The sequence below is a fragment of the Bradyrhizobium ontarionense genome, assembly GCF_021088345.1.
Lineage (GTDB): Bacteria > Pseudomonadota > Alphaproteobacteria > Rhizobiales > Xanthobacteraceae > Bradyrhizobium > Bradyrhizobium ontarionense.
Genome location: NZ_CP088156.1, coordinates 2,628,172 through 2,685,842, shown reverse-complemented (window position 1 = coordinate 2,685,842; position 57,671 = coordinate 2,628,172). Strand labels below are relative to the sequence as shown.

The window sequence follows — 57,671 nt, the reverse complement described above, 5'->3', positions numbered from 1 at the left end:
TGTTCTCAACGCCTTCGAGCTGGTGATGAAGGTGAACGCGCAAATTCCGCTCGAGCGCAGCCAATGGAATCTGCTCGCCGCGTCAGGATCCGCCTCGGCGGACGACGTTGCCAAGCTGGACAAAGCCATCACGACGACCGACGAGTCGCTGGTCCAGGCCAAGGCCGCGGTGCAGATCGCGGGGCTGCCGACCAGGAATGTCGACACCGCCGAACAGACGCTGAAGCAGGTCCGCTCCGTGGGCCGCGGGGCGGCTGCGCTTCCGGCAGCCCAGCGCCCGGCCAACATCCAGGCGCTGACGACCGATGGTCTCGGGCGCGCGGCCGAAGCCCTGAATGCCTCTATCGACGAGACCGCGATCGAGCTGTCGCGTGTCGGCGGCGATGTCGAGAACCTGCTGCCGTCTGGCCAGCTGGCGCAACTGGCGCAGGCGATGCGCACCGTCAACGGCGCGCGCTCCGCTGTTCTTCGCTTCTTTATCCAAAACACAGGCTGGACCCCGGCACGCCTTTCGGAGGTGACCGAGCAGAGCGGCCAGGTGACCTTGCTGTGGCAGCAGATCGAGCTTGCCGCGCGCAGCGTTCGCGATGCGCCGGAGGTCGCCGCCGCGCTCGAACATGTCCGCTCGACCCTGATGGGAGAGGGCGAGCGCCGCTATCGTCAGATCGTCACGGCGGCGCGCGATGCACAGCCTTCGCCGGTCACTGTGGAGGAGTGGGGGCGCTGGACCACGCCGATGCTGAACAATGTGATCGTGCTGCGCGACGCGGCTCTGAAGTCGGCGCATCAGGCGATCGATCAGGCCATCGAGGCCGCGCGGCTGCGCCTGTTCGGCGCGCTCGGCATCCTGCTTCTGGTCGCGATCGTGTCGGTGGCCGTGGTTCTCGGCGTCGTGCGTGGCGTCATCGGTCCATTGGTCGGTCTGACCGGCGTGACCTTGCGACTCGCCAATGGCGAATTGGGCGCGGACATCCCGAGCGAGGCCCGCAAGGATGAGATCGGCGCCATGGCGCGTGCGCTCAAGGTCTTCAAGGACGCACTGATCGCCAAAAAGGAGTCCGACGAGGCCGCCGCTCGCGACGCTCAGGCTCAGATCGATCGAGCCCGCCGGCTCGATGGGCTCACCCGCAGCTTCGAAGCAACGATTGCCGACATCGTCAACACCGTGTCGTCGGCGGCTTCGGGCCTCGAAACCTCGGCGGATACGCTGACGAACACGGCGAACCGCTCGGAGGAGCTCAGCACGGTCGTGGCGGCTGCGTCGGAGGAAGCCTCGGCCAATGTCCAGTCGGTGGCTTCCGCGACAGAGGAGCTGTCGTCCTCGGTGAACGAGATCAGCCGTCAGGTCCAGGCGTCGGCCCGCATGGCCGGCGAGGCGGTGCAGCAGGTTCGACAGACCAATGGCCGGGTCTCCGAACTGTCGCAGGCAGCAGCGCGCATCGGTGATGTGGTCGAGCTCATCAACAGCATCGCCGGGCAGACCAATCTCCTGGCGCTGAACGCCACCATCGAGGCGGCGCGCGCCGGCGATGCCGGCCGCGGCTTCGCCGTGGTCGCGACCGAGGTGAAGGCGCTGGCTGAACAGACGGCGAAGGCAACCGACGAAATCTCGCAGCAGATCTCGGGGGTCCAGGCCGCGACGCAGGAATCGGTCAATTCGATCCAGGCGATCAGCTCGACGATCGAGCGGCTGGCCGAAATCGGCGCGGCGATCGCCGCCGCCGTCGAAGAGCAGGGCGCGGCCACCCAGGAAATCTCCCGCAACGTGCAGCAGGCCGCCCACGGCACCCAGCAGGTTTCGGCCAACATCACCGACGTGCAGCGCGGAGCCTCGCAGACCGGATCGGCCTCCGCCGAGGTGCTGTCGTCGGCGAAATCGCTCGCCGGCGATTCCGGCCGCCTCAAGCGCGAGGTCGGCAATTTCCTGGAAGCCGTGCGCGCGGCCTAAAAGGTCTCGCCGTTCAGGCGCCAATGAAAAGAGCCCGGACAATGTCCGGGCTTTATTGTGTCAGCCGTAGCTCAGATGAGCGCTAGCGATATCCGGGGACCTTCGAGACCCCCGCGTGTCGCTGCGCTCATGCGGGCTACGACGTGAGCATCTTCCGGTACAGCGCATTGTAGCAGGCGGCCGACAGGTCCCAGCTGAAGGAGCGGGCCATCGCCGAGAGCCGCATCGCGTTCAACTGCTCGGTGCGGGTGAACGCGGAGAACGCACGCTTGACGCCGCCGAGGAATGACTCGGCTGACGGCTTCTGAAACAGGAAGCCGGTCTCGCCGTCGGTGATCGTCTCGGCCAGCCCGCCGGTCTGATGGCCGATCGGGAGCGACCCGAAGCGCTGCGCATACATCTGGCTGAGCCCGCACGGTTCGAAGCGTGAGGGCATCAGGGTGAAGTCCGATCCTGCGAAGATGCGACGCGCCTGCGCATCGTTGAAGCCGATCGCCACTCCGATCGCATCAGGCCGGCGGCGGTGCGCCTCCAGCAGGGCACGCTCGATCGCCGGCTCGCCGGAGCCGGTGACGACGATCTGCCCGCCGGCCGCGACGATCTCGTCGGCGGCTTCCAGCACCAGATCGATGCCCTTCTGATGCACGAGGCGCGCGACCAGTCCGAACATCGGCCCGCGCGACACCGCCAGCCCAAACTGCTTGCGGACATAGTCGGCATTGGCCTTCTTGCCCTTCCAGTCGCCGGCGGCAAAGGGCTGCGCCAGTTGCTGGCAGTAGCGGGGATCCCAGCTCTCGTCGATGCCGTTGAGGATGCCCGTCAGCTCATGTGCATTGGAGCGCTGGCGGAGCAGGCCCTCCAGGCCGCAGCCCAGTTCGGAGGTGGTGATCTCCCGGGCATAGGTCGCGCTGACCGTGGTCAGATGCGACGCATAGATCAGGCCGCCCTTGAGGAAGGAGAGCTTGTCGTAGAATTCGAGGCCGTCGATGTGGAAGGACGATTCCGGCGCGCCGATCCGGCGCAGCGACTCGCGCGGGAATAGGCCCTGATAGGCGAGATTATGGATGGTGAGGATCGACGGAACCTCGACCCCGCGCCACGCCAGATAGGCCGGCACCAGCGCCGCCTGCCAGTCATTGGCGTGGACGAGATCCGCTGCCCAGCTCTTGTCCAGCGTGCCCGCGGCCAGCTCGGCGGCGGCCGCGGCGAGGCGGCCAAAGCGGATGTCGTTATCGGCCCAGTCCTGCCCGCTCTCGTCGCCGTAGGGATTGCCCGGTCGGTCGTAGAGCTCGTCGCACAGCAGGACGTAGACCGGCAGGCCGTCGCGCGTCGACGATCGTCCGAGCGAGCAGGCCGGCATCTCCGCCAGAGCTTCGCATTGGCCGACAATTTCGATGTGGGTGAGCTGTTCGATCACGTCCCGATAGCCGGGCAGCATGATCCTGACGTCGGTGTGTGAGCGCAGTGCCCGGGGAAGTGCGGCGGAAACGGCGGCCAGTCCGCCCACCCGGACGAAGTCGTCCATTTCGGTTGTAACGAACAGAACCCGCAAGAGATGTCCTCGATCAAGCCCCATGGCCGTCCTATGCAAGAAAAGGTCCAAATCTCGTCATGAACAAAAAGCGTGTCGCAGTGCGGCGAGAGGCCAAACGCTTTCGGCACCGAATGGTTCGATCTAGACTCGACGGGCACCGTGCCCGATGGCTTACGCTTCGTGAATCAGCGAAGGCAAAGTCGACCTCGCGGGCTTCGGCCCCGCGCCAAGAGAGAAGAACAGCAGGGAGTTGCACGCGTGAGTCTAGTTGGAAACGATGAGAGCCGTTTGACAGGATGCTTCGACGGGCTCCGCGTCCTCGATTTTTCGACCACCATCGCCGGCCCGCATTGCGCTCGCATGCTCGCGGATATGGGGGCAGAGGTGATCAAGATCGAGTCAGCCGAAGGTGAAACCATGCGCACCCGGCCGCCGGTCCGCAGCGGTTGCTCGACCGCCTTCGGTCAGCTCAACGTCGGCAAGAAGAGTGTCGTGCTCGACCTGAAATCGCCCGAGGGCGTTGAAGCGGCGCGTCGGCTCGTCGCGACCGCCGATATCCTGGTCGAGAATTTCCGGCCCGGCGTGATGCAGCGGCTCGGGCTCGACTATGGCAGATTGGGCGCACTCAACCCGCGGCTGATCTATTGTTCGATCTCGGGCTACGGCCAGGCCGGTCCGTCGGCGGAGCTGCCGGCCTATGCGCCAGTGATCCACGCCGCCTCCGGCTATGACATGGCTCATCTCGCCTATCAGCCGGGGCGCAGCCGGCCCGACTACTGCGGCATCTATCACGCCGACGTCGTGACCGGCACCTACGCCTTCGGAGCCATCGCCTCGGCGCTCTACCAGCGCGAGCGAACCGGGCGCGGTCAGCACATCGACTGCTCGATGCTGGAATCGATGCTCAGCCTGACCCTGAACGAGATCCAGATGGCGCAGTTCGAGGTGCAGCTGCCATCGCGTCCAACTTTCGGGCCCGCAGAGTGCCGCGATGGCTATGTGATGATTGCGATCGCCAGCGAGAAGACCTTCCAGAACCTGATGATGGTGATCGGCCATCCGGACTGGGTCAGCGACAGCAGATTTGCCAGATATTCCGACCGGCGGGCAAACTGGGGCGAGCTGATGGACGGCGTCGAGGCCTGGTCGACGCGGTTCAGCGTCGCCGAATGTGTCGAGGCCTTGAACGCCGGCGGCGTGCCCAGCTCGGCCTACCGCAGCGTCGCCGATGCCCTCACCGATCCGCAGCTCGCCCATCGCAGTGCGCTGGCCGAGGTCGAGGATGCGGCGGGCACCTTCAAGGTCGTCAACCAGCCGTTCCGCATGTCCGACGCCAGGGTCGCCGCGGGGGCGCGCGCGGCCAGTCTCGGTGAGCACACAGCCGCCGTGCTCGGGGACATCGGCGCGAGGCCACCGAAGACGGCTTCTTCCTGATCGCCCGGCCCTACGGCAGGGCAGCCATGAGCGCCGGTTGATCGTGCCAGTCTTGCCGCAGGTCGTTTTTGCATCCAAAGTCCGAGCGCGTCGCGAACGAGTCCGGAAATACCGGACGTGCGGATGCCGGGAGGAATTGCCGAGCGAGCGGCCGCGCCGATGTGCGCGACCGTCCTGCGCTGCTCCCGTCATCAAGCCCGTCTGGTCCGCCGGCGTCACGGACCGACCGGCAGTTACGGGAGTGAGACATGAAGAGCTTCAAGGTCACCGATTTCAATGCGCCGCTGGCCGAGGTCGACGAGCCGACGCCGCAGCCGTTCGGCAAGCAGGTGCTGATCAAGGTGAAGGCAGCCGGCGTCTGCCACAGCGACCTGCACATCTGGGAAGGTGGCTATGATCTCGGCCACGGCCGCAAGCCGCTGTCCTTGAAGGATCGCGGCGTCTCGCTGCCGCGGACCATGGGCCATGAGAGCGCCGGTGAGATCGTGGCGTTCGGGCCCGAGGTCACCGAGGCCGAGAAGGGCGGGCTGAAGGTCGGCGACGTCGCGCTGGTCTATCCCTGGATCGGCTGCGGCAAATGCGCCACCTGCCTGGCCGGCGACGAGAACATGTGCCTGAAGCCGGCCTCGCTCGGCGTCTATTGCGATGGCGGCTATGCCGATCACATGACGGTGCCGCATCCGCGCCATCTGCTCGATCTCAAGGGGCTCGATCCGGTGACGACCGCGCCTTACGCCTGCTCGGGCGTCACCACCTACAGCGCGCTCAAGAAGGTGGAGAAGGATTTTGATACGCCGATCGTGATCTTCGGCGCCGGAGGACTCGGCCTGATGGCGCTGTCGCTGCTCAAGGCGATGGGCGGCAAGGGGGCGATCGTCGTCGACATCGATGCCCGCAAGCGCGAGGCGGCATTGGCGGCCGGCGCGCTCGCGGCGGTCGACGGCAAGGCGCCGGACGCGCTGGAGCAACTGGCCAAGGCGGCGGGCGAGCCGATCCGGTCCGTGATCGACCTGGTCGGCAATCCTGCCACGGCACAGCTCGGCTTCGACTGCCTGACCAAAGGCGGCAAGCTCGTGATCGTCGGCCTGTTCGGCGGCGGCGCGCCGTGGGCGCTGCCGCTCATTCCGATCAAGGCGGTCACGATCCAGGGCAGTTATGTCGGCAATCTCCGCGAGACGAAGGAGCTTCTCGACCTCGTCCGCACCAAGAACATCGCGCCGATCCCGGTGACGCCGATGCCGCTGTCCAAGGCCAACGACGCCCTGCGCGAGCTGCAGAAGGGCCAACTGGTCGGTCGCGCCGTGCTGACGCCGTAGCCGCCACCGCTCCCGTCATTGCGAGCAGCGAAGCGACGAAGCAATCCAGAGTCTCAACCTGGGTCCTGGATTGCTTCGCTTCGCTCGCAATGACGGCGCTAAACCACTTGTATTGCGAAGAAAACATGCCCTCCACCAATTCACTTCACATCGCAGTTCTCCCCGGCGACGGCATCGGGCCGGAGGTCATGGCGCCGGCGCTCGAGGTGCTGCGCAAGGTCGAGGCCAAGGCCGGCCTGTCGTTCCGCTTCACAGAGGCTCAGGCCGGCGCCAACAACTATCTCGCGACCGGCGTCTCGATCGCCGACACCACGATCCAGCTGTGCGAGGGCGCGGATGCCATCCTGCTCGGCGCCTGCGGCCTGCCGTCGGTGCGCTACCCCGACAACACCGAGATCGCGCCGCAGATCGAGCTGCGGCTCCACTTCGATCTCTATGCCGGGGTTCGGCCGGTGCGGCTGATCCCGGGCGTGCCGAGCCCGATCGTCGGCGCCGAAGCCAAGGGCATCGACTTCGTCGTGATCCGCGAGTCGACCGAAGGGCTGTTCGCCTCGATGGGCAAAGGCGTGGTGACGCATGAGGATGCGCGCGAGACGCTCGTCATCACCCGCAAGACCTCCGAGCGGCTCTTCAACTTCTCCTTCAAGCTCGCCGCCCGCCGCAAGGCGCAGGGGCGCCGGGGTACTTTAGCCTGCGTCGACAAGGCCAACGTGTTCAAGGCCTTCGCCTACTTTCGCAAGATCTTCGACGAGGTCGTTCAGCTTCATCCGGATGTGAAGGCGGACCATCTCTACGTCGATGCCTGCGCGCTGATGCTGGTGAAGCGGCCCTGGGACTTCGATGTGCTCGTCACCGAGAACATGTTCGGCGACATCCTGTCCGATCTCGCCGCCGGCCTCGTCGGCGGCATGGGCATGGCGCCGTCAGCCGACATCGGTGATCGCCACGCCGTGTTCCAGCCTTGCCACGGCACCGCGCCTGACATCATGGGGCAGGGCAAGGCCAACCCGACCGCGATGATCCTGTCGGCGGCGATGATGCTGGACTGGCTCGCTGAGACGCGCGGCATCGAGGGCGCCGCCGAGGCGGCGCAGCGGATCGAGCAGGCGGTCGATCGGGTCTATGCCGCGGGTCTCAAGCCGTTCGAGTTCGGCGGCCGCGCCGGCACGGCCGAGGTGACCCGGGCCGTGCTGGAGGCGCTGTGAGTCCCGCAACAGGTCTCGTCAGAAGATCTGGGCGGTGACGACGGCGTAGGCGATGAACACCACGCCGAGGCCCCAGACCATGCCCGGGATCTTGCCGCCGCGGCCGAAGGCGAGCTCCAGGGCGATGTAGCTGAGCGTGCCCAGCGCCATGCCGTTGATGAGGTTGTTGGTCAGCACGGTGACCAGCAGCATCAGCACGATCGGCACCGCGGTCGCCAGGTCGGTCATGTCGACCCGGGCGAAGCCCTGCATCATCAGGACGCCGACCATGACCAGCGCCGGCGCGGTCGCCTGCGGCGGGATGATCACGAAGACCGGCCAGAAGAACAGCGCGAGGCAGAAGAAGGCGGCGACCGTCAGCGAGGTCAGCCCGGTGCGGCCGCCGGCCTGAACGCCGGTGATCGATTCGATGTAGGCCGTCACCACCGAGGTGCCGAGCAGGGGACCTGCGATGGACGCGGTCGCATCGGTCGCGAACACCGCGGTGGCATTCGGGATCGAGCCGTCCGGGCGGCGGAGATTGGCGGCCCCGGTCACGCCGATCAGCGTGCCCAGCGTCGAGAAGAACTCGGCGCACAGGAAATAGAACAACAGCGGCAGCGCGATCAGGAAGTGGCTGAAGAGATAGCCGACATCCAGTGCCATGAACGTGCTGGTCGGCCAGCGCGGCCATGACAGCAGGGTCTGCGGCATCGAGGTCACCATCTTGCCGTTGGCTCCGGGTACGAACAGCCCGATCAGGGTCAGCACCGCAATCGAGATGATCAGCGCGCCCGGCACGCGGCGGGCGACCAGCACCGGCGTCAGCAGCAGCCCGGCCAGGGTCAAGATGACCGGCGGATTGCGCAGCGAGCCCATCGACACATAGGTCGATGGGTTGGCGACGATGAAGCCGGCGCCGCGCAGCGCGATGAACACGATCAGTGTTCCGACCGCGGCCTGGATGCCGATCTTCAAGGTCTCCGGGACGTCCTTGGCGGCGCGCTCGCGCAGCTTCGTCAGGCTGAGGATCAGGAACAGCACGCCGGTGAAGGCCACCATTGCCAGCGCGCCCTGCCATGGCATGCCCATCTGCTTGACAATGACGTAGGTGAAGATGACGTTCGAGCCCATCGCGGGGGCGACCGCCAGCGGCAGGTTGGCCGACAGCCCCATGAGCACCGAGCCGAAGATCGCCGCGAGCGCGGTGGCGCTGACGAGGTCGGCGCGATCCATCCCGGCATTGGACATGATCGCCGGGTTGACCGCGATGATGTAGGCCATCGCTGCGAAGGTGGTGGCGCCTGCCATCAGCTCGCGGCCGATCGTCGTGCCGCGATCGGTCAGCTTGAAGAAGCGGTCGAGCCCGCCGCCTTGCGTGGCTGCGTCCGCAGCCGTGGCCGCGGAGGCCGCGGGTTGCGCCTTCGTCATGTCCTGCATCGCGATCTCCGTCCTTGCTCCGTCGTCTGACGCCTGATCACCACACCACCGGGTGGGTCTTGCCGGTCTGCACGTTGATGAAGCCGAGTGGGGCCTGCTCGCAGGGCGCGACCAGGACCCAGCTCCACGGCGCGCAGGTCAGCGTCGCGAACATCAGCCGCTCGGGAAAGCCGGGATACCAGCGCGGCCGGAACGTCGGCTCGTACATCCAGTCGACCTTGCAGCCCTCGGCGTAGAGCGCCTGCATTTCGGCATCGAGCGCCTCGGCCGGGCGGCAGCTCATCAGGCCGCCGACCTCGAAGCGGACCGTGGCGGTGAGCTCGCCCTCGCGCACCAGCGCCCAGCCGCCCTGCTGGGCGACCAGCGCGTTGACGGCCTTGGCCATCGCCGCATCCGAGGAGCCGACCACCCAGATGTTGTGCTTGTCGTGGGCGACCGAGCAGGCCAGCGCCGTCTCCGGCGTGCGTGGGCCGCAGCCCTTCCAGAACATCTTCGACACCAGCCCCTCGCCGGAGAAGCGGTCGACGATGGCGAACTTGGTGATGGCGAGGCTCTCGTCGCGCTGCACGGCGCCGTCGCGCACCGGCAGCTCGAAGGTGTAGAAATCGGGATGCCAATGGAACGGGCGGATCACGGCCGCCTGCATGGTCGCGCGCCCGGACGCGGCCGGCAGCGCGAAATCCTCCGGCACGATGTCGCGCCTGATGTTGATGGTCTTGGTGGCCCAGTCCGGCCAGGCGATGCGGGGGACCTCGCCGAGGTAGCGCGTGCCCTCGGAGACCTGCGCGCCGTCGGCCCAGACTTCGGCGATCTCGAGCTTGTCGACATCGGACAGCAGCACGACGTCGCCGAACCGGCCGGGTGCGAGACTGCCGACGAACGGTGTCAGCCGCATGTGCCGCGCAGGATTGATGGTGAGGCACTGGATCGCGATCTCCGGCGGTAGGCCGGCCTCGATCGCGACCCGCGCATTGTGATCACTGGCTCCCAGCGCGAGCGTATGGCTGGCGCTGCGGTCGTCGGTGGTGAACGCGATCTGCGACCAGTCCTGCAGGCCCTTCTTCAGCAGCCAGGCGACGATCTCGGGCATGGCGTAGATGCGCAGCTCGATGAACAGGCCGCGCGTCAGCTTGTCCCAGGTCTCCTCCGGCGTCTGCACCTCGTGATCGGAGGCGAGGCCGGCGGCGGCGAAGGCGTTGATCTCTGGCAGATCGCGCAGGCCCGAGGCATGTCCCTCGACGACACCGCGCGCCGCGAAGGTTGCGCCGATCATGCCCCAGAGCCGTTCATAGGACGGGTTGTCCGGATTCCACACCGCGGGCCAGTCCATCACCTCGTCGAGGCCGGTGACCATCAGGCTCTCGCGCATGAAGCCGGCCTGCTCGGCGCCGCCATACCAGCCGCCGCCCCATTCATAGGCGGTCGGCGGCACGGCAGAGCCGGGTTGCGGAAAGATCTTCAGCGGCGAGCCGCGGCGGCGGGCCTCGAACCAGAATTCGAGATTGCGCGCGCCGTTGACATTGGAGAATTCGTGGCTCGCCTCGCAAGTCCAGGTATTGCCGCGCGGCAGCACCAGGGCGGCCTCCCATTCCGGCGTCAGATGCGAGCTCTCGATGTGTTTGTGCACCTCGCCGAAGCCGGGCACGGCGGCAAGGTCCGGCCGATGCGCGCGCTCGCGCACCTCGCCCTTGTAGCTGCCGGCGGGGCCGACCCAGGCGATGCGCCGCCCCTTGAAGACGATCTCCTGGTCCTCGCTCCAGGTGCGGCTGTGGACGTCGAGCAGGCGGCCGACGCGCAGCGCGCGGCAGGCCGGACGATGCCCCAGCGCGGTCAGCACCAGGTCCTGGCGGATCCGGACCTCCTGCGCGGCGTCAATCAGAAGGTCGTCTGCAATATCCGGTGCGAGATCCATGCTGATTGTCCTGCTTGATCAGGCCTGTGGCTTGGCGGCCTTCGACGTGGCGGTCCTGCGCTTGCGCGCTGACGCACCGGCGGGGGCGGCCTGCCGGGCGGCCGCCGCATCGCGCCGGCGCACGTCTTTGAGAAGCGTCGTCGTCGCCCATTCGATCGCATCGGCAATGTCGCTGCTCGACAGGCCGAAATCCTCGCGCAGCGTATTCCAGGCCAACGTATTGTTGAGATAGGCGGCAAGCGCTTCGGCCTGCCGCGCCTGCTTCGGCGGCAGATTGCGGACGAGCGGCGCCATGGCCTTGCGATGCTGCTGGATCAGGCGACGGCGGAATTGCGCGCGCAGGGACCGCCCGGCGCGGGTCAGCGCCAGCGCGCGGGCGAGCCGCGGGTGGCGGTCGTAGCGCCGGCACAGCTCGCGAAAAATCGCGGGCAGCTCGTCCGGCGCGCTGAAGGGGATGTAGCCGAAGACATTGTCTTCGATCCATTCGCCGGCGGCGTCCATCAGCTCGGCGCGGCTCTTGAAATGACGATAGATGGTCCGCTCGGCGATGCCCGCGCGCCTCGCCACGGCGGCCATCGACGTATCGTCGGCGGTCTCGTCCTCCAGGGTCTCGACGAACGCCGCGACGATGCGCTGCCGTGTCATGGCGGCATATTCGTCGCGAAGATTGGTCACCTGTCGTTGAACTGCACTCATGTCATAAGTCTGACATCGGCGTCCGCACGGCGGCAAGACGATATTGCGGGCATGCGCGCCGCAAAATGATGCGCTCGTTTTCGCCGCGGCTGTCGGAGGTGGCGACCGACTCAGCGTCCCTTGAACGCCGGCTTGCGCTTCTCCATGAAGGCGCGGCGGCCCTCGCGGAAATCCTCCGAGTCCATGCAGGCGTCCCCGATCCGCTTGATCGCCGCCATGTCGCGCCGGCTTTCGTCCTTCAGGACCTCGGCGATCGTGATCTTCGCGGCCTGGACTGCCAGCGGGGCATTGCCGGCAATCGTGCGGGCGGTGTCGAGCGTCGCTGGCAGCAATTCCTCGGTGGTCATCATCCGGTCGATCAGGCCGATGCGCTGCGCCTCGGGGGCGTCGATCCGCGATCCCGTGTAGAGCAGCAGCCGCGCCTGCGACGGTCCGACCAGCGACACCAGGTTGCGCAGGCCGTCATGGCCATAGGCGATGCCGAGCTTCGCCGCGGGGATGCCGAACTGGCTGTCCTGGGCTGCGAAGCGCATGTCGGCGAGCATCGCGATCTGCAGGCCGCCACCGAGGCAGAAGCCGCGGATGCAGGCGATCGTCGGCTTGGGATAGGTCGCGAGCAGCGCCCGCTGGGCGGCGCTCTTCTCGGCGTATTCCTCCGAGGCCGCGGCGTTGTGACGGCTCTGCTCGAACTGGCTGATGTCGGCGCCCGACACGAAGGCCTTGTCGCCCGCGCCGGTCAGCACGACAACCCGGATCCCGGCGTCGTCGCGCAGGACGGTCAGCGCCTGGCCGAGCCCCTCCCACATCTCCAGCGACATCGCATTGCGCTTGTCGGGGTTGTTGAAGGTGACGATACCGACACGCCCATCGATGGTCATGAGGATCTTGCCCTCGGCGAAGGCGGTGGTCGGATCAGAGATGGGGGGCATGGCAGTCCGTCGGCGGGAGGGCAGGGCGGCGTGTATGGTTCACCGCGACCGCTGCGCCGTCAACGCATGATCGGCTGCTACGACTTGCGTCAAGGAGGATGCCGTACCCGGTCCGCCGATCGCAGCGTCGCAGGCAGGGAGGGAGCGGAAATCCGCGGCCGGAGGCAAACGACGTCCGGGCGATCGAGCCACGCGCGGCAGCAACGCCGGCATGCCGCCACTTCCTATGACGGCAGGGGTAGCAAGATGCTTTGCCGCGCAGCTGTCACTGGGCGAACGGGAAAGGCCGGGGCAGCCGGCCGAATCGAGCAATCGATCCTGCACGCCGAAGCAGTGAACTCGCCCGAGCTGGCTGGTCGCCTGGCGCCCCCAAGTTGCGCCCTCGAGCGAAGATGGCCCACGTCCATCACGGGCTCGTCTGAAACGATCAGACGGCCTTTCCTATTCTTCGTTCGCTGCGATCGATTCCATCAGGGACACCAGCTGACGTTGCACGGTCTGGTCCTTGATCTTGCTGTAGGCGCGCAGCAACCGGAGGCTGAAGGCGCTGTCGAGGAACAGAAGGCTTTCGACCTCGCGGGCCTTGCTGTCGCCGTCGTAGAAAAACGTGACGGGCACATCGAGCGCGGTTGCGATCTGCTGCAGACGTGCAGCGCCGACGCGATTGACGCCCTTCTCGTACTTCTGGACCTGCTGGAAGCTCACGCCGAGCTTGTCGCCAAGCTCTGCCTGCGAGATCTTCTGCTCAACCCGCCGCAACCGAATGCGTTTGCCGAGCTCAATGTCGGGCTTGCCGGCGCTGCGCTGCTTCATCTTCTTAGCCGCTGATTTGTTCATTCTAGTCTTACCGTCCTTCCGTCGGAAATCCCCCGAACAGATGGGTCAGGGGTTCACCCATATATACTGTTTTAAGTTGCTGTGGATGGATGAATTCGTCTTTAAACCACGGGTATTTGCCAGGGTTAAAGGCCTCCACCAACCAGTCGATCATGTGGCGCACCCTAGGGATGCGGCCGGTGGTAGCATGGTAAGACAGCCAGATATCGTATGACCACTTCAGATCAACCTCAAGGGGTATGATCTTCCCGCCCAATGCACTCGCGTAGGTTGGGAATACGCCGATACCGGCGCCATGGGCGACGGCCCAGTAATTGGCACTGGAGACGTTGGTCGTCATCGCGATCAGGTCCCGCTGCTCAAAGCCGGGAAAGATGGTGGCGAAGGCGGCGTTGGCTGCCGCCTCATCCGCAACCTGCAGAACCAAGCGATGTTTTACGAGGTCGTCAATCGTCTTCGGAATCCCATACGTTTCCAGATATTTCTCGCTCGCAAAGCACATCAGGTGCATGCGGCCGAGCCTCACCAGCTTGACGTCGAGCGCCGCCGGTCGGGACAGGTGGATCGCGACGTCGGCCTCGTGGCGCGACACGTCCGCCGAGCGCATCGCGCAGTAGAGGTCGACCATCACGTTCGGGAAGCTCTGCTGAAACTCGACGAGCCGCGGCGCCAGCCAGAAGGTGCCTAGTCCTTCGGTGACGGCGACGCGGACCTCGCCCGACGCGGCGCTGGTGAGACCATCACCCGCGCGCAGCAGTTCGAATGAGGCCGTTTCCATCCGCTCGACGGCCGAGACGACGAGCGCACCTTCGTCGGTGAGGCGCGCGCCGTGAACGTCGCGGGTGAACAATGTCGCGCCGATCTGCCGCTCGAAATCGTCGATCCGCCGTCGTACCGCATTGATCGACAGCGTGAGCCGCTCTGCAGCGGAGCGGAAGCTGCCGGCACGCACGACCTCGAGGAAGATCCGCGCCGCGTCCCAGTCGGTGAGACTCGCCAGCGCTGATTTGCTGGCGGCAGTCTTGCCATGTGCGGCCCGGCCTTGAGCCCCTCGCCCGGCGGGTTTGCTTGCCGGCGCGCCATCGCTGGCATCGCCATTCGGAGGGATGCCTGCCTGGGTCGTAGCGAATGCCTCTCCCTGTCCAGCCGGAGCCAGCGTCGCAGGGGTCTCGGCTGTCTCCTGGCGTTCCTTCTGAGGAACGCCCCGTTCCGCCGCAACGCGCATACAAGCTTTCTCCGCCTGCTAGAGTGAAACCGATAAACTACGGACATGGCGGATGACCGCCATGGAATTGATTGAGACATTGACGTTCGATGAGTCTGCCGTCTTCTAGCCCCTGCAGCATAGTCTTACCATCCGCACAACCGCGGGGAGACACTACGCGCATCATCAGGACTCGCTACGCCCGAGTCCATGGGAGCATCGACGGTTTTTGCCTCGACCGCAATGAAATGGTATTCGAAGATGGTCGTACGTCATGCTATCTTGATGAAAGGTTTGTGGCGTTGACTCTTCAAATGCCGGCCTTGGGCCATCGGCCTGTGCACGGCGCTGTGCTGGAACGTCGGCGGCCCGACCATTGTCGAGCCAATCACTGCGGTGAGGGAAAGGCACGTCGGTTTCGCATGGGGAACGCACGGAGAGGAACGTCATGACGCATTTGGAAGCCAATCGCGGGTCGGGACTTGCTCGGCTCCATTTCGTCGAACGCTAGAACGGAACGATGCCTGTGGCTAATTCAGACGAACAGATGCTTGCAGTACTCGCGACCCTGGAGCAGTGCCGCGCGGCGCTTGCCGCGGCGGGTAATCGCGAATCGGCGCACTTGGTCTCGGTTGCCATTCTCGACCTCCGCATGAAGCTGAACCGTCTCAGCGAAGAAGATCTCAAGGCGCTTTGCGACGAGATGGTGCAGGCTGACAATCCCGACAAGCTCCGTGATCCCAAGGTGCAGCCGGGACAGCGCCGGCAACCGCTGTTGCGGCTGGTCAAGTAGCACGGTTCGATCCTCGCACGCGTGTGCGAATAGCGCATACGTGATCTGTCGTGATCGGGCCGTGAGGTTCGGCAGAGACCAAGCCGGATGCTACCGGACAATGAAGCGATCACGCCCGGACTGCGCCTTCGAGTAAGATCAACAGGGTGTGATCCTCAACGTGGCATTCCCACTGGGCTTCACCGGAAGCGCGCCAGATACCCCTCTGCGGCCTGCAACGACAGCGCTGCTGTTGCGTATTCCCCATATCGGCGGCATGAAGCGTCGTACCCCGGCGTCGTGACGCCGTCCTAGGGGCGTATCGCGGGACTCGCATGATCCAGAACGTATCGATTCCGGCGGCTTTCATTGCGGGCCTGGTCAGTTTCCTATCGCCGTGCGTCCTGCCGCTGGTTCCGCCCTATCTGGTCTATCTGACCGGCGCCACGATCGAGCACATCGAAAGCGAGGAACCGCCGGCGGTCTCGCGGCGCGCCGTGATGATCTCGGCCGGGCTGTTCGTGCTCGGCTTCTCGACCGTGTTCGTCATGCTTGGCGCAAGCGCCTCGTTGATCGGCGGCTGGATCCGCGTCTGGTCCGAGCAATTGTCGATCCTCGCCGGCATCGTGATCATCGTCATGGGCCTGCACTTCCTCGGGCTGACCCGTATCACGTTCTTGATGCGCGAGGGACGGTTGCCGATCCCGAAGCCGGTCGGCCTGTGGGGCGCCTATATCATGGGGCTCGCCTTCGCATTCGGCTGGACCCCCTGTATCGGCCCGATCCTGGCCGCGATCCTGTCGATCGCCGCCGCGGAGGCAACCGTCGCCAAGGGCGCCGGGCTGCTCGCGGTCTACTCTGCCGGCCTCGGCATTCCGTTCCTGATCGCCGCCTTCATGATCGAGCAGTTCTCGGCGCTGTTCATGCGGCTGCGTGGCCACCTCGTGAACGTCGAGCGCGCCATGGGCGTTCTGATGATCGCAACCGGCATCGGCTTCCTCACCGGCGCAGTCTCGACCTTCAGCATCTGGCTGCTCGAAACCTTCCCGGCGCTGCAGAGCTTCGGCTGAGCCGCCGAGGCGCCTCAATCCTCGAGCTTGCAGGTGATGGTGTAGACCACGCCCGGCGGCAGGAAATCGACCGTGGCCTCGCCGCCAAGCTGATCGCGCGCGCTGCGCTCGATCAGGCGCGAGCCGAAGCCGCGCTGGATCGGTGCTGATACGACCGGGCCGCCGGTCTCCTGCCACAGCAGCCTGAGCTGCGCCGGCTGCTTCTTCGCAGCATCCGCCTCGCTCAACTCCCAGGACAGGTCGACGGCGCCGGTGTCGTTGGACAGCGCGCCGTACTTCGCCGCGTTGGTCGCGATCTCGTGCACGATCATCGACAGCACGACGGCGAGCCGCGGCGACAGCGCCACCTTCGGGCCGGAGATCCTGATGCGCTCGGGATTGTTCAGCCGGTACGGCTTGAGCACGCGCCCGATCACGTCTTCGAGCTCGGAGCCCTGCCATTTCTCCTTGCTGAGAAGATTATGCGCTTCGGCGAGCGCCCCGAGCCGGCCTTCGAACTTTTCGCGTTCTTGGCGGCTGGCGCTGCGGAAGGTCTGCACCGCGATGGCCTGCAGGATCGCCAGCGTGTTCTTGACGCGGTGGTTGAGCTCCTCGATGAGAAGATCGTGCAGCGTCTCGGCGCGGGCGATCGTCGTGGCCATCCGCACCGCAAAGGCGAGGCCGATCGCCAGCATGATGCCGCCGATCAGACTGGTGATGGCGAGGTTGCGCCACAGCGGCGCGACCAGCGAGGTCTCGGCGATGCCGGCGCCGATGATCCAACCGGTCAGACTGGAATGGGTGAAGCTCGACAGCAGCGCCACGCCTTCGAGCGACAGGCTCGACAGCGGCGCCTCGTGCTCCCGGATCATGCGATCGTAGACCGAGGGCGAGGCCTGCTTGCCGATCGTCCCGGCAGGATTGGGCACGCGTGCGAACACGGTGGCCTTGCGGTCCAGCAGGGACAGCGTCCAGTCAGCGCTCGGCCGCTGTTTTTCGAGGATGGTCTGGAACATCTCGATGGGAGGGCTGAAGACGATGTCGTAGATGACCTCGCCGTCGCGAAAGACCGGTATCTCGACGGTGATGATGAGGTCCTTCTTCACCACCCCATAGAAGAGGTCGGAATATTGCGGCTGCCGCGTCGCGAAAACCCGCTCGGTGATCTCGCGGTTGTTGCGCGGCGGAAGGTGGGCCGTATCGGTCGTGGACGACGAGAACAGCTGGCGTCCCTGGCGGTCGGCGACCAGGATCGTACCGTTCTTGCCGTATTGGTCGAGGAACCCCATCGCAATGGGGCGGAAGCGCTCGAAGTCGCCGGTGGTCAACGCGTCGGTCAGCGCCAGGACCTGGACGCCGCCGGTCATGCGCTGCATTTCGGCATCGAGCGTGAGGCGAATGCCGCGCACGGTGTCGAGCACCCGCTGCCGCGCGTCGCTGCGGTCCTGGATGTAGTTGTGGAAGACGATCCCGCCCGCGAACAGGATGAGCGGCAACGTGGTCCCTGCGACCAGGAGAGCGAGCCGGACCGGCAGGGAGAGTTTCGGCACTGATGCCCCGTTGAGGTGGTGGTCTTCGTCGCCCGGCCACGCCCGCCTGCGGCAGGACGAAGGTTTGGCTGGCGCCGTGGGGAGGGTCTGCGGCGAGAGGATATCAATCCGGAGCGCCCACCTCCACAACGCCTCTGCCGCCCCAGCCGATCACATGGTCGTTAGAATAAGAGAAGCCGGCCGGTCGGCACCAAGAAGTCCTGTGCGCGCGGCCGGTTCCATGCTCGGCTTGGCAGCAACAGCCCGCCGCTACACGTTGCTCTCGGTGATCGCCGCATAGACCATGGTCCGCAGCTCGCGCCGGACCGGGTAGGCGCTCGACGGCAGCACCTGGGTCATGAAGACCGTGATCAGCTCCTCCGCCGGATCGATCCAGAACGCGGTCGAGGCCGCGCCGCCCCAGGCATACTCCCCGGCGCTGCCGGGGATCAGCGTCTTCGCCGGATCCATGGTCACCGCGAAGCCGAGGCCGAAGCCGATGCCGTTATAGGCGGCTTCCGAGAACATCGAGCGCGACAGCGTTGGGAGATCGACGCCGCCGGGCAGGTGATTGCTGGTCATCAGCTTCAGCGTCTTCGGCCCGAGCAGGCGGACGCCGCCGAGCGCGCCGCCGTTGATCAAGGCGCGGCAGAACGTCAGATAATCCGCGGATGTCGAGCACAGTCCGCCGCCTCCGGAGATGAACGCCGGCGGGCTCAGGAATGAGCTGGTCGCCGGATCGTCCTGCAGGGTGAGGCCGTCCCTGCGATCGGCGGCGTGGAATGACACGCCGCCACCTGCGTCGACCGAATAGCAGGCCGCCAGCCGGTGCGCCTTGGCGGCCGGAACATGGAAATCGGTGTCCTCCATGCCGAGCGGATCGAGAATGCGTTCCTTGAGGAATTGCTCGAACGGCTGGTCTGCGATCTTGCCGATGAGGTACCCGATCACGTCGGTGGAGACGGAGTAGTTCCAGGCCTCGCCCGGCGAGAATTCCAGCGGAATCCGCGAGAGATCATCGATCATCGACGACAGCGTGCCTGCCTTCTCGACCGCGCCGATGTTGGCGTCGCGATAGGCGGCGTCGACATTGGATCGTTGCTGGAAGCCGTAGGTGAGGCCGGAGGTATGACGCAGCAGGTCGACGATCAGCATCGGCCGCGTCGGCGGCCGGGTCATGAAAGCGGGTGCCGTGCCGGCGACGAACACGCCGAGGTTCTTCCACTCCGGAATGTATTTCGCGACCGGCTCGTCGAGGGTGACCTTGCCTTCCTCGACCAGCATCATGAAGGCCACGGTGGTGATCGGCTTGGTCATCGAATAGATGCGGTAGATCGTGTCGTCGCTGACCGGCACCTTGCGTTCGACATCTGCATAGCCGAGTGAGCTCGCATGCACGATCTTGCCGCGGCGGTAGATCGTCAGCTGCGTGCCGGGAAACCGTCCGGCCTCGACATAGCGCTGTCGCAGATGGGCATCGATACGGTCGAGCGCGGCTTTCGACATGCCGGCAGATTCAGCAGAGGCGGGGGCGAGCATCGGGGCGTCTCCTTGGGGGGCGCGGGTCAGTTGCGGTCTGGTTCGCGCGCTATTGTTCGTGACGTTCCGGGTCATAGCCGAATTTCGCTTTTGGTTCCAATCGCGACACTTACCCAGCCACCGGCGCTCGTGTAGATTTCCGCCGAGGGAGGACCGCCATGACGCAATTCAACGAAGCCGAGCTCACGGACGCCGTCATCGGAAGCTTCGACCAGACCCCCGATGCGCGCGCCAGGTTCCTGCTGCAGGAGCTGGTGAAGTCGCTGCACGATTACGTCCGCAAGACCAACCTCACCTTCGAGGAATGGGGGGCCGCGATCGACTTTCTGACCCGGACCGGTCAGACCTGCACCGCAAGCCGGCAGGAATTCATTCTCCTGTCCGACGTGCTCGGTGTCTCGATGCTGGTCGACGCCGTCAATCACCGGGATCGGGCAGGGGCGACAGAGACCACCGTGCTCGGCCCGTTCTATGTCGGCGAGCACAGGGTGACGCCGCATGGCACGGACATTTCGGCCAGTCTCAAGGGTGAGAAGATGTTCGTCCAGGCGCGGGTCACCGATCTCGCGGGCGTGCCGCTGGCTGGCGCGACCGTCGACGTCTGGCACGCCGATGACGAGGGCTTCTACGATTCACAGCGGCCGTCCTACGAATCCGAGGGGCCGTCGTCGCGGGCGCGGTTCATCACCAATTCCGACGGTCGCTTCTTCTTCCGCACCATTCTGCCCTGCAGCTATCCGATCCCGACCGATGGGCCCGTCGGTCAGATGATCCTGCAGACCAAGCGTCATCCGATGCGGCCGGCCCACGTGCACTTCCTGGTCGCAGCCGAAGGCCACGAGCCCCTGGTCACCCATGTCTTCATCGCCGGCGATGACTATCTCGACAGCGATGTCGTGTTTGGGGTCAAGGATGATCTCATCGCGCAGGTGGAACAACGCAGCGATCCGGTGATGCCGGACGGCAAGCTGGCCTCCGGGCCGTGGTATCTGATGACCTATGATTTCCGCATGAAGCCCGGGGCGGGCGTGGCGCCGAGGCCGCTCGGCACGATCGTCCCTGAACCTGTCTGATCCCGTGGCATCCGGCCGGCCCGCCTACCAGCCGCCGTGGCGGGCCGCGAGCAGGATGAGCACCGCGCCGGCAAGCAGGGCGGTCGTTGCCTTCCAGAACAGCAGCGGATTGCGTTCGATCAGTGGCGTCGGGCTGCTGCTGACGTAGCCTGGATTGGGGTGCCGAAGGTCGAAGACTAATTCCGACAGGCTCTCGTAGCGCTTGGAGGCGAGCGGGTGAACGGCGCGCCGGAGGGCGCCGTCGATCCAGAGCGGGATCGCACGGTCATCGCCGGAAGCGGGCACATAGCGGACCTTGCGAAACTGCGCCCGGGTTCTTGCCCGCGCCATCTGCGCGCCGTAGGGCAATCGCCCCGTCAGCATCTGGTAAGCGATGACTCCCAGCGAGAACTGATCGGACCATTCGGAGCCGCCCTCGCCGAGAAAATACTCGGGCGCCGTATACTGCTGGGTCCCGAGGATGCTGTCGTGGTCGGCCGCCGGCTCGGCTTCGATCACGCCGCTGACGCGCACCGAGCCGAAATCGATGATCTTCACCGTTCGGGTGCGGTCGATCATGATGTTCTGCGGCCGCAGATCCTGGTGCAGCATTTCCCTCCGATGAAACGCCTGCAGTCCCCTCGCGATCTGCTCGACGATGTCGCGGACGGTCGCAAGGTCCGGTTTCGGGTTGTCGATCATCCATTGCGCCAAGGTCTGGCCTTCGATGAATTCCGTGACGACGTAGAGATGATCGCGGCGGCGCGTCGATGCGCAGGCCTTCAGCACGTGGGGGTTGTCGATTCGCCGCGCGATCCACTCCTCCATCAGGAACCGCTTCAGATAGGCCGGGTCGCCACGCAGGTCGATCGAGGGCACCTTGATGGCGACGGCGAGCTGCGTCTCCACGTCGACGGCCAGATAGATATGGCTGCGGCTGCTCGCATGGATCTCGCGCACGATCCTGTAGCCCTCGAAGATCATCCGCGCGTCCAGCAACGGCGCGGGCGGCAACTGCTCGGCCTGGACCGGGATCTCGGCCGGGTCGGCCACGCCGAGCTCGTCGATCCGTACGATCTGGATCGTGAGATTGTCCGGGCTGCCCTGCGCCAGCGCCTCTGCGACGATGATACGGGCCGCCTGGTCGAGGTCGTGTGATCTCTCTTTCAACACGTCCGCGATGAAACGCTTGCCGACATGCTCATGAACGCCATCGGTTGCGAGCACGAAGATGTCGTCGCGCTCGATCCGGATAGCCTGATAGTCGATCTCGACCTGAGGATTGACGCCGAGCGCGCGCCCGAGATAGCTCTGCTGCGATGAGATCGTGATGCGGTGATCGTCGGTGAGCTGCTCCAGCGAATTGCCGGCGGGACGATAGACGCGGCAATCGCCGATATGGAAGAGGTGCGCCGTGGCCGCCTTGATCACGATCGCGCTGAGCGTGCAGACATAGCCCTTGTCGCGGTCATAGGCGTATTGGCTGGCCCTGGTTTGAGCGTGCAGCCAGGAGTTGGCCGCGGCGATCACGCGTTGCGCCGAGGTCTTCACCGACCAGGCATCCGGCGTGCAGTAATAGTCGGTCAGGAAGCTCTTGACCGCCGACTCGCTCGCAATGTGGCTGACCTCGCTGCTGCTGATCCCGTCTGCGATTGCGATTGCGATACCCTTCAGGCTGAGCGCCGGCTCGTCGGGAATCAGGGCGCCGTGGAAGTCCTGGTTGCCCGGCTTCTGCCCTTTGTCGGAATGCGCTCCGATTGTGATCCGCAATGGCATTTGGGCTATGGGCGAAGTGGAGGGAGCCCGAGCCTATCGGGGGCCGGGCTCTCCGAGGGAAACGGAATCAGGCGGCGGCGCGGGCTGCGATCTTGGCATCCCGCTTCGGCTGCGTCCTGATATGGGTGGCATAGAGCGTCAGGCCGGTAAACGAGAGGCCGCCGACAAGATTGCCGAGCACGGTCGGGATCTCGTTCCAGACCAAGTAGTCCATGATCGAGAACTTCGCATGGAGCATCAGCCCCGACGGGAACAGGAACATGTTCACCACCGAATGCTCGAAGACCATGTAGAAGAAGACCAGGATCGGCATCCACATCGCCAGCACTTTGCCCGGGACCGTCGTCGAGATCATCGCACCGACCACTCCGGTGGAGACCATCCAGTTGCACAGCATGCCGCGGATGAACAGCGTCGCCATGCCGGCCGCGCCATGCGCCGCGTAGCCGAGCGTCCTGCCTTCACCGATATTGCCGATGACGGCGCCGACCTTGTCCGGCTCTTGCGTGAAGCCGAACGTGGTCACGAACGCCATCATGAAGGCAACCGTCAGCGCCCCGGCGAAGTTGCCGATGAAGACAAGTCCCCAGTTGCGCAGCACGCCTCCGATCGTCACGCCCGGCCGTTTGTCGATCAGGGCCAGGGGCGAGAGCACGAACACGCCCGTCAGAAGATCGAAGCCTAGCAAATAAAGCATGCAGAAGCCGACCGGAAACAACAGGGCGCCGACGATCGGCTGGCCGGTGTTCACATTGATGGTGACGGCGAACCAGGCCGCGAGCGCGAGGATCGCGCCCGCCATGTAGGCGCGGATGACAGTGTCGCGCGTCGACATGAAGATCTTGGACTCGCCTGCGTCCACCATCTTGGTGACGAATTCTGAAGGCGCGAGATACGACATTCAAACATCCTTTTGCTTGCTCTCGGGAGACGATTGCGTGCTCCCTTGGGAGGGGGGCTCCGCCTCTCCAGGGACATCGCAGCGTGCAGGCGGTTCGGGTGTCGAATGCGGGAAGGGTGTCACGACGACCGCGCCGAGGGGACCTCGGTGGCGTGCGAGAATCCGACCCGGAGATCAGGCGCCATCGGCCTCGACAGTCCGGCGAACCGCAGTCATCGTTGACTTGCAAAATTTCAAGCAAAGCGTGTGCCAAATTTGGTGGCAACAACAAAAGCCAACGTTTACAGCGGACTACACCGCAGCGTGGCTGCTGCCGCAGCGTGACCCCGACCTATTGTTGATCTGATGCTCAGCGAACAATCGCGGCGTGCCCACTTTGTGTGCGCCGCACACAAAGTGGGCGAATCGCAAATTTTACGAGCGGTTGCGAGCATCCAGAGGTCGGGGCCAATTTAGCTAGACTATTGATTATTCAAGCCTTCTGGATCGCCGGATCCTTGGCATGAAGCTTGAATAGTTGACTCCGACGCCATCGATGCCGTCTGCGCAAACCCCATCCGACATCTGACGCTGCCCCCTCCGAGGCTTACCTCGGAACGCGCCTTTGTGCGCGCTCGTGCGGCGCCTGACGGACGGGCCTTTCACCCCATCGAGCGCTTTTCAGACAAAGGACGACAGCACTCATGACGAAGACTGCCAATCCCGCTCGCCGCAACGGCCTCAGCCGTCGTCAGCTTCTCAAGGCCGGTGCAGGCACGGCTGCGCTGCTTGCAGCCGCGAAGCTGAACTTGCCGGGCGGAGCTTTCGCCCAGGGGGCGGGGCCGGAAGTCACCAGTGCCAAGCTCGGCTTCATCGCGCTCAGCGATGCCGGTCCGCTGTTCGTCGCCAAGGACAAGGGGCTGTTCGCCAAATACGGCATGCCCGATGTCGACGTGCAGAAGCAGGCCTCGTGGGGCACGACCCGCGACAACCTCGTGCTCGGCTCCGAGGGCAACGGCATCGACGGCGCGCACATCCTCACCCCGATGCCCTACCTCATCTCGTCGGGCAAGGTGACACAGAACAACCAGCCGACGCCGATGTATATCCTGGCGCGCCTGAACCTCGATGCGCAGTGCATCTCCGTCGGCAAGGAATATGCCGATCTCAAGCTCGGCCTGGACACGGCGCCGTTCAAGGCGGCGCTCGAGAAGAAGAAGGCCTCCGGCAAGTCGGTGAAGGCCGCGATGACCTTCCCCGGCGGTACCCATGACCTCTGGATCCGCTATTGGCTCGCGGCCGGCGGCATCGATCCGGACAAGGACATCGAGACCATCGTGGTGCCGCCGCCGCAGATGGTGGCCAACATGAAGGTCGGCACCATGGACTGCTTCTGCGTCGGCGAGCCATGGAATGCGCAGCTCGTGAACCAGGGCATCGGCTACACCGCGGTCACCACCGGCGAGATCTGGAACAAGCATCCCGAGAAGTCGTTCGCGATGCGCGCCGCGTATGTCGACAAATTTCCCAAGGCCGCGAAGGCGCTGACGATGGCGGTCATGGAAGCCCAGCAATGGTGCGACAAGGCCGAGAACAAGCAGGAGCTCGCGACCATCATGGCCAAGCGGCAGTGGATGAACTGCCCGGTCGAGGACGTCGCCGGGCGCACGGCCGGCAAGTTCGACTACGGCACCGGCAAGGTGGTCGAGGACTCCCCGCACATCATGAAGTACTGGCGCGACTTCGCCTCCTATCCGTTCCAGAGCCACGACCTCTGGTTCATCACCGAGGATATCCGCTGGGGCAAATATGAAGCCGGCTTCGACGCCAAATCGCTGATCGCCAAGGTCAACCGCGAGGACATCTGGCGCGAGGCCGCCAAGGAGATGAACGTCGCCGCCACCGAGATCCCGACATCGACCTCCCGCGGCAAGGAGACGTTCTTCGACGGCAAGGTGTTCGATCCGCAGGACCCGGCTGCGTATCTGAAGTCGCTGTCGATCAAGCGGGTCGACGTCTGATCAGGATCAGTCGCCGCGTGCGTCAGCGCGCGGCGCCCTCTCATTGCACGGAGAAAGGCTTCCGATGTCCATGCCCGCGTTGACCAATGATAGCGCTCCCAAGGATAGCGCTCCCAAGGTGGCGGCGCCCACCTCGGCGTCCGTCGTGACGATGACGCCGAAGCAGCAGCCGCGCGCCGAAAGATATGTGAAGATGGCGCGAGAGGCGGCCGTCCGCGTCGTTCCGCCCCTCATCGTCATGGCGCTGTTCCTGCTGATCTGGGAGCTGGTCTGCCGCCGGGCCGGCTCGGCGCTGCCGCCGCCGTCGCGCGTGTTCACCGAGACCCGCGAGCTGATCTTCCATCCGTTCTTCGATCATGGCGGCGTCGACAAGGGCCTGTTCTGGCATCTCGAAGCGAGCCTCCGCCGCGTCGCCTTCGGCTACGCGATTGCCGTGGTCATCGGCGTCGGCGTCGGCACCCTGATCGGGCAGTCGGTGTGGGCGATGCGTGGCCTCGATCCGATCTTCCAGGTGCTGCGCACGATTCCGCCACTCGCCTGGCTGCCGCTGTCGCTCGCCGCCTTTCGCGACGGCCAGCCGTCGGCGATCTTCGTCATCTTCATCACCTCGGTCTGGCCGATCATCATCAACACCGCGGTCGGCATCCGCAACATCCCGCAGGATTATCGCAACGTCGCGGCGGTGGTGCAGCTCAATCCGCTGGAGTTCTTCGCCAAGATCATGATCCCGGCGGCGGCGCCCTACATCTTCACCGGCCTGCGCATCGGCATCGGCCTGTCGTGGCTCGCCATCGTCGCGGCCGAGATGCTGATCGGCGGCGTCGGCATCGGCTTCTTCATCTGGGACGCGTGGAATTCCTCGCATATCAGCGAGATCATCCTGGCGCTGTTCTATGTCGGCATCATCGGCTTCGTGCTCGATCGTCTGATTGCGGTCGTCGGCAAGATCGTCACCCGCGGCACCGCGACGAACTGAGAGGTAACGGATCATGGCCTATCTGAAGCTCGATCACGTCGACAAGACCTTCACCCGCGGCACCACGACGACCGAAGTGCTGAAGGACATCAATCTCTCGATCGCGAAGGGCGAGTACGTCTCGATCATCGGCCACTCCGGCTGCGGCAAGTCGACGATGCTCAACATCGTGGCGGGTCTCACCACGGCGACCACCGGCGGCGTGCTGCTGGAGGAGCGCGAGGTGAACTCGCCCGGGCCGGACCGCGCCGTCGTGTTCCAGAACCACAGCCTGCTGCCCTGGCTCACGGTCTACGAGAATGTGCGGCTCGGCGTCGACAAGGTGTTCAGCAAGACCAAGACCCGGGCCGAGCGCGACGCCTGGACCCTGCACAATCTCAACCTGGTGCAGATGACGCATGCCAAGGACAAGCGGCCCAACGAGATCTCGGGCGGCATGAAGCAGCGCGTCGGCATCGCGCGTGCGCTCGCGATGGAGCCGAAGGTGCTGCTGCTCGACGAGCCGTTCGGCGCGCTCGACGCGCTGACCCGCGCGCATCTGCAGGACTCCGTGATGGCGCTGCACCAGAAGCTCGGCAACACGATCCTTATGATCACGCACGACGTCGACGAGGCCGTGCTGCTGTCGGACCGCATCGTGATGATGACCAACGGGCCGAGCGCGCGCATCGGCGAGGTGCTCGATGTCGCGCTGCCGCGGCCGCGCAAGCGGCTCGACCTCGCGACGAATGCTACCTACGTCAAGTGCCGCCAGCGCGTGCTGGAGTTCCTCTACGAGCGGCACCGCTTCGTCGAAGCGGCATGACGATTTCGGCGGCGGAGGTCGAATCGAACCGTCCTCCGCCCCAGGCGACTAACGGGTTCTCGTTTCCATCATCGCAGGATTTCCCATGACGCCGTCTCAGATCGAGCTCGTTCAGGACAGCTTCGCCAAGGTCGCGCCGATCTCGGAGCAGGCCGCGGTCATTTTCTACGATCGCCTGTTCGAGGTCGCGCCTCAGGTGAAGGCGATGTTTCCCGCCGATATGACCGAGCAGCGCAAGAAGCTGATGGGCACACTTGCGGTGGTCGTCGGCGGTCTGTCGAATTTGCAGACGGTGCTGCCGGCGGCGAGCGCGCTCGCCAAGCGCCATGTCGGCTATGGCGCCAAGCCGGAGCATTATCCGGTGGTGGGCTCCGCGCTGCTGTGGACGCTGGAGAAGGGGCTCGGCGACGCCTGGACGGATGACGTCGCGGCGGCCTGGACCGCCGCCTACGGCACGCTGTCCGGCTACATGATCGCGGAAGCCTATGGCAAGGCGCAGGCGGCGGAGTAGGCCCGTTGAGTGAACCACTCGTCATCGTCGGCAATGGCATGGCCGCGGCAAAGCTGGCCGAAGAGCTGTCGCAGACCGCGCTCGGCCGCTACGCGATCGCCGTCATCGGCGAGGAGCCGCGGCTGGCCTACAATCGCGTGCTGTTGTCGTCGGTGCTGGCCGGCGAGGCCGCGTCCCACGAGATCGAGCTCAAGCCAGCCACTTGGTGGCGGGAGCGCGGCGTGACACTGAAATACGGTGCGCGCGTGACCGCCATCGATGTCGGCCGCCGCGAGCTCCAGATCGAGAACGATGAGAACGTGGCGTTCTCGCGCCTGGTTCTGGCCACCGGCTCACTGCCGCTGCGGCTTCCCGTGCCCGGCGCCGATCTACCGGGCGTTCATACGTTCCGTGACAGCCGCGATACCGACGTGCTGTTGGCGCTCGCGGCGAAGAAGGGGCGCGTGGTGGTCGTCGGCGGCGGCCTGCTCGGGCTGGAAGCGGCCTATGGCCTGGCGCGTGCCGGCGCCAGGGTGACGCTGCTGCATTTGATGGACCGGCTGATGGAGAGGCAGCTCGACGCGCCGGCGGCCGCGTTGCTCAAATCGCTGGTGGCGCGCAAAGGGATCGAGGTTCTGCTCAATGCCAGCACCGCGGCCATCCATGGCGACGGTCGCGTCGAAGAAGTCGAGCTCGCCGATGGGCGGCGCCTCGCCACCGACGCCGTGATCTTCGCTGCCGGCATCCGGCCGAATGTTGCACTCGCGAAAGAGGCGGGGCTCGCCGTCAATCGCGGCATCGTGGTCGACGACGTCATGCAGACCAGTGCGCCCGGCATCTTTGCGCTCGGCGAATGCGCCGAGCATCGTGGCACCTGTTATGGTCTCGTCGAGCCCGCCTATGAGCAGGCGCGGGTGCTGGCGCGGCATCTGGCCGGCCGCAAGGCGGCCTATCAGGGCAGCGTGGTGTCGACCAACCTGAAGGTGTCAGGCGTGTCCGTGTTCTCGGCCGGCGACTTCATGGGCGCCGAGGGCAGCGAGGCGATGGTGCTGAACGACGCCAGGCGCGGCACCTACAAGAAGCTCGTCATCGCCGATGGCCGCCTCACTGGCGCCGTGCTGATCGGCGAGACTCAGGATGCGCTGTGGTATCGCGACATGATCCGCAACCGCGAACCGATCGCATCGATCCGGACCGCGATGATGTTTGGCCGCGCGGGGGCGCGGCCGCAGGCAGCGTGAGAGGGGCCGCGCACGACGATGACGACAGTCGATCCCAAGCTGCGCACGGTGCGCACGGCCTGTCCCTACTGTGGCGTCGGTTGCGGCGTGCTCGCCACGCCCGATGGCGGCGGCGGCGCTGCGATCTCCGGTGACCCTTCGCATCCGGCCAATCTCGGCCGGCTCTGCTCGAAGGGCTCGGCGCTCGGCGAGACGCTCGGGCTCGAGAGCCGGCTGCTTTATCCGATGATCCGCTGCAAGGGCGGCATGCAGCGGGTGGCGTGGAGCGATGCGCTCGATCACGTCGCGACCCGTTTGAAGCACATCGTCGCCCGCGACGGCGAGGACGCGGTCGCGTTCTATCTCTCCGGCCAGATGCTGACCGAGGACTATTACGTCGCCAACAAGCTGATGAAGGGCTTTCTCGGCTCGGCCAATGTCGACACCAATTCGCGGCTGTGCATGGCCTCGTCGGTCGCCGGGCACCGCCGCGCCTTCGGCGCCGACACCGTGCCCGGCACCTATGAGGATCTCGACCACGCCGACCTGCTGGTCTTCGTCGGCAGCAATGCCGCCTGGTGCCACCCGGTGCTGTACCAGCGCATGCTGGCCAACAAGCAGGCGCGCGGCGCGAAGTTCGTGGTGATCGACCCACGCCGCACCGACACATCGAGCGAAGCGGACCTGTTTCTTGGGCTCAAGCCCGGCACCGATGCGGCGCTGTTCTCCGGCCTGCTGGTTCATCTCGCCGATCATGGCGCGCTCGACCGCGACTATATCAACAGCCACACCAGTGGCTTCGACGAGACGCTGGCGCGGGCGCGCAGCCTTGCCGGCAGCGCGGGCGCGACCGCGCTCGCGACCGGTCTGTCCGAGGCCGACGTCACCGCTTTCTTCAAGTTGTTCCGCGACACGCCCAAGGTCGTCACCCTGTATTCGCAGGGCGTCAACCAGTCGGCGCAGGGCACCGACAAGGTCAATGCGATCCTCAACTGCCATCTCGCGTCAGCACGCATCGGCAAGCCTGGGATGGGACCGTTCTCGCTGACCGGCCAGCCCAATGCGATGGGCGGCCGCGAGGTGGGCGGGCTCGCCAACCAGCTCGCCGCCCATATGGGCTTCACGCCGCCTGACGTCGACCGCGTCCGCCGCTTCTGGAAGGCGCCCGACATCGCCACCCATGAGGGGCTGAAGGTGGTCGCGATGTTCGAGGCCATCGCGCGCGGCGAGATCAAGGCGCTGTGGGTGATCGGCACCAATCCGGCGGTGTCGCTGCCGGACGCCGATCTCGTCCGCGCCGCCTTGAAGAAGCTCGAGCTGCTCGTCGTCTCCGAGAACGTCCGCTCCAACGACACCGTCGATGCCGGCGTGCACGTGCTGCTGCCAGCGCAGGCCTGGGGCGAGAAGTCGGGCACCGTGACCAATTCCGAGCGGCGCATCTCGCGCCAGCGCGCCTTCCTCGCGCCGGCCGGCGAGGCCAGGCCGGACTGGTGGATCGTGAGCGAGGTCGCCAAGCGGCTCGGCTTCGGCAGCGCCTTCACCTACAATTCCGCGGCCGACGTGTTCCGCGAGCACGCCGCGCTGTCGGCGTTCGAGAACGACGGCAGCCGCGATTTCGACATCGGCGCGCTGGCGACGCTCACCGATGACGAATACGACGCGATGGCGCCGGTGCAGTGGCCGGCGCGTGCAGGCAAGCCGCCCGAGCCGCGCTTCTTCGCCGACGGCGCCTTCTTCACCAACGACCGCAAGGCGCGCTTCGTCGCGCCCGAGGTGCCGGCGCTGCGCAGCGAGACCAATGCGGCGCGCCCGCTGCGGCTCAACACGGGACGCATCCGCGACCAGTGGCACACGATGACGCGCACCGGCCTCAGCCCGCGGCTGTCAGCCCATCTGCCGGAGCCGTTCGTCGAGGTCCATCTGGATGATGCCTTGCGCTACGGCCTGATGCATGACGGCTTCGCCAGGGTGACGACCGATCACGGCCAGTGCATCCTCAAGGTCGTCGTGAGTGAGCGGCAGCAGCGCGGCATGCTGTTCGCGCCGATCCACTGGAACGCGACCAACTCCTCGCATGGCCGCGTCGGCGCATTGGTCGCCTCCTACACCGATCCGTTTTCCGGGCAGCCCGAGGCCAAGGCGACGCCGGCCGCGATCAGTCCTTATGAGTATGTGTTCCGCGGCTTCATCCTGTCGCGGACCGAGCTCACGCTGCCGTCGCATCTGTGGTGGGTGCGGGCGACGGTGCAGGGCGGATTCGGCTATCTGTTCGCCGACAATGGCGACCTGTCGCGCTGGCCGGCCTGGCTGAGGGCGCGCGCGACCGACGACGTCGCCGACTACATGGATGTCGGCGGCGGCGTCTATCGCGCCGCCTCGTTCGCCGGTGACCGTATCGAAACCTGCCTGTTCGTCGGCCCGGGACATGATGCCGGCGACTGGAACGTCGTGAAGACGATGTTCGCGGCCGATCGTCTCGACGATGATCAGCGCCGCGTGCTGCTGTCGGGCCGCGCGCCGGATGGCGTCGGCGGCGGTCCCATCGTCTGCGCCTGCTTCGGCGTCGGCCGCGACACCATCTGCGATGCGATCGCCGCCGGCGCGCGCACGCCCGCCGCGATCGGCTTAGCGCTCAAGGCCGGCACCAATTGCGGCTCATGCATCCCGGAGATGAAGCGTCTGATCGCGCAGACGGCGGCGGACACCCCACCGATTGCGGCGGCGAGCTAGCCGAGAACACCGTCATTCCGGGGCGAGGCCTTAAGGCCTCGAACCCGGAATCTCGACATGGTGGACATGAACCGTCGCAAACCAAGCTCGGGATTCCGGGTTCGACGCTTCCGCGCAAAATCGCTACGCGATTTTGTCGCGAGCGTCGCCCCGGAATGACGGGCGTGAAGGAGAGGCCCCGCATCGCGAGAGTTGAGCGGCCGGGCCAATCGACGCCGCGCGCGCCATCCTCTATGCTCCAACCCATGAAGCACAAGACATTCGGAACCGGCGGCGCCGGCGTCTCCGTGATCGGGCAGGGCACCTGGTATCTCGACCACGCCGACCGCAGCCGCGCCATCACGACCTTGCGCCGCGGTCTCGATCTCGGCATGAGTCACATCGACACCGCCGAGATGTATGGCGACGCCGAGCTCGTCATCGCCGAGGCCATCGCCGGCCGCCGCGACGAGGTGTTCCTGGTCTCAAAAGTGCTGCCGAGCAACGCCTCGCGCAGGGGCACCATCACCGCCTGCGAGCGCTCGCTGCAGCGGCTGAAGACCGACCGGCTCGACTGCTATCTGCTGCACTGGCCGGGCTCCTATCCGCTCGCGGCGACGGTGGCAGCGTTCGAGGAGCTGAAGGCCGCCGGCAAGATCGCATCCTGGGGCGTCAGCAATTTCGACGTCGATGATCTCGACGAGCTGCTCGCGGTCGCAGGCGAGGGCAAGATCGCCTGCAACCAGGTGCTCTATCATCTGCAGGAGCGCGCCATCGAGCACGTGGTCATCCCGTGGTGCGGGCAGCATGGCGTCGCGGTCGTGGCCTATTCGCCGTTCGGCCATGACGACTTTCCGGAAGCCGGCAGCCCGGGCGGGGAGGTGCTGCAGCGGATCGCAGAGCGGCACGGCGCAACGCCGCGACAGATCGCACTCGCCTTCCTGACGCGCGCCTCGTCGCTGCTTGCGATCCCCAAGGCGTCGCGGCCGGAGCATGCCGAAGAGAACGCCGCGGCCGGCGACGTCGAGCTGACCGCGGCCGAGATCGCAGCGATCGACCGCGCCTTTCCGCGTGGGCCGAAGCCGCGCGGGCTGCCCATGCTGTAGCGCAGCATCACGGATAATTACGGAGCATTGCTACCGGGGCGCGTGGTCAGCGCATATCGGCTGCCCGCTTTCGGCGGGTTGTCGGAGCCGCGCATTTGGCGTTTTGTCGCCGCTCACCGATTCGTTCCGCTCCCGAATTATCCGAGTTCGACCGTGACCCCGCCACCGAGTGCGGCCGCTGCCGCGCGGCTCGACGACGCGCCGATGCCCCTGCAAGCGAAGCCGCCAGCGGCGCATAAGCGCGCGCCCGCGCGGGCCGATCGGCCGTTCCGCGGCATCGCGCTGATCCTGCTGTCGACCGTGTTCCTCGGCACCTCGGACGTGACCGCGAAATATCTGTCGAAGACGCTGCCCTCGATCGAGATCACCTGGATCCGCTTCGTGGTGTTCGCAGCCATCATGGTGCCGGCGATGATCCCGGGCTCGCCGTTGTTTGCGCTGCGCACGACCCGGATCAAGTTCCAGCTGATGCGCGGTGTCGCGTTGCTCGGCTCGTCGATCTTCTTCATCTCCGGCCTGCGCTACCTGCCGATCGCGGAAGCCTCCGCCACGGGATTCGTTGCACCGCTGTTCGTCACCGCGCTGTCGATCATCTTCCTCAGCGAGAAGGTGGGCCTGCGGCGCTGGATCGCGACCGCGGTCGGCCTGTGCGGCGTTCTCGTCATCCTCCGGCCCGGCACCGGTGCGTTCCATGTCGCCGCGCTGTTCCCGATCGTCTCTGCGTTCGCCTGGGCCTGCACCCTGATCATGACGCGCATGATGAGCGGGCGCGAGCACGCCATCACCATCATGACCTATTCCTCGATCGCCGGCGTCTGCCTGCTGACCGCGATGGTGCCGTTGGTCTGGGTCACGCCGACCTGGCATGACATCCTGTTCGGGCTCCTGATCGGCATAGCCTCCACCGCGGGGCAGTGGATCGTGGTGCTGGCGTTCCGCTACGCCGACGCCTCGGTGCTGGCGCCGTTCTCCTACACCCAGCTGCTGTGGGTCAGCATCCTCGGCTTCCTGGTGTTCGGCGAGGTACCGGACGTCTGGACCATCGTCGGCGCCGCCTTCATCGTCTCCAGCGGCCTCTACACTGCCCATCGCGAGCGCGTCCGCCGCTCGCAACTGCTGCAGGTCGCCGGCGAGAGCTCGCCGAATCCCTGAATCCACACGGCCGTCATTCCGGGACGCGCCCGAAGGACGCGGACCCGGAATCTCGAGCTTGGCTTGCCCGGCATCTCACCTCGGGATTCCGGGTTCGAGGCCTGCGGCCTCGCCCCGGAATGACTCTGTGTGGCTTGGAGCCGGCACGCACCGATGCTAGGGGTGCCCTGAGCAACAAGAACAACAGGGAGCGCGCCGCCATGATCACCTTGACGCCCGAAACCGTCCTGCCCGACGACGGCACCAGCGGAACGCTGGTCGGCCGGGCCTGGCGGCCCGATGTCGACGGCCCGGCCGTGGTCGCGGTGCGCGGCGACGGTGTGTTCGACGTCACCTCCGCTTTCCCGACCGTCAGCGCGCTGTGCGAACACGACGATCCCGGCGCGGCCTTGCGCGGCATGGGCGGCGAGCGGATCGGCGACCTCGCCGAGATCCTGACCAACACGCCGCCCGATCGCCGCGATCCGGCAAAACCCTGGATGCTGGCGCCGGTCGATCTGCAGGTGTTGAAGGCCGCCGGCGTCACCTTCGCGATCTCGATGCTGGAGCGGGTCATCGAGGAGCGGGCGCGCGGCAATCCGGCGTCGGCCGATGCGATCCGGAAAGAAGTGGTGCGGCTCGTCGGCGACGATTTCTCCAAGCTCAAGCCGGGCTCCGAGCAGGCGATGCACCTGAAGCAGGTGCTGATCGAGCAGAATGCCTGGAGCCAGTATCTCGAGGTCGGCATCGGCCCCGATGCCGAGGTCTTCACCAAGGCGCCGACGCTGTCATCGGTCGGCACCGGCATGGATGCCGGGCTGCATCCGAAATCGACCTGGAACAACCCAGAGCCGGAGGTCGTGCTGGCGGTGTCGAGCCGCGGGCGCATCGTCGGCGCGATGCTTGGCAACGACGTCAATCTGCGCGACTTCGAAGGCCGCTCGGCGCTGCTGCTGTCGAAGGCCAAGGACAACAACGCCTCCTGCGCGATCGGCCCCTTGCTGCGGCTGTTCGACAAGAGCTTCACGCTCGACGACGTCAGGAAGATGGATGTCGCGCTGACGGTGACCGGCAGCGACGGCTTCGTGCTCGACGGCCATTCCTCCATCAGCAAGATCAGCCGCGATCCGACTGATCTCGTCGCCCAGACCATCGGCGCCGTGCATCAATATCCCGACGGCTTCGCGCTGTTCCTCGGCACCATGTTCGCGCCGGTGAAGGACCGCGACGCGCCGGGGCAGGGGTTTACGCACAAGCGCGACGACATCGTCACCATCTCGGCGCCGCAGCTCGGCCGTCTCGTCAACCGCATGCGCAACAGCGACGAATGCGAGCCGTGGACGTTCGGCCTCAGTGCGCTGATGCGCAGCCTTGCGCGGCGCAAGCTGATTTGACCCACGCGGCCTCCACAAGTTCGATGTCATTCCGGGGGCGCGCGACAGCGCGAGCCCGGAATCCATACGCCGCAGCGGTCGTGAGTCAGACAATATGCGACGCCAGTCGACCAAGCTCTCGCTTCAGATCCGACACCCATCCCGCGATCTCGCCGCCGTCTGCCAAACCCTCGGACGACAGCCGAAAGTGATCTGGAGCAAGGGAGAGGAGCGACGGACGCCCAACGGCCGCAGCCTTGGCGGTAAGCAGGACAGATCATATTGTACGATCGAGTTCGGACGGGCCTCTCGGACGGCGTTATCGACGAAAATGACCGCCGCGCTGGCGTGGCTCGCGCCGCATCGCGCGCTGCTGCGGCGGCTGGTAGCTACCGGTGGGCGCGTTAGCTTCTATGTCGGCTGGTTCTGTGATGAGCACACAGGCGAGGCATTTGACTGGAATCTCCTCGCTGCCTTGGCAGATCTGCGCATCGTGCTGGAGCTGAACATCTACGTCCCGGATCCTCCCGCGGCGTAAGCAACGCAGCGGGGGATCGCCGGGTGCCAATTCGGTTGCTGCTAGCGTGAAGCAGATCAGAAGGCGTTTTGCACCTCACACATGCCCGGACGTCATCTCAGCGCCCCGGCTCGACCGCCTCTGGCCTCGGCGCGCTGATGCGCAGCCTGGCGCGGCGCAAATTGATCTGACGACAGGGCAGCGCGGTTGCTTCAGCCGTTCCGCACCGGCGCAAGACTGCGTTGTCCGTCCGCCGCGAGCATGGCGCGCCGGCTGGCGACCGCCTCGTGAAACTGGATCAGCACCAGGTTGAAGGCGGTGAGATCGCCGTCCTCGATCGCGCCGTCGTCGTGGCAGGCCAAGGTCTCACGCAGGATGGCGTCGGCCTCGCATTGCATCTGATCGAGCTCGGCCGGCGTCTGCGCCTGCCGCGCGGTGGCAATGGCCGAGAGCAGACGGTCGCGATGATCGGTGTTGTCCATGCGCTCGTCGCGCTTGAGGTAGTGGCGCAGCCACGCTGCAGCTGACCCGAGGCCCGACAGCACGAGCACAGCGCCCCAGAGATAGTCGCTGTATTTGTCGAGGAAGCTGCGCTCGTTGTTGTCGATATAGGCGGCGGCGCCGGGATGGGCCGGCAGCGCCGCGTCCTTGTCGGTGTCGGGCTTCTGGATCTTGGCAGCGCTCGGAACGGTCTTCGCGAGCTGCGCCTTGACCGTGAACAGCTGCCGCGTGAACGTGCCGGCCGTATCCTCCGGCAGCGAAGCTGCGGCGATGATCAGCTGATTGACCCCGACCGTCTCCACCTTGTCGTCCGGCCGCTGCGGAGTGGTACCGAAGGCGCCGGTCGGAATTTCGTCAGACTCATAGAGCGGATGTCGCTCGGCGATCGCTTCGGACACGTCGACAGCGAGAAAGCGCGGCTCGCCGCGGCGGCGGGCGGTGGCGGTGATGGCGTCGGCGATCGTCTTGTCATTGAGCGCGCCGACCATCGCGAAGGCATCGAGCGTCATATCCGCCGTCATGTCTGCCACCTGATTGACACCGAACTGGACGACCGCGACCTTGTCCGGATTGACGCCGGACTCGCCGAGTACGACGCGGAGCAGGGCGACGTTGACCTGGCTGGCCCCGATCACGCCGAGGCGGCGGCCGGCCAGATCGGCGATGCTTTTCACCCGCGAATCCGATTTCGGCTTCGATCCCCGGGACGAAGCCGACCACAGCACCAGCAGATTGCGCCGGAGGATGGCCATCGAGCGCGCCGTCGGCGGCAGCTGCAGATCGCCGCGGGCGACGGCGAGGTCGGTCTGTCCGTTCGCCAGCAGGGTGGTGCTCTGCAGCGGTCCATCGGTTGCGATCGGCACCAGCCGTACCGCGTCGTCCTTGGTGTCGAAGGCCTCCGCCATGGCCCGGACCAGCGTGTCGTCGTCGCCACCGGCCGGCCCGACCGCGATCCGCAAGGTCGCCGGTTGCCAGAGCCAATAGCCGATGGCGAGCGCCACCGTCACGAACGACAGGAAGGTCGCCAGTGCGAGCAGCTTTGGAAAGCGGCGCCGCCGGCGCGGCGCGGGACTGTCTTTGACGGCAACCGGGTCTGGCATCGGTGAGATCTGAGCCTCGATGGCTGACGCGGCCGAGGCTGCGAAAGCGGAGGTTCTCACCGTAATACAGGATCGTGACGGTTGGCGAAGCGATGTGCCTGGTTCCGGTCTACGGCATCACCAACGTCGCCCCCTCACACGTGCCCGGACGCCATCTGGCCGGCGGAGCGGCGTGCCCGGTCCTGAAGCCTGGTGGCCTCCGTCTGGGCCGCGCGCTGACTGACCAGCGACAGCGCATGGTCCCGTTCGGCCACCGCGTTGCGGCGCGGCTCGGCGGGCCGTTGCAGGTCGATATCGTCCTCGATCGGACCTCTCGGTACCAGCGACAGCGCCCGCTCGAACGGATCGACCGAGGCCTCGCGGCCCTTGCCGATGTCGCGGCTCTGCTCCGGCTCCGGCGGCCGTCGCGCCACCAGGGTCTTGATCCGCCCGAGCAGGCCGGAGGGCGCTTCCGGCGGGGCGGAGTCGAACGGATCGGCATAGAAGGTCGCGCCGGCCTTCTCGACCATGCCGGCGAGCGCGCTGACCATGCGCGGCGAGCCGCAGGCATAGACGACGTCGGACGCCGTCAGCGTCGGCATGTGCGGCTCGATGCGTCCGGTGCGGATCGACGGATGATTGATCGGGCCTTCCTCGACGGTCGGGATGATCGTGACGTTGGGCAGACGCGCCAACTGCGCCAGAATCGGCGTCATGTAGAGCTGCGCCAGCTTCTTGGCGCCGGCGATGATCACCATCGGCCGGCTTCTCTGCTCGCGCAGCGCCATTGCCGCGATCGCCCAGATCGGCGCAAAGCCGGTGCCGCTGCCGGCGAGGATCAGCCGGCCGGTGCCGCCGGGGCGCAGGAACGCATGACCATAGGGTCCCTGGATGCGCAGCCGGTGCCCGGGACGGATGCCGCTGCCCAGCGCCGTCGTCACGCGGCCGCCGCGCACCTTCTTGATGTTGAGATGGATGACGCGGCCGCCGATGCGGCCGTCGAACGAGGCGGTCGGGCTGTAGGCCCGCGCCGGATAGCCGTTGAAGGTGAACTTGAAGTACTGCCCCGGCAGATAGCTGATGCTCTTTTCAGGCGCGATCATCAGCTCCATGATGTCGGGCGCGACCTCGCGCAGGCCGACGAGGCGGGCCTTGGAGGTGTCGATCTCGGGCACGTCCTCCATCTCGACGTCGAGATCGGACACGACGCGCGCCTGGCACGCATAGATCATGCCCTGCGTATGCGTCTCGCCGCAGACCGTCTGGCCCTTGGAGACGTGAACCATGCAGGTGCCGCAGGTGCCGGCACGGCAGTCGAACGGAATCTCGACGCCGTTGGCGAGCGCGCCATCGAGCAGCACGTCGCCCGCGCGGACGCGGAACTGGCGGCCCTTGACGGTGACGGTCCTGAAGTTCGACATGGTTCACTCCTCGATCGGATACGCTGTGACTATGTGCAGGTTGGAAGAGGTCCGCGGGCTCACGCCTTGTTGGGCGTGACGCGGATCAGGTTCTTGTTGGCCGTGGTCTCGAACCGGCTCGACCAGTAGTTCGAGGCCATCACCGGCCGTTTCAGCCAGCTCACCTTCGGCGAGCGCAGCACCAGGAACCAGAAGAAGAACGGCGTCGTGACGAGATGCGAGACCAGCGGAAACCAGTCCGGCAGCAGCGACGCCGGACCGGGCAGGCGGTACCAGTAGTAGGTGCTGACCGCGGTCGCTGCGAAGATGCGGTGCATCCTGGTGCGGGCGCTGGGCCGGTAGCGCAGCATGTGCTCGCCGATCCTGAACACGGCGTAGCTGATGACAGCCGCGACGAACGGCCAGACATAGGCGGTGATGATCTCGGCACTCCCGACCTGCTCCGGCGGATAGTCCGGCACCTGGAACCAGCCCCAGACGAAGCCCGGGAAGCTGCCGATCAGGAAGTTGCCGAGGAACTGCTGAACCTTCGTCGGCACGCCCGCGGTCGGCGTCAGCTCGGGCGTCGAGTCCGGGCACGGATTGCTGCAGGCCTCGCAGATGTTGCAGCGGGCGTTCTTGAAGGTCAGGGCCGGGTTGGTGCCGTACAGCCGCTCAACAGGGTGGATCGGGCACAGCGAGGTGCACCAGCCCGATCGCATCTCGAACACCGAGCCCATCGCGAACGCCATGAACGCGGCCGACAGCAGCATGAGCGCCGTCAGCGGCCCGTCGACATTGAGGCCGATGCGCCGCATCGGCACCACGATGAACAATAGCGTCACGCTGATCACCGCGAGCGTCGCCGCGCCCCATTCCGGCATCCGGATGTTCTGCGAGATGCCCATCTTGTTCGGCAGCAGATGGAAGGTCGCCATCGGACAGATGTTGCGCCACAGGCCGGGCGAGATCGTCACCAGCGCCGGCGCGATCGGAATCAGCAGATTCCACATCAGGGCTATGCCGAGGGGAGGAAAGAATAGCAGCAAATTCACCAGCAGCACGCCGACGACCAGCATGACCGTCTGCATCGTCAGCCAGAACCGCCGCTCGGCCCGTCCAGTGCTGCGGCTGCCGGGCTGTGCGGCCGGCTGATACCTGGCGGGAGCCACCTGCACGGCCACGTGGGCCAGCGGCCGGGCCTCTCGATGGTGCGAAGCGTAGTCGTATCGGGACGAACGTTGGGCGCTGTTGTTTCGCATTGCTTTCCAGGACGCTGGTTACTCTGCACAGGCGCGCTGGTGTGACGACGTCAGGCCAGACCCGTTAGTCCGCCGAGCCTGGTCGTTCGCGTCATCAGCGCATGCTGTGCCGCGGAATCTGCCGACGAGATGTGGCGCTTTTTGACGGCCAATATGGACGTCCCTGGGCCATGCTGCGGTCGGCCTGCGGCCGTTTGATCTGGATCAAATCGAGGAACTTCAAGGATTTGATCTGGATCGAGGTCTGTTTTCGAGAGCGTTTGATCTGGATCAATGACGGCCTTCACCGTGACATAGCGCAGGCAGGATCAAGGCGTGCGCCTGCGCAATTCGTGTGTGCCAAACGACCCGCCGGGCAAATCAGATCGCGCGCGCAAATCCTGTCCAGCCCTTCGGTCAAAAATAAACGGCTTGGCGATTTCGCAAAATCAGCATTAGAGTCCCGCCCGTTCCGTTGCGTCGGAGGGGACGTATCGCGGTCGTCATGGACGTCGGCAGCGGAATGCGATGGGCGTGTGTCGTTGCAGCGTGATCATTCGCGCCGACGAACGGCGATGCACGCACGGTCAAGTCGCGCGGTCCTGGCACCCCGATGCTGGTGTCTCCGCGGCGGCGCGCGTCAGCGCGTTGTCGCGCACGGTGGCCAACAAGCCGGCGCACCGGGGAGAACGCGAAGCAGCCGTTAAAACCGTTGCGCAGGGAGGGCCGGGCGTGTTCGGCCAGACCTGTGGTACCTGCCGCCTGCACTTTTTTCCGCAGGCGGGCCACGGGCGCGGCCAGCGCCCGGCCTTCCCTGCGCCCTCTGTTTGGGAGAGGGCCTTAAGGTCATTGATCACCCGGACGCAAAGCGCCGCGGGAATGCGAACGCATGTGATAGTCTGTGCGATAGTCCCTATGCTTGTGGCAATCCGGATGAAACAACAAAGGCCGTCATTCCGGGACGCGACGCGCAGCGGCGCGGGCCCGGAATCCATACGCACGATCTTGGTTATGGATTCCGGGCTCGCGCTGCGCGCGCCCCGGAATGACGGAGGAGAGGAGTGGGCTCATGTGAGCCTCTCATTGCCGAGCGCTCGCGATAACGGAAAGTGTCGCGAAGCCCTCCGCTGTCGTCCCGGCGAACGCTGGGACCCATAACCCCAGGGAGATGTTGTTGCGCACGATGTTAGACCGGTCGTTCTTCACAACGGCCGCCTCGGAGTGTGGGTCCCTGCGTTCGCAGGGACGACGGCGGTGGGTGTGGACGCAGCGTGCCTCACACTGGCAGGGCGATCGAGTACTTCACCTGGCTCAGCGCAAAGCTCGACTCGATCGATGCGATGCCGTCGAGCCGCGTGAGCTTGGTTTTCAGGAACGCTTCGTACGACGACAGATCGGCGGCGACCACGCGCAGGAGGTAGTCCCGATTGCCGGTCATCAGATAGCACTCGAGCACCTCGGGCCAGGCGGAGATCGCCTTTTCGAATCGCTTCAAATCCTCCTCCTTCTGCCGCGCCAGCTTGATGGAGATGAAGACGGAGACATGCAGCCCCAGCGCCTTCTGATCGACGCTCGCGAGATAGCGGGTGATGACGCCGCGTTCCTCCAGCAGCTTGACGCGGCGGTGGCAGGGCGACACCGACAGCCCGACCTTGTCGGCCAGTTCCTGCATGGTGATGCGGCCGTCGGCCTGGAGATGGCTGAGGATCTTGCGGTCGATGCTGTCGAGGTCGGGCATTGGGACCAAATCGCTGAAATTGCCTTCTGATTGGTAAAATATCCCAATAAATGCCGTGTGCACGCGAAAAATTGAGAATTTTGGCCGCCGCAACAGGATTAAAATCCGTGAATCCACCAACACCCCCGGGGAGCAGCGCCATGGCCACGCGATCAGCACAGTCCGACCGTCTCGACATGCTGAATGCGCTGGCCCGCAAGGCGCTGTGGCTGTCGTCCTGGACCATCCATCACGCCAACCACATCCGGCCCAATGTCGATGGGCTCAAGGTCGGCGGCCATCAGGCCTCCTCCGCCTCGCTCGCGACCATCATGTCGGCCTTGTATTTCTCGGTGCTGCGCCCCGAGGACCGCGTCGCGGTGAAGCCGCATGCGAGCCCGGTGTTCCACGCCATCCAGTATCTGTTCGGCCGGCAGACCCGCGAGAAGCTGGAGAATTTCCGTGGCTTCAAGGGCGCGCAATCCTATCCGTCGCGCACCAAGGACATCGACGATGTCGACTTCTCGACCGGCTCGGTCGGCCTCGGCGTCGCGCAGACCTTGTTCTCGTCGCTGGTGCAGGACTACGTCAAGGCGCATGGCTGGATGAAGGACCGCCGCGAGGGGCGCATGATCGCGCTGGTCGGCGATGCCGAGATGGACGAGGGCAACATCTTCGAAGCCTTGGCAGAAGGCTGGAAGCACGGTCTGCGCAACACCTGGTGGATCGTCGACTACAATCGTCAGAGCCTCGACGCCGTGGTGCGCGAAGGCCTGTGGGAGAAGTTCGAGACCATGTTCCGCAATTTCGGCTGGGACGTGGTGATCGTGAAATACGGCCGGCTGATGCGCGAGGCGTTCGCGGAACCAGGCGGCGAGGCGTTGCGGCGCTGGATCGACAATTGCCCGAACGCGCTCTATGCGGCGCTGTGCTTCCAGGGCGGCGCCGCCTTCCGCAAGCATATCCAGGACGACATCGGCGACCAGGGCGACGTGACGCGGCTCTTGGACCGGCGCAGCGACGACGAGCTGCTGGCGCTGATGAGCAATCTCGGCGGCCACGACATGGCGAGCATGCTGGAGGCGTTCGAATCGATCGATCATGATCGTCCGGTGTGTTTCATCGCCTACACGATCAAGGGCGTCGGCCTGCCGTTCCAGGGCCACAAGGACAATCACGCCGGCCTGATGACGGTGACACAGATGGAGAAGTGGCGCGGTCAGCAGAACATCCGCCCGGGCCATGAGTGGGACAAGTTCGAAGGGCTGAAGCAGGACGAGGCGGAGCTGGAGTCGTTCCTCGCTTCCGTGCCGTTCAACCGCGACGGCCGCCGGCTCGATGATGCCGTGTTCGACGTCCCGGAGCGGCTGACCTTCACCGCGGCAGCGCAGATGTCGACGCAGCAGGGCTTTGGCCTCGTGCTCAACGATCTCGCGCGTAGCGAGAGCGAGCTGGCGTCGCGGATCGTGACCTCGTCTCCCGACGTCACCGTCTCCACCAATCTCGGCGCCTGGGTCAACCGCCGTGGCCTGTTCGCGCGTGCCGAGAAGGCCGACCTGTTCCGCAGCGAGAAGATCCCGTCGACGTTCAACTGGGCGGCCTCGCCGAAGGGGCAGCACATCGAATTGGGCATCGCCGAGATGAACCTGTTCATCATGGCTTCCGCGCTCGGCCTGTCGCACGCCATCAACGGTGCGCGGCTGTTGCCGGTCGTCACCTTGTACGATCCCTTCATCGAGCGCGGCCTCGATGCGCTGAACTACGCCTGCTATCAGGATGCGCGCTTCATGGTGGTGGCGACGCCGTCGGGTGTGACGCTGGCGCCGGAAGGTGGCGCGCACCAGTCGATTGCCACGCCGCTGATCGGCATGGCGCAGGACGGGCTGTCATCGTTCGAGCCGGCTTTCGTCGACGAACTCGCGGCGATCATGAAGTGGGGTTTTGCCCACATGCAGCGCGACGCAGGCGAGGGCGGCTCGCTTTATTTGCGGCTGTCGACGCGCACGATCGATCAGCCGCAACGGATCATGACATCAGAGCTCGAGGCCGATATCGCGGCCGGCGCCTACTGGCTGCGCAAGCCCGGTCCGAACGCGGAGGTGATCGTGGCCTATACCGGCGCGGTGGCGCCGGAGGCGATCGAGGCGACAGGGCTGATCGGCGAGTCCCGGCGCGACGTCGGCCTGCTCGCGATCACCTCGGCGGACCGGCTGCATGCGGGATGGACGGCGGCGCGCAGCCTGCGGCGGCATCGCCGTGGCGTGCAGCATCTCAGCCATATCGAGCAGCTGCTGGCGCCGCTGCCGCGCGATTGCGGCATTGTCACCGTCATCGACGGCCACCCGGCCACGCTCGGCTGGCTCGGCTCGGTGCGCGGTCATCGCGTCGAGGCGCTGGGGGTCGAGACGTTCGGCCAGACCGGGACGATCGACGATCTCTACCGTCACAATGGCATGGATGCGAACGCGATCATCGACGCCGCCGAGAGCCTCACCGGCGCGCCGGTGAGGCATCGCAAGATGGCGGTGTGACGGCGGAGGGGATCGCGGGGCTCGAAAATAGCTGCGCCGTCTCCCCCACCTGGATGAAGGAGACGGCGTCGCAACTTGGATCAAAAAGGCTAGGTGCTGAAAAGCTACTCAGTAAAAACTGGCGAAATCATTCGTTATGAAACGTTTTCCAGCGTCCTTTCGAGATGCTGGGGTGTCTATGAAGGAAAGATTAGCCGGCTCGATCGGGCCAGGCTGTGAACCAGTTCACATATTGAAAATGAATCTGCACGGCTGGGAATTCTGTCGTCCGGAATGATGGACTTCACGGATGGCCAGCGCGTGGGGCGTTTGTTGCGGTGCAAAACGTGGAGCGGCGACGAAACGCAGGCCGTCGGCTTGCGCCGGTCGCGGCCTTGATCCTATATCCGGGACGCAACCCCGGACCCCGCATGTGGCGGGTTCAAGCCGCGGATCGTTCGTGCCAGGATGCCGGCCCGCGCGCTGCCGCCCCTCCCATATGCTTCCACGTGAAGAGGTTTTCCGATGGTCAATCGCCTGCAATTCTACATCGACGGCGCCTGGGTCGATCCGGTCGTCAAGAAGTCCACCCCGGTGGTCAACCCGGCCACTGAAGAGGCGATGTACGAGGTTGCGCTGGGCTCCAAGGCCGATGTCGACAAGGCCGTCGCTGCCGCCAAGCGCGCGTTCGAGACCTTCTCGCAGACATCACGCGAGGAGCGGGTCGCGCTGCTCGAAAAGATCATCGCCGTCTACAAGGGCCGCATGAAGGACATCGGCGCGGCCGTCTCCGACGAGATGGGCGCGCCGCTGCCGATGGCGGAGAAGCTGCAGGCCGGCGCCGGTCTCGGCCATCTGATGTCGACGCTCGATGTGCTGAAGAAATATGAGTTCGAGGAGACGCTGCCGGCGTCCGTGGTGGTGCGCGAGCCGGTCGGCGTGGTCGGCATGATCACGCCCTGGAATTGGCCGCTCAACCAGATCGCCTGCAAGGTCGCCCCCGCGCTGGCGGCGGGCTGCACCATGATCCTGAAGCCGTCGGAGTTCACCCCGACCTCGGCGCTGATCTTCGCCGAGATCCTGCACGAAGCCGGCGTGCCGAAGGGCGTGTTCAACCTGATCAACGGCCTCGGGCCGGAGGTCGGCGCCGCGATGAGCGAGCATCCGGACATCGACATGATCTCGTTCACCGGCTCGACCCGCGCCGGCATCGACGTCGCCAAGCGCGCCGCGCCGACCGTGAAGCGCGTCAGCCAGGAGCTCGGCGGCAAATCGCCGAACGTGATCCTGGAGGGGGCCGATCTCATCAAGGCCGTGACCGGCGGCGTCATGCACATGTTCAACAACTCCGGCCAGTCCTGCAACGCGCCGTCGCGCATGATCGTGCCGGCCGCGCGGATGAAGGAAGTGGCTGCCATCGCGAAGGGCGTTGCCGACAAGACCAAGGCCGGCGATCCGCGCGGCGAGGGCACCACGATCGGCCCGGTCGTCAATCGCGGCCAGTGGGACAAGATCCAGGCCCTGATCAACAAGGGCATCGAGGAGGGCGCCACGCTCGTCGCCGGCGGTCCGGGCCTGCCCGAGGGCGTCAACAAGGGCTTCTATGTGCGCCCGACCGTCTTTGCCGACGTCAAGCCGGAGATGACGATCTCGCGCGAGGAGATCTTCGGGCCGGTGCTGGTGATCATCGGCGCGCAGGACGAGTCCGAGGCGGTCAAGATCGCCAACGACACGCCTTATGGTCTTGCCGGCTATGTCTCGGCCGGCACGATCGAGAAGGCCCGCGAGGTCGGCCGCAAGATCCGCGCCGGCAACGTCAACCTGCAGGGAGTGCCGAACGATCGCACCGCGCCGTTCGGCGGCTACAAGCAGTCCGGCAACGGTCGCGAGTGGGGCCGGTTCGGTCTCGAGGAGTATCTCGAGGTCAAGGCGGTCGCAGGCTACAACGCGGCTTGATCGCGTGACGACGTGTAGGGTGGGCAAAGCGCAGCGTGCCCACCATTCACGCCAAGAACAAAGCTGGTGGGCACGGCGCTCCGCGCCTTTGCCCACCCTACGCAGCCGAGTGTCATCCGCCCAGCGCGCCCTGCGTGTTGACGTACAACGCGTAGATCGACTGGCTGGCGGCCATGAACAGGCGGTTGCGCTTGAGGCCGCCGAAGCAGAGGTTGGCGCAGCGCTCGGGCAAAGCGATGCGGCCGATCGGGGCGCCGTCGGGTGCGAACACCATGACCCCGTCGAGCTCAGGCGAGCCCATGCCCCAGCCGCACCAGAGATTGCCGTCGACGTCGCAGCGCATGCCGTCGGGCGTGCCCGGGCCGGCATCGATGTGGACGCGCTTGTTGGCGAGCGTCGTGCCATCGGCGGAGACGTCATAGGCGAGGATCTTGCGGGTCGGCGCGCCGCGGGATTCGACGACGTAGAGGATGCGCTCGTCGGGCGAGAAGCACAGCCCGTTCGGCCCCAGCACGCCCTCGGCGACGATCGCCGCTCTGCCGGTAGCGCCATCGATCCGGTACACGTTGGCGTCGATCTCCGGCTCGGCCTTGTAGCCCTCGTAATTGCCGAGCAGGCCGAAGGTCGGATCGGTGAACCAGATCGAGCCGTCGGATTTGACGACGATATCGTTCGGCGAGTTCAGCCGCTTGCCGTCGAATTTGTCGATCAGCACGGTGATGGAACCGTCATATTCGGTGCGGGTGACACGGCGGCCGCCATGCTCGCAGGTGACGAGCCGGCCCTGGCGGTCGCGGGTGTTGCCGTTGGCGAAATTGGAGGGCTTGCGGAACACCGAGACGGCGCCGGTCTCCTCCTCCCATTTGAGGATGCGCTGGTTGGGAATGTCGCTGCACAAGAGATAGCGCCCGTCGCCGAACCACACCGGCCCTTCGGCCCAGCGCAGGCCGGTCGCCAGCCGCTCAACGGCCGACAGTTTGAGCCAGTATTTCTCGAAGCGCGGGTCCAGCGTCTGGATCGCCGGATCGGGATAGAAGGTGGCAGGGCGAAAGCCCTGAGCGTGAGCGTTTCCGTCGGACATGTGCCCGTCCCATTATTGCGCCTTTATGATCTCTGCTATCATTGGCCGCCAACGACCGCAAACCTGCGGACCGAACACGAGGGATGAAATGCCACGTATCTTGATGACCGGTGCGTGCGGTGGAATCGGCACTTCCTTGCGGAAGCTGCTGCCGCCGATCTATCCGGACCTTTTGCTCAGCGACCTGAAGGCGCCGGCCGACCTGTCCAGCCAGGAGACGTTCAAGGCGGCTGACCTTTCCGACCTCGGCCAGGTCGAGGCGCTGTGCGAGGGGGTCGACGGCATCATCCATTTCGGCGGCTATTCGGTCGAGGGCTCTTGGAACGACATCCTGCAGGCCAACATCATCGGCGGTTACAACCTTTTTGAGGCCGCGCGCCGCCAGGGCGTCAAGCGCATCGTCTTCGCGTCGTCGAACCACGCCGTCGGTTTTTATCCGCGTCACCGCAAGATCGACAACGACGTGCAGCCGCGCCCCGACGGCCGCTACGGTGTCAGCAAGGTGTTCGGCGAAGCGCTCGGCTCGCTCTATGCCGACAAGCACGGGCTGAAGGTGACATGCATCCGCATCGGCAATTTCGGCGACAAGCCGCTGGATCGGCGCCGGCTATCGATCTGGTTGAAGCCGGACGATCTCATTCAGCTCTGCCGCATCGGCCTCGAGCATCCCGACATCCATTTCGAGGTGCTCTATGGCGCCTCGCTGAACGAGCGCGCCTGGTGGGACAATCAGCGCGCCTATGATCTCGGCTATCGCCCGACCGGCCGCGCCGAGGATTTCCGTGAGCATGCCTTCGCTGAGCAGACCAAGCTGCCGGCCGATCCGATCGGCGACTACTTCCAGGGCGGCGCGTTCTGCAGCACAGAGTTCGATGGCGACACCAGCCGGATCATCGACTGGGGTTAAGCCCGATACGTCATTCCGGGGCGCGTCCAGACGGCGCGAACCCGGAATGACGGCGAGACGAAAGAAAGAAAAAAGACAATGACCGACGGATTGCGCAAGGGACTGACCGCTTACGGCGATGCCGGGTTCTCGCTGTTCCTGCGCAAGGCTTTCATCAAGGCCGCGGGCTATTCGGACGACGCGCTCGACCGGCCGATCGTCGGCATCACCAACACCTATAGCGACTACAATCCTTGTCACGGCAACGTGCCGCAGATCCTCGAGGCGGTGAAGCGGGGCGTCATGCTGTCCGGTGCAATGCCGTTCGTGTTTCCGACCATCTCGATCGCGGAAAGCTTCGCGCACCCGACCTCGATGTATCTGCGCAATCTGATGGCGATGGAAACCGAGGAGATGATCCGCGCGCAACCGATGGACGCGGTGGTCGTGATCGGCGGCTGTGACAAGACCCTGCCCGCGCAGATCATGGCGGCGGTGTCGGCCGATCTGCCGACGGTCGTGATTCCGGTGGGGCCGATGGTGGTCGGGCATCACAAGGGCGAGGTGCTCGGCGCCTGCACCGACTGCCGCCGTCTGTGGGCCAAGTATCGCGCCGGCGAGATGGACGACAGCGAGATCGAGGCGGTCAACGGCCGGCTGGCGCCGTCGGTCGGCACCTGCATGGTGATGGGAACGGCCTCGACGATGGCCTGCATCACCGAGGCGCTCGGATTGTCGCTGCCGATGAGCGCGACGATTCCGGCGCCTCATGCCGAACGTTTCCGATCCGCGGAGGCGAGCGGCCGGGTGGCGGCTGAAATGGCCAAGGCCAAGGGGCCAAAGCCCAGCCAGCTGCTGACACCGGCAGCTTTCCGGAATGCACAGGTCGTGCTGCAGGCGATCGGCGGCTCGACCAACGGCCTCGTTCATCTCACCGCGATTGCTGGGCGTACCCCGCATGCGATCGACCTCGATGCGTTCGACCAAATCGGGCGCGAGGTGCCGGTGCTGGTCGATCTGAAGCCATCCGGCGATCACTATATGGAGCACTTCCATCACGCCGGTGGCGTACCGAAGTTGATGAAGCAGCTCGGCGATCTCATCGACCTCGATTGTCGCTCCATCACCGGACAATCGCTGCGCGAGATCGTTGCTGCAGCCGAGGACGTGCCGGGACAGGACGTGATCCGCTCGCGCGATGACGCGATCAAGCCGGAGGGCGGGCTCGCGGTGCTGCGTGGCAATCTCGCGCCGCGCGGCGCCGTCATCAAGCATTCGGCCGCGAGCCCTAAGCTCCTGCAGCACACCGGGCGCGCCGTCGTATTCGAGTCGATCGAGGACATGACCCTGCGCATCGATGATCCCGATCTCGACGTCTCGGCCGATGACGTCCTGGTGCTGCGCAATGCCGGCCCCAAGGGCGCGCCGGGCATGCCCGAGGCGGGCTATCTGCCGATCCCGAAGAAGCTCGCGCGCGGCGGCACCAAGGACATGGTGCGCATCTCCGATGCGCGCATGAGCGGCACCGCGTTCGGCACCATCGTGCTGCACATCACGCCCGAGTCCGCCGTCGGCGGTCCGCTGGGGCTGGTGCGGACCGGAGACACGATCCGGCTCGACGTCGCCAGGCGCAGCATCGATCTGCTCGTCGACGATGCGGAGTTGGCGAGACGCCGTGCCGCGCTGCAACAGGCCGAGCCGCCGAAATGGGCCGAGCGCGGCTACGCCCATCTGTTTCACGAGACCATTCTGCAGGCCGATGACGGCTGCGATTTCGACTTCATGCGCCGCGGGGGAAAGGGCTGAGTTGCTCCACCGACTGACGGCCAAGGTATGCTCAATTGACAATCAGACGCAGCCAATGGGATGATCCCCGAAAATCATAACCGGGGAGGGGACCGTGACGGGTCGAGCCAAGCTCATTGGCGCATGGGCGTTCGCTGTGGCGATCGTGTGTGCCGCGGCTGCGAGTGCGCAGGACGTCAAGCACTACCGCTTCGCTTATGATCAGCCTCGCAACACCGGCTACTCCGTCGCCGGAGACTTGTTCGCCGACAAGCTCAGGGAGTTGAGCAAGGGCACCATGATCATCGACCAGTATCCCGGCGCGCAGCTCGGGCAGGAGCCGCAGATCCTGCAACTGGTCAAGGCGGGCGACATCGATTTCGCCATCGTCTCCTCGGCCAACACGGCGACGATTTCGCCGCAAGCCGGCGTGATGTCGCTACACTTCTTGTTCCGCAATGAAGCCCATGTGATCAAGGGACTGGCCGATCCGCAGGTGTTCGAGGCGATCAAGACCATGATCGACGAGACCACGCAGGGCCTGCACGTGATCGGCACAGGCTCGCAGGGCGTGCGCCATATCTACAGCAAGAAGGAAATCCACAAGGTCGACGACATCAAGGCGATGAAGATCCGTGTCCAGGCAACCGCGACCGAAGACACGATGTTCCCGGCTTACGGCGCCCAGACCGTGCACATGCCGTTCGGCAGCGTCTACACCTCACTGCAGACCGGCGTGGTCGAGGCTGCGGAAAACAGCATCAATGTCTACCTCGTCAACAAGCACTACGAGGTGGCGCCGGTGCTTTCGATCACGGAACATGAGGCCAACAACGCGCTGGTCTTCATCAGCGACAAGCTCTGGCAGAGCCTGTCGGCCGAGCAACGGCAATGGGTTCTGGCGGCGGCAGCCGAGATCAGCGCGAAAGAGCCGGCGAAGGCGTTCGAACTGGAAAGGACGGCAGCCACCAAACTGAAGTCGCTCGGCGTCAAGATCGTCGAGGATGTCGACAAGAAGAGCTTCATCACGATCGCCGATCCGTATCTGGACAAGCTTGCGAAGGAGCTCGGCCCACACGCGGAAAAGATCAAGAACCTGATCCGCGCAATCAACTGAGCCGTGTACGCTGCCGCACCCACGTATTCGTCTTTGCGAAGTCGGGACCACAACCCACGGCGCCTCGGTAGGGCAGTAGGTCGTCACCTGGATCGACAATGCGCGTCGACAATCATCGCCGGCGGCAATGGTCCCGGCGTTCGCCGAGACGACGAGAGAGTTTGATCCGGAACGACGAGGAAGCTGATGTCCATCGCCGACAAGCTCGTTGTGCAACGGCAGCGTCATCTGAAGTGGCGCATGCTCGACCCGCTCGAGCTGGTGCTGATGATGCTCTGCGGCGCGCTGTGCTTCGGCTTCTCGATGTCGGTAACCGCCGACATTGTCACGCGCACCATAGGTCATCCCTGGCTATGGCTGCAGGAGGTCACGTCCAGCCTGTTCGTCTATGCGATCTTCGTCGGCGCCGCGGTTGCGACGCGCCGCAACGACCATCTGTATCTGACCGCGATCGCCGAATCGATGCATGGCATGCCGCGCCTCCTCGTCGAGATCGTGTTGCGGCTCGTCGTGCTCGCGGTCGCGCTGTGCCTGATCTGGTATGGCTATCTCAACTTTCTCCGCGGCTTCGGCAGTTTCCGGTTGCCCTCGGGAACACCGATCGCCTCGCTCTATGTCATCATTCCGCTCTCCGGGGTGCTGATCGCGCTGTTTGCGGTCGAGCAACTGGTCAATGGCATCGCCAACGGCTTCGATCATCCGGAGCCGCTGCAACAGGAGGCAGTGATTCCGCCGCTCCGCGCCGGCGTTGATCGGAGCGATCCGACGTGAGCGCTCCAGTCATCCTCGCGCTGATGTCGGTCTGCTTCCTGTCGTTCGGCTATCTCGGCGTGCCGGTGCCGTTCTCGCTGCTGGCAGGCGTATTCGTCGGCGCCTTCCTCGCCGACGTCTCGCTCGCGGCGATCGTGCAGAAGATCTTCGATGGCGTCGATTCCGAGGCGCTGCTTGCGATTCCGTTCTTCCTGCTGGTCGGCGAACTCATGAGTTCGGCCAATGTCGTGGTCCGGATCGCCAACCTGTCGGTGTCACTGGTCGGACATATTCGGGGCGGGCTGTCGCAGGTCGTCGTCGTCTTCAGCATGTTCTTCTCGGAAATGTCGGGATCGACCACCGCCGATGTTGCGGTCATGAGCCGCGCGCTCGGTGGACCGATGCGGCGGGAAGGCTATGAACCGGCCTTCATCGCAGCCATCATCGCGGCGGCCTCCACCATTGCGGCGCTGGTCCCGCCGAGCATCACCGCGGTCGTCTACGGCGCAGTGGGCAATGTCTCGATCGCCGGGCTGTTCATGGCCGGCGTCGTGCCCGGATTCATGATCGGCTTCGGACTGATGATCTATTGCTACTTCTTCGGTCCCTCCGGCTTGCGCAAACCGCGCGCGCCGTTACGCCAAGTGATGTTCGCGAGCGTGGATGCGGCGCTGCCGCTGATGATCCCCGTGATCCTGCTCGGCGGCATCCTGACCGGCTGGTTCACGCCGACGGAGGCCGGTGTGGTCGCGGTGGCCTGGATCATCCTGGTCGTCATTCCCGCGCTCAACCGCGGCCACCTGAAGAAGATCCCCTACGACTTCTGCCTGGCGGGGCTGATCTTCTCGCTGCCGCTGATCACGATCGGCGCCGCCAATGCGTTCGGATGGATGCTGGCCTATCTGCGCGGCGCCATCTTCATCGCCGACTGGATCACCTCGATCGCGGGCAACGACCCGCACTATATCATGCTGTTGATGGTGTTGCTGTTCACCGTGATCGGCGATTTCATCGAGCCGGTGCCGACCATCATCATCTTCATGCCGCTGGTCAATGCGCTGACGCAGGCCGGCGACATCAACGGGGTGCATATGGGCGTGGTGCTGATCGCCACGCTCGCTTTCGGCCTGATCACGCCGCCCTACGGACTCGTGCTGCTGATGGCTTCGAAATTCGTCGGCGTCAGTTTCGCCAAGGCATTGCGCGCGGCGTTGCCGATCTATGTCGTGTTCCTGGTTACCATCACCTTCACGATCTATTTCCCGAGCGTCGTGCTGTGGCTGCCCAAGCACGTCATTCCGGAATCGGTCGGCTGCTTCAAGTCGCCGGCCGGGACCGGTTATATCTGTCCGAATTGAGTGGAGACTGGGGGGCTATTTGTCCTTGCTGGTGAACTTCCGCGTCGCGGTCCGGAATTCGTCGGTATGCATGCAGTTGATGATCGCGTCGCGTTCGGCCGCGAGCTGATCCTCGACCGAGCTGGTCGGCGCGCGATGGATCAGCGCCTTGGTCGCCGCGAGCCCGGCCGGCATGTTCTGCACCAACCGCTGCGCCAGCGCCTGGGTGGCCGCGGCAAGTTCGGTGGCGGGGACGACCTTGGCGACCAGGCCCCATTCGTACGCCTGGGCCGCCGTGAAGCTGTCCTCGGCCAGGAATATCTGCAGCGCGCGCCTGACGCCTACGGTGGCAACGACACCAACCGTGCCGCCGCCGTCGGGCGAGACGCCGAGCTTGGCATAGGCCGGTGTGAAGCGCGCTTCCTCGGCGGCGATGCAGAGGTCGGCGGCAAAGGCCAGCGACATGCCCGCGCCGGCGGCGGAGCCGTGGACGCTGGCCAGCACGATCTTGGGCATGCGCCGCAGGCTCGCGATGAAGGCGTGATAGTGGTGCAGGAGCTCGCTGACGACGGGGGTGATGGTGTCGGCTTCGGCGGCGGCTCCGATCGTCTGCAGATCGCCACCGGCGCAGAACGCGCGGCCTTCGCCCTGCAGGACGAGCACACGGATGGTCTGGTCGGCTTCGACTTGCGTCGCGAGCTGCTCCAGCCGCTTGGCAATGGCGAGGTTGATGGCGTTGAACGCCGCCGGGCGGTCGAGCGTGATGGTCGCGATCGGACCCTCGATGCTCAGGCGGGCAGGTTCCGCTGTTGCGTCCGACATTCATTCCTCCCCGGTATGGTTGTTGCCGCATTTAAACCGCACAGCGGGACCGGTGACAATGCCGGGGAAGTCTGCGACAACCCGGTTCCGCTGGCATGGACGATGATGCGAGCCGGAAGCGGCCGAGTTGCGTGAGCGCAGATGGACAGAATGGGGCAGGGAGCAGTGACGAAGGGACCGGTTGTGATCGTGGGTGCGGGGCATGCGGGTTTCCAGCTTGCGACCTCGCTGCGTCAGGCAGGCTTTGCCGATCCGATTCATCTGATCAACGACGAGCCGCATCTGCCCTACCAGCGTCCGCCGTTGTCGAAGGGCTATCTCAAGGGCACGGGCGGTCCCGAGACCTTGATGTTCCGGCCGCAGAAATTCTACGCCGACCAGACCATCGACCTCGTCTATGACCGCGTCGTCTCGGTCCAGCGCGACGCCCGCAAGGTGCTGCTCGCCTCCGGCAAAACCCTGGACTATGGGCACCTCGCTTTCGCGACCGGTGCGCGCAATCGCCTGCTCGATATTCCCAATGCGAACCTGCCGGCCGTACGCTACCTGCGCATCCTCGACGACAGCGAAGCGCTCAGGACCTTGCTCGGCGATGCCAAGCGGGTGGTCGTGATTGGCGCCGGCTTCATCGGCCTCGAATTCGCCGCCACCGCACGCATCAAGGGCCTCGAGGTCGACGTGCTCGAGCTCGGCGCGCGGGTGATGGCGCGGGCCGTGACCGCCGAGATCTCCGACTACTTCCAGACGCAGCATGCCGATGCCGGCGTGCGCATCCATCTCGGCGTCCAGGCCACCAGCATCGAGGCCGATGGCAACAAGGTCACCGGCGTCAGCCTGAGCGACGGCCGGCACATTCCGGCTGATTTGATCGTGGTCGGCGTCGGCGTGCTGCCGAATGTCGAGCTCGCGGCGGAGGCCGGATTGCAGGTCGCCTCGGGCATCGTCGTCGACGAATATCTGCTGACCAGCGATCCTCATGTCTCGGCGATCGGCGACTGCGCGCTGTTTGCCAGCCAGCGCTTCGGCGGCACCTTGCGGCTGGAGTCGGTGCAGAACGCCACCGATCATGCCCGCTGCGTCGCGGCGCGCCTCACCGGTGACGCCAAGCCGTATGACGGGCAGCCGTGGTTCTGGAGCGACCAGGGCAATGACAAGCTCCAGATCGCGGGACTCACGACCGGTTATGACCAGGTCGTGCTCCGTGGCGATCCCGCGCAAAAGGCGTTCTCGGCGTTCTGCTACAAGGAGGGCAGGCTGGTCGGCATCGAGTCGGTCAACCGCGCCGGCGACCACATGTTCGGCCGCAAGCTGCTGGCGGCGGGCGGTTCGATCGGTTCCGACAAGGCCGCAGATCCGAGCTTCGATCTGAAGAGCGCTCTGGCCTAGAGCCACGCCCGAACCTCCTCCGCTGATGGCATTGACGGGCCGGCGCCCATCCGCTGCACCGAAATAGAGGCCGCAGCGTTGGCGTAGCCGATCGCGTCGGCCATCGCTGCGCCCTGCGACAGCCGCGCGGCCAGCGCGCCGACGAAGCAGTCGCCGGCGCCGGTGGTATCCACGGCCTTCACGGCGCGGCCTTCGATCAGCTTGGCATCTCCATTGGTGACCGCGACGGCCCCGCGTGCACCAAGCGTGACGCAGACCGTCTGATCGGGACGCGGCTTCAGCTCCCGAACCGCGTCTGTGACCTGTTGCGGCGTCGGCGCGTCGCCGAGCTCGATGCCAGCCAAAAAGCCGAGCTCGGTCTCGTTGAGCACGAGGATGTCGACCAGTGCGAACAGCGCGCTGTCGAAAGCGCTGGCCGGGGCCGGGTTGAGGATCGTGGTGGCGCCGGCTGCTTTCGCACGCTGGAAGAAAGCAGAGATGGTCGGTTGCGGGATCTCGAACTGGCTCACGGCCACGTCGCCTGGCGTCAAGACGACCTGCGCGACATCGTCGGCGCCGACCTCGGCATTGGCGCCTGCTATCACCACGATGGTGTTGTCGGCCTTTGCGAGCGTGATGATCGCCGTGCCGGTCGACGCGCCGGTGCTGTCCTTCACCGCGGTGAGATCGATGCCATGGGCAGCGAGGAACGCACGCAGCTGCTCGCCGAACGCATCACGGCCCAGCCGGCCGATCAGCGTGGTCGGTACGCCCAGCTTGGCGGCGGCCACCGCCTGATTGGCCCCCTTGCCGCCGGGGAAGTACATCACCGACTGGCCGGCGACGGTCTCGCCAACGCGTGGATGCCGCTCGGCCGTCGCCACGACATCCATGTTGATGCTGCCGGCGACGACGACGCGCCCCATATGACGTCTCCTGCCGTTAGACGCGGACCTCGAATTCCTGCTTCACGAGATCAATGTCGGCGAGCGTCGGCAGGCCGGCCTCGTTGCCGAGCTTCTGGATCTTGAACGTCGATGCCGCGCGCGCGAATTCGAAGTGTTCCTTCCAGCTCTTCGCCGGATTGGCGAGATAGGAATAGACGTAGGCGCCGTGGAAGACGTCGCCGGCGCCGTTGGTGTCGATCACGCGCTCGCGCGGGATCGGATAGGCCGGCAGCGTGTGAACCGCTCCGGTCTCGTCGTACCACAGCAGGCCCTTCTCGCCCTGGGTCACGCCGCCGATGCGGCAGCCGCGGCTCTTGAGGTAGTCCAGCATCTTGTCCGGCGTGAGGTCCATCTGCTCGCACAGGCGCTCGGCTACGATCGCGACATCGATGTATTCCAGCAGATCATGGGTGTTGGTGCGCAGGCCGCCGCCGTCGAGCGAGGTCAGGATGCCGGCCTCGCGGCACAGCTTGGCATAGTGCAGTGCGGCGTCGGGTTGATGGCCGTCGACGTGCAGCGCGCGGCAATTGCCGAGGTTGAGCAGCGGGAACGGATGGATGTGCGCATCGTCCCGGCAGCGGACGATGGCGCGCTTGCCGTCCTTGGGCATGATGAAGGACAGCGACGAGGCGTTGACCTTCCGGGGATGTACGGAGATGCCGTACTTCGCGGTCATGTCCTGGAACATGCGCCCGAGCCAGTCGTTCGCGATCGTCGCGATCAGGTCCGGCACGATCCCGAGCTTGGCGCAGCAAAATGCCGCGGTCACCGCATTGCCGCCGAACGAGACGGCATAGTCGGATGCGACGTGCTTCTCGTCCCCGGTCGGCATGTGGTCGGTGATGAACGTGACGTCGATGTAGGTCTGTCCAATGAAAAGGGCCTGCATGGGTATTTATATCTCACTAAGGGGTGGTCGCGGCCCCGGCGCCGCAGATTAGCAAGCGGTTAAAGCGGATCAACGCTGAAATTCTTCGTCAAATCGTCACCATGGCGGTTGAGATCGGACCGGTGCAACCGCCGGCCCCCTGCCGCAACCTCGTCGGTCGCGCTATGGTTGCCGGCCTGCACGGGGGCAGATTCGGGAGTGGAAGATGACTGTCTATGCGGGTCCGGTCTTCGAGATGGCCGCCAACCAATTCAATGTGATCGCTGATCATCTTGGTATCCCAGCTGACGAACGCGATCGTCTGCTCCTGCCCAAGCGGGCGATCACCGTTTCGTGTCCGATCCACCGCGACGACGGTACCATTGCGGTCTACGAGGGGTACCGGGTCCAGCATCTGCTGACGATGGGACCGACCAAGGGCGGCACGCGCTTCGCGCCGACGGTCGATATCGGCGAGGTTGCGGCCCTCGCGATCTGGATGAGCTGGAAGTGCGCCCTGGTGGGCCTGCCCTATGGCGGCGCCAAGGGCGGCATCAACGTCGATTTGTCCAACCTGTCCCGGCGCGAGCTCGAATCGCTGTCCCGCCGCTACATGCAGGAAATGATTCCCTTCGTCGGCCCGCACACCGACGTGATGGCCCCCGACATGGGCACCAACGAGCAGGTCATGGCGTGGTTCATGGATACGTATTCCATGTACCAGGGCCAGACGGTGATGGAGATCGTGACCGGTAAGCCTGTGTTCTCCGGGGGCACGCTCGGCCGCCGCGAGGCGACCGGCCGCGGCGTCGCCCACGTCTCGCGCCGGGTCATGGACGAGCTCGGGATCGATCCGACCAACTCCACGGCCGTGGTGCAGGGTTTTGGCAATGTCGGCTCCTATGCCGCGCTCGGCTTCCACCAGATGGG

46 protein-coding genes (2 of these 46 only partly in view) are annotated in these 57,671 nt (G+C 65.5%); 26 read left to right on the top strand and 20 right to left on the bottom strand.

Annotation, left to right across the window (positions count from 1 at the left end; translation table 11 throughout):
- Positions 1-1,948: the 3' portion of a methyl-accepting chemotaxis protein gene (locus tag LQG66_RS12125; RefSeq protein WP_231326448.1), read on the top strand. Its footprint begins 176 nt before the window's first position; the window shows 1,948 of its 2,124 coding nt (coding positions 177-2,124); its start codon lies off the left edge, out of view; its stop codon occupies positions 1,946-1,948.
- 136 nt (positions 1,949-2,084) lie between these two features.
- On the opposite strand, the gene glgA is transcribed toward LQG66_RS12125, so the two are convergent.
- Positions 2,085-3,500 (bottom strand): glycogen synthase GlgA, encoded by a 1,416-nt coding sequence (gene glgA, locus LQG66_RS12120; RefSeq protein WP_256460618.1) that lies wholly within the window; start codon positions 3,498-3,500, stop codon positions 2,085-2,087.
- Positions 3,501-3,740: 240 nt separating this feature from the next.
- Between glgA and LQG66_RS12115 the strand changes: the two genes are divergently transcribed.
- The 3 genes from LQG66_RS12115 (at position 3,741) to LQG66_RS12105 (ending at position 7,437) form a co-directional block, all read left to right on the top strand.
- Positions 3,741-4,916 carry a CaiB/BaiF CoA transferase family protein gene (locus LQG66_RS12115; protein ID WP_425601309.1) on the top strand — a complete coding sequence of 392 codons (1,176 nt, stop codon included), beginning with the start codon at positions 3,741-3,743 and terminating at the stop codon, positions 4,914-4,916.
- A 248-nt stretch (positions 4,917-5,164) separates the two neighbouring features.
- The gene (locus LQG66_RS12110) at positions 5,165-6,232 is read left to right on the top strand and encodes an alcohol dehydrogenase (protein ID WP_231326446.1); all 1,068 of its coding nucleotides are present in this window, start codon (positions 5,165-5,167) and stop codon (positions 6,230-6,232) included.
- A gap of 125 nt (positions 6,233-6,357) precedes the next feature.
- Positions 6,358-7,437, top strand: a complete 1,080-nt coding sequence (locus LQG66_RS12105; protein WP_231326445.1) for an isocitrate/isopropylmalate dehydrogenase family protein — start codon at positions 6,358-6,360, stop codon at positions 7,435-7,437.
- 18 nt (positions 7,438-7,455) lie between these two features.
- Here the strand turns inward: LQG66_RS12105 and LQG66_RS12100 are convergent, their stop codons facing one another.
- The 6 genes from LQG66_RS12100 to LQG66_RS12075 all read right to left on the bottom strand — a co-directional run bounded on the left by LQG66_RS12100 (position 7,456) and on the right by LQG66_RS12075 (position 14,455).
- Entirely contained in the window at positions 7,456-8,856 is a 1,401-nt protein-coding gene (locus LQG66_RS12100; protein ID WP_231326444.1) for an NCS2 family permease, read from the bottom strand.
- A gap of 37 nt (positions 8,857-8,893) precedes the next feature.
- Positions 8,894-10,768, bottom strand: a complete 1,875-nt coding sequence (locus tag LQG66_RS12095; protein WP_231326443.1) for an adenine deaminase — start codon at positions 10,766-10,768, stop codon at positions 8,894-8,896.
- A gap of 18 nt (positions 10,769-10,786) precedes the next feature.
- Positions 10,787-11,464 (bottom strand): TetR/AcrR family transcriptional regulator, encoded by a 678-nt coding sequence (locus LQG66_RS12090; protein WP_231326442.1) that lies wholly within the window; start codon positions 11,462-11,464, stop codon positions 10,787-10,789.
- A gap of 110 nt (positions 11,465-11,574) precedes the next feature.
- Entirely contained in the window at positions 11,575-12,393 is an 819-nt protein-coding gene (locus tag LQG66_RS12085; protein ID WP_231326441.1) for an enoyl-CoA hydratase, read from the bottom strand.
- A 441-nt stretch (positions 12,394-12,834) separates the two neighbouring features.
- Positions 12,835-13,230, bottom strand: a complete 396-nt coding sequence (locus LQG66_RS12080) for a helix-turn-helix domain-containing protein (protein WP_231326440.1) — start codon at positions 13,228-13,230, stop codon at positions 12,835-12,837.
- A 7-nt stretch (positions 13,231-13,237) separates the two neighbouring features.
- Complete coding sequence (locus tag LQG66_RS12075; RefSeq protein WP_231326439.1) at positions 13,238-14,455, bottom strand: LysR family transcriptional regulator; 1,218 nt, start codon at positions 14,453-14,455, stop codon at positions 13,238-13,240.
- Between the two features lie 526 nt (positions 14,456-14,981).
- Between LQG66_RS12075 and LQG66_RS12070 the strand changes: the two genes are divergently transcribed.
- Both LQG66_RS12070 and LQG66_RS12065 read left to right on the top strand, forming a co-directional pair.
- Positions 14,982-15,227 carry a hypothetical protein gene (locus tag LQG66_RS12070; RefSeq protein WP_231326438.1) on the top strand — a complete coding sequence of 82 codons (246 nt, stop codon included), beginning with the start codon at positions 14,982-14,984 and terminating at the stop codon, positions 15,225-15,227.
- Between the two features lie 314 nt (positions 15,228-15,541).
- Positions 15,542-16,276 carry a cytochrome c biogenesis CcdA family protein gene (locus LQG66_RS12065; RefSeq protein WP_231326437.1) on the top strand — a complete coding sequence of 245 codons (735 nt, stop codon included), beginning with the start codon at positions 15,542-15,544 and terminating at the stop codon, positions 16,274-16,276.
- Between the two features lie 14 nt (positions 16,277-16,290).
- Here the strand turns inward: LQG66_RS12065 and LQG66_RS12060 are convergent, their stop codons facing one another.
- Both LQG66_RS12060 and LQG66_RS12055 read right to left on the bottom strand, forming a co-directional pair.
- Positions 16,291-17,805, bottom strand: coding sequence for a sensor histidine kinase (locus tag LQG66_RS12060; protein ID WP_231326436.1), 1,515 nt, complete (start codon positions 17,803-17,805; stop codon positions 16,291-16,293).
- Between the two features lie 249 nt (positions 17,806-18,054).
- The gene (locus LQG66_RS12055; protein ID WP_231326435.1) at positions 18,055-19,323 is read right to left on the bottom strand and encodes a serine hydrolase domain-containing protein; all 1,269 of its coding nucleotides are present in this window, start codon (positions 19,321-19,323) and stop codon (positions 18,055-18,057) included.
- 158 nt (positions 19,324-19,481) lie between these two features.
- Between LQG66_RS12055 and LQG66_RS12050 the strand changes: the two genes are divergently transcribed.
- Positions 19,482-20,396, top strand: a complete 915-nt coding sequence (locus LQG66_RS12050; protein WP_231326434.1) for an intradiol ring-cleavage dioxygenase — start codon at positions 19,482-19,484, stop codon at positions 20,394-20,396.
- A gap of 24 nt (positions 20,397-20,420) precedes the next feature.
- Here LQG66_RS12050 and LQG66_RS12045 read toward each other — a convergent pair whose 3' ends face one another.
- Positions 20,421-22,151: a bifunctional protein-serine/threonine kinase/phosphatase gene (locus LQG66_RS12045; protein WP_231326433.1), complete on the bottom strand. Its 1,731-nt coding sequence runs from the start codon at positions 22,149-22,151 to the stop codon at positions 20,421-20,423.
- Positions 22,152-22,218: 67 nt separating this feature from the next.
- Positions 22,219-23,052 (bottom strand): formate/nitrite transporter family protein, encoded by an 834-nt coding sequence (locus LQG66_RS12040; RefSeq protein ID WP_231326432.1) that lies wholly within the window; start codon positions 23,050-23,052, stop codon positions 22,219-22,221.
- Between the two features lie 683 nt (positions 23,053-23,735).
- On the opposite strand from LQG66_RS12040, the gene LQG66_RS12035 reads away from it, so the two are divergent.
- The 10 genes from LQG66_RS12035 to LQG66_RS11990 all read left to right on the top strand — a co-directional run bounded on the left by LQG66_RS12035 (position 23,736) and on the right by LQG66_RS11990 (position 35,400).
- Positions 23,736-25,052: a CmpA/NrtA family ABC transporter substrate-binding protein gene (locus tag LQG66_RS12035; protein WP_231326431.1), complete on the top strand. Its 1,317-nt coding sequence runs from the start codon at positions 23,736-23,738 to the stop codon at positions 25,050-25,052.
- A 64-nt stretch (positions 25,053-25,116) separates the two neighbouring features.
- Positions 25,117-26,028: a nitrate ABC transporter permease gene (ntrB, locus tag LQG66_RS12030; protein ID WP_231326430.1), complete on the top strand. Its 912-nt coding sequence runs from the start codon at positions 25,117-25,119 to the stop codon at positions 26,026-26,028.
- A 13-nt stretch (positions 26,029-26,041) separates the two neighbouring features.
- Positions 26,042-26,833: an ABC transporter ATP-binding protein gene (locus LQG66_RS12025; RefSeq protein ID WP_231326429.1), complete on the top strand. Its 792-nt coding sequence runs from the start codon at positions 26,042-26,044 to the stop codon at positions 26,831-26,833.
- Positions 26,834-26,918: 85 nt separating this feature from the next.
- Positions 26,919-27,344, top strand: a complete 426-nt coding sequence (locus LQG66_RS12020; RefSeq protein ID WP_231326428.1) for a globin family protein — start codon at positions 26,919-26,921, stop codon at positions 27,342-27,344.
- Positions 27,345-27,349: 5 nt separating this feature from the next.
- Positions 27,350-28,564, top strand: coding sequence for an NAD(P)/FAD-dependent oxidoreductase (locus LQG66_RS12015; protein ID WP_256460616.1), 1,215 nt, complete (start codon positions 27,350-27,352; stop codon positions 28,562-28,564).
- An 18-nt stretch (positions 28,565-28,582) separates the two neighbouring features.
- Positions 28,583-31,273: a nitrate reductase gene (locus tag LQG66_RS12010; protein ID WP_231326427.1), complete on the top strand. Its 2,691-nt coding sequence runs from the start codon at positions 28,583-28,585 to the stop codon at positions 31,271-31,273.
- Between the two features lie 245 nt (positions 31,274-31,518).
- Positions 31,519-32,358 (top strand): aldo/keto reductase, encoded by an 840-nt coding sequence (locus tag LQG66_RS12005; protein WP_231326426.1) that lies wholly within the window; start codon positions 31,519-31,521, stop codon positions 32,356-32,358.
- Positions 32,359-32,562: 204 nt separating this feature from the next.
- Complete coding sequence (locus LQG66_RS12000) at positions 32,563-33,510, top strand: DMT family transporter (RefSeq protein ID WP_231327760.1); 948 nt, start codon at positions 32,563-32,565, stop codon at positions 33,508-33,510.
- Positions 33,511-33,710: 200 nt separating this feature from the next.
- On the top strand, positions 33,711-34,883 hold the full coding sequence (locus LQG66_RS11995; protein ID WP_231326425.1) for a fumarylacetoacetate hydrolase family protein: 1,173 nt from the start codon (positions 33,711-33,713) through the stop codon (positions 34,881-34,883).
- Positions 34,884-35,193: 310 nt separating this feature from the next.
- Complete coding sequence (locus LQG66_RS11990) at positions 35,194-35,400, top strand: hypothetical protein (protein ID WP_231326424.1); 207 nt, start codon at positions 35,194-35,196, stop codon at positions 35,398-35,400.
- 191 nt (positions 35,401-35,591) lie between these two features.
- Here LQG66_RS11990 and LQG66_RS11985 read toward each other — a convergent pair whose 3' ends face one another.
- From LQG66_RS11985 to LQG66_RS11965, 5 genes are all read right to left on the bottom strand, one after another.
- Positions 35,592-36,980: a TAXI family TRAP transporter solute-binding subunit gene (locus LQG66_RS11985; protein ID WP_231326423.1), complete on the bottom strand. Its 1,389-nt coding sequence runs from the start codon at positions 36,978-36,980 to the stop codon at positions 35,592-35,594.
- 134 nt (positions 36,981-37,114) lie between these two features.
- Complete coding sequence (locus tag LQG66_RS11980) at positions 37,115-38,380, bottom strand: 2Fe-2S iron-sulfur cluster-binding protein (protein ID WP_231326422.1); 1,266 nt, start codon at positions 38,378-38,380, stop codon at positions 37,115-37,117.
- Between the two features lie 59 nt (positions 38,381-38,439).
- A complete protein-coding gene (locus LQG66_RS11975; RefSeq protein ID WP_231327759.1) occupies positions 38,440-39,543 on the bottom strand; it encodes a ferredoxin family protein in 1,104 nt (367 codons plus the stop codon).
- 172 nt (positions 39,544-39,715) lie between these two features.
- On the bottom strand, positions 39,716-39,895 hold the full coding sequence (locus LQG66_RS11970; RefSeq protein ID WP_231326421.1) for a hypothetical protein: 180 nt from the start codon (positions 39,893-39,895) through the stop codon (positions 39,716-39,718).
- 981 nt (positions 39,896-40,876) lie between these two features.
- The gene (locus LQG66_RS11965) at positions 40,877-41,338 is read right to left on the bottom strand and encodes an Lrp/AsnC family transcriptional regulator (RefSeq protein ID WP_231327758.1); all 462 of its coding nucleotides are present in this window, start codon (positions 41,336-41,338) and stop codon (positions 40,877-40,879) included.
- 140 nt (positions 41,339-41,478) lie between these two features.
- Between LQG66_RS11965 and LQG66_RS11960 the strand changes: the two genes are divergently transcribed.
- Together LQG66_RS11960 and LQG66_RS11955 are read left to right on the top strand one after the other, a co-directional pair.
- Positions 41,479-43,848, top strand: a complete 2,370-nt coding sequence (locus LQG66_RS11960) for a transketolase (RefSeq protein ID WP_231326420.1) — start codon at positions 41,479-41,481, stop codon at positions 43,846-43,848.
- A gap of 504 nt (positions 43,849-44,352) precedes the next feature.
- On the top strand, positions 44,353-45,783 hold the full coding sequence (locus LQG66_RS11955; RefSeq protein WP_231326419.1) for an aldehyde dehydrogenase family protein: 1,431 nt from the start codon (positions 44,353-44,355) through the stop codon (positions 45,781-45,783).
- A 112-nt stretch (positions 45,784-45,895) separates the two neighbouring features.
- On the opposite strand, the gene LQG66_RS11950 is transcribed toward LQG66_RS11955, so the two are convergent.
- Positions 45,896-46,864 carry an SMP-30/gluconolactonase/LRE family protein gene (locus LQG66_RS11950; RefSeq protein WP_231326418.1) on the bottom strand — a complete coding sequence of 323 codons (969 nt, stop codon included), beginning with the start codon at positions 46,862-46,864 and terminating at the stop codon, positions 45,896-45,898.
- A gap of 88 nt (positions 46,865-46,952) precedes the next feature.
- Between LQG66_RS11950 and LQG66_RS11945 the strand changes: the two genes are divergently transcribed.
- From LQG66_RS11945 to LQG66_RS11925, 5 genes are all read left to right on the top strand, one after another.
- Positions 46,953-47,771, top strand: a complete 819-nt coding sequence (locus tag LQG66_RS11945; protein WP_231326417.1) for an NAD-dependent epimerase/dehydratase family protein — start codon at positions 46,953-46,955, stop codon at positions 47,769-47,771.
- A 78-nt stretch (positions 47,772-47,849) separates the two neighbouring features.
- On the top strand, positions 47,850-49,556 hold the full coding sequence (locus LQG66_RS11940; RefSeq protein WP_231326416.1) for an IlvD/Edd family dehydratase: 1,707 nt from the start codon (positions 47,850-47,852) through the stop codon (positions 49,554-49,556).
- Positions 49,557-49,671: 115 nt separating this feature from the next.
- Positions 49,672-50,652 (top strand): TRAP transporter substrate-binding protein, encoded by a 981-nt coding sequence (locus LQG66_RS11935; RefSeq protein ID WP_231327757.1) that lies wholly within the window; start codon positions 49,672-49,674, stop codon positions 50,650-50,652.
- 186 nt (positions 50,653-50,838) lie between these two features.
- A complete protein-coding gene (locus LQG66_RS11930; RefSeq protein ID WP_231326415.1) occupies positions 50,839-51,423 on the top strand; it encodes a TRAP transporter small permease in 585 nt (194 codons plus the stop codon).
- Complete coding sequence (locus LQG66_RS11925) at positions 51,420-52,760, top strand: TRAP transporter large permease (RefSeq protein ID WP_231326414.1); 1,341 nt, start codon at positions 51,420-51,422, stop codon at positions 52,758-52,760. The genes LQG66_RS11930 and LQG66_RS11925 overlap by 4 nt, the downstream gene beginning before the upstream one ends.
- A gap of 15 nt (positions 52,761-52,775) precedes the next feature.
- Here LQG66_RS11925 and LQG66_RS11920 read toward each other — a convergent pair whose 3' ends face one another.
- A complete protein-coding gene (locus tag LQG66_RS11920; RefSeq protein WP_231326413.1) occupies positions 52,776-53,561 on the bottom strand; it encodes an enoyl-CoA hydratase/isomerase family protein in 786 nt (261 codons plus the stop codon).
- Positions 53,562-53,711: 150 nt separating this feature from the next.
- Here LQG66_RS11920 and LQG66_RS11915 point away from each other — a divergent pair, with 150 nt between their 5' ends.
- A complete protein-coding gene (locus LQG66_RS11915) occupies positions 53,712-54,947 on the top strand; it encodes an NAD(P)/FAD-dependent oxidoreductase (RefSeq protein ID WP_231326412.1) in 1,236 nt (411 codons plus the stop codon).
- Here the strand turns inward: LQG66_RS11915 and rbsK are convergent.
- Together rbsK and LQG66_RS11905 are read right to left on the bottom strand one after the other, a co-directional pair.
- Positions 54,944-55,852: a ribokinase gene (gene rbsK / locus LQG66_RS11910; protein WP_231326411.1), complete on the bottom strand. Its 909-nt coding sequence runs from the start codon at positions 55,850-55,852 to the stop codon at positions 54,944-54,946. The genes LQG66_RS11915 and rbsK overlap by 4 nt on opposite strands.
- A gap of 16 nt (positions 55,853-55,868) precedes the next feature.
- Positions 55,869-56,762, bottom strand: a complete 894-nt coding sequence (locus LQG66_RS11905; RefSeq protein ID WP_231326410.1) for a sugar kinase — start codon at positions 56,760-56,762, stop codon at positions 55,869-55,871.
- Between the two features lie 205 nt (positions 56,763-56,967).
- Here LQG66_RS11905 and LQG66_RS11900 point away from each other — a divergent pair, with 205 nt between their 5' ends.
- Positions 56,968-57,671, top strand: partial view of a Glu/Leu/Phe/Val family dehydrogenase gene (locus LQG66_RS11900; protein WP_231326409.1) — the 5' portion only. It continues 556 nt past the right edge of the window; only the first 704 of its 1,260 coding nucleotides appear in the window; its start codon is at positions 56,968-56,970; the stop codon falls past the right edge of the window.

Excerpts from the sequence above, each read along its gene's own strand:
- LQG66_RS12020 (WP_231326428.1), top strand. The coding sequence starts at position 26,919 with ATGACGCCGTCTCAGATCGAGCTCGTTCAGGACAGCTTCGCCAAGGTC.
- LQG66_RS11950 (WP_231326418.1), bottom strand. The coding sequence starts at position 46,864 with ATGTCCGACGGAAACGCTCACGCTCAGGGCTTTCGCCCTGCCACCTTC.
- LQG66_RS12045 (WP_231326433.1), bottom strand. The coding sequence starts at position 22,151 with ATGCCATTGCGGATCACAATCGGAGCGCATTCCGACAAAGGGCAGAAG.
- LQG66_RS11915 (WP_231326412.1), top strand. The coding sequence starts at position 53,712 with ATGGGGCAGGGAGCAGTGACGAAGGGACCGGTTGTGATCGTGGGTGCG.
- LQG66_RS12055 (WP_231326435.1), bottom strand. The coding sequence starts at position 19,323 with ATGCTCGCCCCCGCCTCTGCTGAATCTGCCGGCATGTCGAAAGCCGCG.
- LQG66_RS12090 (WP_231326442.1), bottom strand. The coding sequence starts at position 11,464 with ATGAGTGCAGTTCAACGACAGGTGACCAATCTTCGCGACGAATATGCC.
- LQG66_RS12100 (WP_231326444.1), bottom strand. The coding sequence starts at position 8,856 with ATGCAGGACATGACGAAGGCGCAACCCGCGGCCTCCGCGGCCACGGCT.
- LQG66_RS12005 (WP_231326426.1), top strand. The coding sequence starts at position 31,519 with ATGAAGCACAAGACATTCGGAACCGGCGGCGCCGGCGTCTCCGTGATC.
- LQG66_RS12075 (WP_231326439.1), bottom strand. The coding sequence starts at position 14,455 with ATGCGCGTTGCGGCGGAACGGGGCGTTCCTCAGAAGGAACGCCAGGAG.
- LQG66_RS12035 (WP_231326431.1), top strand. The coding sequence starts at position 23,736 with ATGACGAAGACTGCCAATCCCGCTCGCCGCAACGGCCTCAGCCGTCGT.
- LQG66_RS12070 (WP_231326438.1), top strand. The coding sequence starts at position 14,982 with ATGCTTGCAGTACTCGCGACCCTGGAGCAGTGCCGCGCGGCGCTTGCC.
- LQG66_RS12080 (WP_231326440.1), bottom strand. The coding sequence starts at position 13,230 with ATGAACAAATCAGCGGCTAAGAAGATGAAGCAGCGCAGCGCCGGCAAG.
- LQG66_RS12050 (WP_231326434.1), top strand. The coding sequence starts at position 19,482 with ATGACGCAATTCAACGAAGCCGAGCTCACGGACGCCGTCATCGGAAGC.
- LQG66_RS12110 (WP_231326446.1), top strand. The coding sequence starts at position 5,165 with ATGAAGAGCTTCAAGGTCACCGATTTCAATGCGCCGCTGGCCGAGGTC.
- LQG66_RS11955 (WP_231326419.1), top strand. The coding sequence starts at position 44,353 with ATGGTCAATCGCCTGCAATTCTACATCGACGGCGCCTGGGTCGATCCG.
- LQG66_RS12085 (WP_231326441.1), bottom strand. The coding sequence starts at position 12,393 with ATGCCCCCCATCTCTGATCCGACCACCGCCTTCGCCGAGGGCAAGATC.
- LQG66_RS11965 (WP_231327758.1), bottom strand. The coding sequence starts at position 41,338 with ATGCCCGACCTCGACAGCATCGACCGCAAGATCCTCAGCCATCTCCAG.
- LQG66_RS11995 (WP_231326425.1), top strand. The coding sequence starts at position 33,711 with ATGATCACCTTGACGCCCGAAACCGTCCTGCCCGACGACGGCACCAGC.
- LQG66_RS11945 (WP_231326417.1), top strand. The coding sequence starts at position 46,953 with ATGCCACGTATCTTGATGACCGGTGCGTGCGGTGGAATCGGCACTTCC.
- LQG66_RS12065 (WP_231326437.1), top strand. The coding sequence starts at position 15,542 with ATGATCCAGAACGTATCGATTCCGGCGGCTTTCATTGCGGGCCTGGTC.
- ntrB (WP_231326430.1), top strand. The coding sequence starts at position 25,117 with ATGTCCATGCCCGCGTTGACCAATGATAGCGCTCCCAAGGATAGCGCT.
- LQG66_RS11980 (WP_231326422.1), bottom strand. The coding sequence starts at position 38,380 with ATGTCGAACTTCAGGACCGTCACCGTCAAGGGCCGCCAGTTCCGCGTC.
- LQG66_RS11990 (WP_231326424.1), top strand. The coding sequence starts at position 35,194 with ATGACCGCCGCGCTGGCGTGGCTCGCGCCGCATCGCGCGCTGCTGCGG.
- LQG66_RS12010 (WP_231326427.1), top strand. The coding sequence starts at position 28,583 with ATGACGACAGTCGATCCCAAGCTGCGCACGGTGCGCACGGCCTGTCCC.
- LQG66_RS12025 (WP_231326429.1), top strand. The coding sequence starts at position 26,042 with ATGGCCTATCTGAAGCTCGATCACGTCGACAAGACCTTCACCCGCGGC.
- rbsK (WP_231326411.1), bottom strand. The coding sequence starts at position 55,852 with ATGGGGCGCGTCGTCGTCGCCGGCAGCATCAACATGGATGTCGTGGCG.
- LQG66_RS11960 (WP_231326420.1), top strand. The coding sequence starts at position 41,479 with ATGGCCACGCGATCAGCACAGTCCGACCGTCTCGACATGCTGAATGCG.
- LQG66_RS11940 (WP_231326416.1), top strand. The coding sequence starts at position 47,850 with ATGACCGACGGATTGCGCAAGGGACTGACCGCTTACGGCGATGCCGGG.
- LQG66_RS12040 (WP_231326432.1), bottom strand. The coding sequence starts at position 23,052 with ATGTCGTATCTCGCGCCTTCAGAATTCGTCACCAAGATGGTGGACGCA.
- LQG66_RS12000 (WP_231327760.1), top strand. The coding sequence starts at position 32,563 with ATGCCCCTGCAAGCGAAGCCGCCAGCGGCGCATAAGCGCGCGCCCGCG.
- LQG66_RS11985 (WP_231326423.1), bottom strand. The coding sequence starts at position 36,980 with ATGCCAGACCCGGTTGCCGTCAAAGACAGTCCCGCGCCGCGCCGGCGG.
- LQG66_RS11920 (WP_231326413.1), bottom strand. The coding sequence starts at position 53,561 with ATGTCGGACGCAACAGCGGAACCTGCCCGCCTGAGCATCGAGGGTCCG.
- LQG66_RS12105 (WP_231326445.1), top strand. The coding sequence starts at position 6,358 with ATGCCCTCCACCAATTCACTTCACATCGCAGTTCTCCCCGGCGACGGC.
- LQG66_RS11930 (WP_231326415.1), top strand. The coding sequence starts at position 50,839 with ATGTCCATCGCCGACAAGCTCGTTGTGCAACGGCAGCGTCATCTGAAG.
- LQG66_RS11905 (WP_231326410.1), bottom strand. The coding sequence starts at position 56,762 with ATGCAGGCCCTTTTCATTGGACAGACCTACATCGACGTCACGTTCATC.
- LQG66_RS12095 (WP_231326443.1), bottom strand. The coding sequence starts at position 10,768 with ATGGATCTCGCACCGGATATTGCAGACGACCTTCTGATTGACGCCGCG.